At 69.9% G+C, this 56830-nt stretch carries 50 protein-coding genes and 4 tRNA genes (1 of these 54 cut by a window edge); 24 read left to right on the plus strand and 30 right to left on the minus strand.

Annotated elements, in window-relative coordinates; translation table 11 throughout:
* The 3 genes from ABD481_RS12375 to ABD481_RS12385 form a co-directional block, all read left to right on the plus strand.
* A partial coding sequence (locus tag ABD481_RS12375) for an LLM class F420-dependent oxidoreductase (protein ID WP_344665748.1) occupies positions 1–777 on the plus strand: 777 nt, incomplete at its 5' end.
* A 131-nt stretch (positions 778–908) separates the two neighbouring features.
* Positions 909–2465 (plus strand): acyl-CoA carboxylase subunit beta, encoded by a 1557-nt coding sequence (locus tag ABD481_RS12380; protein ID WP_344665749.1) that lies wholly within the window; start codon positions 909–911, stop codon positions 2463–2465.
* 14 nt (positions 2466–2479) lie between these two features.
* On the plus strand, positions 2480–3655 hold the full coding sequence (locus ABD481_RS12385) for an acyl-CoA dehydrogenase family protein (RefSeq protein WP_344665750.1): 1176 nt from the start codon (positions 2480–2482) through the stop codon (positions 3653–3655).
* A gap of 214 nt (positions 3656–3869) precedes the next feature.
* Here ABD481_RS12385 and ABD481_RS12390 read toward each other — a convergent pair whose 3' ends face one another.
* Positions 3870–4772, minus strand: coding sequence for a phosphorothioated DNA-binding restriction endonuclease (locus tag ABD481_RS12390; RefSeq protein WP_344665751.1), 903 nt, complete (start codon positions 4770–4772; stop codon positions 3870–3872).
* A 103-nt stretch (positions 4773–4875) separates the two neighbouring features.
* Here ABD481_RS12390 and ABD481_RS12395 point away from each other — a divergent pair, with 103 nt between their 5' ends.
* Positions 4876–5943, plus strand: coding sequence for a patatin-like phospholipase family protein (locus tag ABD481_RS12395; RefSeq protein WP_344665752.1), 1068 nt, complete (start codon positions 4876–4878; stop codon positions 5941–5943).
* Between the two features lie 4 nt (positions 5944–5947).
* On the opposite strand, the gene ABD481_RS12400 is transcribed toward ABD481_RS12395, so the two are convergent.
* The 8 genes from ABD481_RS12400 to ABD481_RS12435 all read right to left on the minus strand — a co-directional run bounded on the left by ABD481_RS12400 (position 5948) and on the right by ABD481_RS12435 (position 12575).
* Positions 5948–6421 carry a S26 family signal peptidase gene (locus tag ABD481_RS12400; protein WP_344665753.1) on the minus strand — a complete coding sequence of 158 codons (474 nt, stop codon included), beginning with the start codon at positions 6419–6421 and terminating at the stop codon, positions 5948–5950.
* A gap of 2 nt (positions 6422–6423) precedes the next feature.
* Positions 6424–8319, minus strand: a complete 1896-nt coding sequence (locus ABD481_RS12405) for an ABC transporter ATP-binding protein (protein ID WP_425559159.1) — start codon at positions 8317–8319, stop codon at positions 6424–6426.
* 2 nt (positions 8320–8321) lie between these two features.
* Positions 8322–8861, minus strand: coding sequence for a hypothetical protein (locus ABD481_RS12410; protein WP_344665755.1), 540 nt, complete (start codon positions 8859–8861; stop codon positions 8322–8324).
* A 16-nt stretch (positions 8862–8877) separates the two neighbouring features.
* The gene (locus ABD481_RS12415) at positions 8878–9399 is read right to left on the minus strand and encodes a MauE/DoxX family redox-associated membrane protein (protein ID WP_344665756.1); all 522 of its coding nucleotides are present in this window, start codon (positions 9397–9399) and stop codon (positions 8878–8880) included.
* A gap of 86 nt (positions 9400–9485) precedes the next feature.
* Positions 9486–9725, minus strand: coding sequence for a hypothetical protein (locus ABD481_RS12420; RefSeq protein ID WP_344665757.1), 240 nt, complete (start codon positions 9723–9725; stop codon positions 9486–9488).
* A 215-nt stretch (positions 9726–9940) separates the two neighbouring features.
* A complete protein-coding gene (locus ABD481_RS12425; protein WP_344665758.1) occupies positions 9941–10723 on the minus strand; it encodes an AfsR/SARP family transcriptional regulator in 783 nt (260 codons plus the stop codon).
* 195 nt (positions 10724–10918) lie between these two features.
* The gene (locus ABD481_RS12430; protein ID WP_344665759.1) at positions 10919–11881 is read right to left on the minus strand and encodes a hypothetical protein; all 963 of its coding nucleotides are present in this window, start codon (positions 11879–11881) and stop codon (positions 10919–10921) included.
* A gap of 124 nt (positions 11882–12005) precedes the next feature.
* Positions 12006–12575: an NADPH-dependent FMN reductase gene (locus ABD481_RS12435; protein ID WP_344665760.1), complete on the minus strand. Its 570-nt coding sequence runs from the start codon at positions 12573–12575 to the stop codon at positions 12006–12008.
* A 161-nt stretch (positions 12576–12736) separates the two neighbouring features.
* On the opposite strand from ABD481_RS12435, the gene ABD481_RS12440 reads away from it, so the two are divergent.
* Together ABD481_RS12440 and ABD481_RS12445 are read left to right on the plus strand one after the other, a co-directional pair.
* Complete coding sequence (locus ABD481_RS12440) at positions 12737–13156, plus strand: winged helix-turn-helix transcriptional regulator (protein ID WP_344665761.1); 420 nt, start codon at positions 12737–12739, stop codon at positions 13154–13156.
* An 80-nt stretch (positions 13157–13236) separates the two neighbouring features.
* Positions 13237–15261: an acetoacetate--CoA ligase gene (locus ABD481_RS12445; protein ID WP_344665762.1), complete on the plus strand. Its 2025-nt coding sequence runs from the start codon at positions 13237–13239 to the stop codon at positions 15259–15261.
* 115 nt (positions 15262–15376) lie between these two features.
* On the opposite strand, the gene ABD481_RS12450 is transcribed toward ABD481_RS12445, so the two are convergent.
* On the minus strand, positions 15377–15586 hold the full coding sequence (locus ABD481_RS12450; RefSeq protein ID WP_344665763.1) for a hypothetical protein: 210 nt from the start codon (positions 15584–15586) through the stop codon (positions 15377–15379).
* Positions 15587–15654: 68 nt separating this feature from the next.
* Positions 15655–16434 carry an HAD-IIA family hydrolase gene (locus ABD481_RS12455; RefSeq protein WP_344665764.1) on the minus strand — a complete coding sequence of 260 codons (780 nt, stop codon included), beginning with the start codon at positions 16432–16434 and terminating at the stop codon, positions 15655–15657.
* Positions 16435–16781: 347 nt separating this feature from the next.
* On the opposite strand from ABD481_RS12455, the gene ABD481_RS12460 reads away from it, so the two are divergent.
* Positions 16782–17066, plus strand: a complete 285-nt coding sequence (locus tag ABD481_RS12460; RefSeq protein ID WP_344665765.1) for a hypothetical protein — start codon at positions 16782–16784, stop codon at positions 17064–17066.
* Between the two features lie 153 nt (positions 17067–17219).
* On the opposite strand, the gene ABD481_RS12465 is transcribed toward ABD481_RS12460, so the two are convergent.
* Positions 17220–17981, minus strand: coding sequence for an MgtC/SapB family protein (locus ABD481_RS12465; protein WP_344665766.1), 762 nt, complete (start codon positions 17979–17981; stop codon positions 17220–17222).
* A gap of 184 nt (positions 17982–18165) precedes the next feature.
* Here ABD481_RS12465 and ABD481_RS12470 point away from each other — a divergent pair, with 184 nt between their 5' ends.
* Positions 18166–18828, plus strand: a complete 663-nt coding sequence (locus tag ABD481_RS12470; protein ID WP_344665767.1) for an acyltransferase — start codon at positions 18166–18168, stop codon at positions 18826–18828.
* On the opposite strand, the gene ABD481_RS12475 is transcribed toward ABD481_RS12470, so the two are convergent.
* Positions 18750–19952, minus strand: coding sequence for a glycosyltransferase 87 family protein (locus ABD481_RS12475; RefSeq protein WP_344665768.1), 1203 nt, complete (start codon positions 19950–19952; stop codon positions 18750–18752). The two genes, ABD481_RS12470 and ABD481_RS12475, sit on opposite strands and share 79 nt — an antisense overlap.
* A gap of 78 nt (positions 19953–20030) precedes the next feature.
* Positions 20031–21743 (minus strand): GMC oxidoreductase, encoded by a 1713-nt coding sequence (locus tag ABD481_RS12480; RefSeq protein ID WP_344665769.1) that lies wholly within the window; start codon positions 21741–21743, stop codon positions 20031–20033.
* 243 nt (positions 21744–21986) lie between these two features.
* Here ABD481_RS12480 and ABD481_RS12485 point away from each other — a divergent pair, with 243 nt between their 5' ends.
* Complete coding sequence (locus tag ABD481_RS12485; RefSeq protein ID WP_344665770.1) at positions 21987–22838, plus strand: L,D-transpeptidase; 852 nt, start codon at positions 21987–21989, stop codon at positions 22836–22838.
* A gap of 212 nt (positions 22839–23050) precedes the next feature.
* Positions 23051–24487, plus strand: a complete 1437-nt coding sequence (locus tag ABD481_RS12490) for a GuaB1 family IMP dehydrogenase-related protein (RefSeq protein WP_344665771.1) — start codon at positions 23051–23053, stop codon at positions 24485–24487.
* Between the two features lie 87 nt (positions 24488–24574).
* Here the strand turns inward: ABD481_RS12490 and ABD481_RS12495 are convergent, their stop codons facing one another.
* The gene (locus ABD481_RS12495) at positions 24575–26494 is read right to left on the minus strand and encodes a YibE/F family protein (RefSeq protein ID WP_344665772.1); all 1920 of its coding nucleotides are present in this window, start codon (positions 26492–26494) and stop codon (positions 24575–24577) included.
* A 550-nt stretch (positions 26495–27044) separates the two neighbouring features.
* Here ABD481_RS12495 and ABD481_RS12500 point away from each other — a divergent pair.
* Together ABD481_RS12500 and ABD481_RS12505 are read left to right on the plus strand one after the other, a co-directional pair.
* Complete coding sequence (locus ABD481_RS12500) at positions 27045–27377, plus strand: YnfA family protein (protein ID WP_344665773.1); 333 nt, start codon at positions 27045–27047, stop codon at positions 27375–27377.
* A gap of 76 nt (positions 27378–27453) precedes the next feature.
* Positions 27454–28194, plus strand: a complete 741-nt coding sequence (locus ABD481_RS12505) for an MBL fold metallo-hydrolase (protein WP_344665774.1) — start codon at positions 27454–27456, stop codon at positions 28192–28194.
* Between the two features lie 348 nt (positions 28195–28542).
* Here the strand turns inward: ABD481_RS12505 and ABD481_RS12510 are convergent, their stop codons facing one another.
* The 5 genes from ABD481_RS12510 to ABD481_RS12530 all read right to left on the minus strand — a co-directional run bounded on the left by ABD481_RS12510 (position 28543) and on the right by ABD481_RS12530 (position 33958).
* Positions 28543–29358, minus strand: coding sequence for an Ig-like domain-containing protein (locus ABD481_RS12510; protein ID WP_344665775.1), 816 nt, complete (start codon positions 29356–29358; stop codon positions 28543–28545).
* A 173-nt stretch (positions 29359–29531) separates the two neighbouring features.
* The gene (locus ABD481_RS12515; protein WP_344665776.1) at positions 29532–30746 is read right to left on the minus strand and encodes a cytochrome c oxidase assembly protein; all 1215 of its coding nucleotides are present in this window, start codon (positions 30744–30746) and stop codon (positions 29532–29534) included.
* A 126-nt stretch (positions 30747–30872) separates the two neighbouring features.
* Positions 30873–32321, minus strand: coding sequence for an ABC transporter substrate-binding protein (locus tag ABD481_RS12520; protein WP_344665777.1), 1449 nt, complete (start codon positions 32319–32321; stop codon positions 30873–30875).
* A gap of 96 nt (positions 32322–32417) precedes the next feature.
* The gene (locus ABD481_RS12525) at positions 32418–33248 is read right to left on the minus strand and encodes a carbohydrate ABC transporter permease (RefSeq protein ID WP_344665778.1); all 831 of its coding nucleotides are present in this window, start codon (positions 33246–33248) and stop codon (positions 32418–32420) included.
* Entirely contained in the window at positions 33245–33958 is a 714-nt protein-coding gene (locus tag ABD481_RS12530; RefSeq protein WP_344665779.1) for a carbohydrate ABC transporter permease, read from the minus strand. Before ABD481_RS12530 ends, ABD481_RS12525 begins: the two co-directional genes overlap by 4 nt.
* Before the next feature lie 563 nt (positions 33959–34521).
* On the opposite strand from ABD481_RS12530, the gene ABD481_RS12535 reads away from it, so the two are divergent.
* Positions 34522–35592, plus strand: coding sequence for a DUF475 domain-containing protein (locus tag ABD481_RS12535; protein WP_344665780.1), 1071 nt, complete (start codon positions 34522–34524; stop codon positions 35590–35592).
* Positions 35593–35710: 118 nt separating this feature from the next.
* Here the strand turns inward: ABD481_RS12535 and ABD481_RS12540 are convergent, their stop codons facing one another.
* A complete protein-coding gene (locus ABD481_RS12540; protein WP_344665781.1) occupies positions 35711–36205 on the minus strand; it encodes a nuclear transport factor 2 family protein in 495 nt (164 codons plus the stop codon).
* 123 nt (positions 36206–36328) lie between these two features.
* Here ABD481_RS12540 and ABD481_RS12545 point away from each other — a divergent pair, with 123 nt between their 5' ends.
* On the plus strand, positions 36329–36811 hold the full coding sequence (locus ABD481_RS12545) for an ATP-binding protein (RefSeq protein WP_344665782.1): 483 nt from the start codon (positions 36329–36331) through the stop codon (positions 36809–36811).
* A 190-nt stretch (positions 36812–37001) separates the two neighbouring features.
* Here ABD481_RS12545 and ABD481_RS12550 read toward each other — a convergent pair whose 3' ends face one another.
* The 4 genes from ABD481_RS12550 to hrpA form a co-directional block, all read right to left on the minus strand.
* Positions 37002–37136 (minus strand): hypothetical protein, encoded by a 135-nt coding sequence (locus ABD481_RS12550; protein ID WP_344665783.1) that lies wholly within the window; start codon positions 37134–37136, stop codon positions 37002–37004.
* A gap of 78 nt (positions 37137–37214) precedes the next feature.
* The gene (locus ABD481_RS12555) at positions 37215–39968 is read right to left on the minus strand and encodes an ATP-binding cassette domain-containing protein (protein WP_344665784.1); all 2754 of its coding nucleotides are present in this window, start codon (positions 39966–39968) and stop codon (positions 37215–37217) included.
* An 83-nt stretch (positions 39969–40051) separates the two neighbouring features.
* On the minus strand, positions 40052–40918 hold the full coding sequence (locus ABD481_RS12560; protein ID WP_344665785.1) for an SAM-dependent methyltransferase: 867 nt from the start codon (positions 40916–40918) through the stop codon (positions 40052–40054).
* Positions 40919–41016: 98 nt separating this feature from the next.
* Entirely contained in the window at positions 41017–44949 is a 3933-nt protein-coding gene (gene hrpA / locus ABD481_RS12565; protein ID WP_344665786.1) for an ATP-dependent RNA helicase HrpA, read from the minus strand.
* A gap of 65 nt (positions 44950–45014) precedes the next feature.
* On the opposite strand from hrpA, the gene ABD481_RS12570 reads away from it, so the two are divergent.
* Positions 45015–45626: a hypothetical protein gene (locus ABD481_RS12570; RefSeq protein ID WP_344665787.1), complete on the plus strand. Its 612-nt coding sequence runs from the start codon at positions 45015–45017 to the stop codon at positions 45624–45626.
* Positions 45627–45649: 23 nt separating this feature from the next.
* Here the strand turns inward: ABD481_RS12570 and ABD481_RS12575 are convergent, their stop codons facing one another.
* Positions 45650–47287 (minus strand): ABC-F family ATP-binding cassette domain-containing protein, encoded by a 1638-nt coding sequence (locus tag ABD481_RS12575; protein ID WP_344665788.1) that lies wholly within the window; start codon positions 47285–47287, stop codon positions 45650–45652.
* Between the two features lie 93 nt (positions 47288–47380).
* On the opposite strand from ABD481_RS12575, the gene ABD481_RS12580 reads away from it, so the two are divergent.
* Positions 47381–48019 carry an alpha-ketoglutarate-dependent dioxygenase AlkB gene (locus ABD481_RS12580; protein WP_344665789.1) on the plus strand — a complete coding sequence of 213 codons (639 nt, stop codon included), beginning with the start codon at positions 47381–47383 and terminating at the stop codon, positions 48017–48019.
* A gap of 89 nt (positions 48020–48108) precedes the next feature.
* On the opposite strand, the gene ABD481_RS12585 is transcribed toward ABD481_RS12580, so the two are convergent.
* Positions 48109–48180 (minus strand) — tRNA-Val (locus tag ABD481_RS12585).
* A 429-nt stretch (positions 48181–48609) separates the two neighbouring features.
* Between ABD481_RS12585 and ABD481_RS12590 the strand changes: the two genes are divergently transcribed.
* Positions 48610–49023 (plus strand): SsgA family sporulation/cell division regulator, encoded by a 414-nt coding sequence (locus ABD481_RS12590; protein WP_344665790.1) that lies wholly within the window; start codon positions 48610–48612, stop codon positions 49021–49023.
* Between the two features lie 116 nt (positions 49024–49139).
* On the opposite strand, the gene ABD481_RS12595 is transcribed toward ABD481_RS12590, so the two are convergent.
* The 3 genes from ABD481_RS12595 to ABD481_RS12605 all read right to left on the minus strand — a co-directional run bounded on the left by ABD481_RS12595 (position 49140) and on the right by ABD481_RS12605 (position 52142).
* Complete coding sequence (locus ABD481_RS12595) at positions 49140–49976, minus strand: aminotransferase class IV (protein ID WP_344665791.1); 837 nt, start codon at positions 49974–49976, stop codon at positions 49140–49142.
* 15 nt (positions 49977–49991) lie between these two features.
* Complete coding sequence (locus ABD481_RS12600) at positions 49992–51053, minus strand: chorismate-binding protein (RefSeq protein WP_425559151.1); 1062 nt, start codon at positions 51051–51053, stop codon at positions 49992–49994.
* A gap of 201 nt (positions 51054–51254) precedes the next feature.
* Positions 51255–52142, minus strand: a complete 888-nt coding sequence (locus ABD481_RS12605; protein WP_344665792.1) for a S1 family peptidase — start codon at positions 52140–52142, stop codon at positions 51255–51257.
* 325 nt (positions 52143–52467) lie between these two features.
* Between ABD481_RS12605 and ABD481_RS12610 the strand changes: the two genes are divergently transcribed.
* The 7 genes from ABD481_RS12610 to ABD481_RS12640 all read left to right on the plus strand — a co-directional run.
* A tRNA-Gly gene (locus ABD481_RS12610) sits at positions 52468–52540 on the plus strand.
* 52 nt (positions 52541–52592) lie between these two features.
* A tRNA-Cys gene (locus tag ABD481_RS12615) sits at positions 52593–52663 on the plus strand.
* A gap of 40 nt (positions 52664–52703) precedes the next feature.
* Positions 52704–52775, plus strand: a tRNA-Val gene (locus tag ABD481_RS12620).
* 1067 nt (positions 52776–53842) lie between these two features.
* Positions 53843–54079, plus strand: coding sequence for a hypothetical protein (locus ABD481_RS12625; RefSeq protein WP_344665793.1), 237 nt, complete (start codon positions 53843–53845; stop codon positions 54077–54079).
* Positions 54076–54591 carry a hypothetical protein gene (locus ABD481_RS12630; RefSeq protein ID WP_344665794.1) on the plus strand — a complete coding sequence of 172 codons (516 nt, stop codon included), beginning with the start codon at positions 54076–54078 and terminating at the stop codon, positions 54589–54591. Before ABD481_RS12625 ends, ABD481_RS12630 begins: the two co-directional genes overlap by 4 nt.
* Before the next feature lie 322 nt (positions 54592–54913).
* Complete coding sequence (locus ABD481_RS12635) at positions 54914–55426, plus strand: RICIN domain-containing protein (RefSeq protein ID WP_344665795.1); 513 nt, start codon at positions 54914–54916, stop codon at positions 55424–55426.
* Positions 55427–55672: 246 nt separating this feature from the next.
* Positions 55673–56830, plus strand: partial view of an MDR family MFS transporter gene (locus ABD481_RS12640; protein ID WP_344665796.1) — the 5' portion only. Its footprint extends 207 nt past the window's final position; 1158 of the gene's 1365 nt are visible here — the first part of the coding sequence; its start codon is at positions 55673–55675; its stop codon lies off the right edge, out of view.

The following is a 56830-nucleotide window of genomic DNA, read 5'->3' on the forward strand; positions in this document are numbered from 1 at the left end:
GGCCCGCTGCCGGCCGGCGTGCGCGACCCGGTCACCGCCGCCCGCGGCGCGGCCAGCGTGGCCACGCTCACCGGCCGTCCGATCGGCCTGGCGCTGACCGCCTCCACCGGCCTGGTGGTCGTCGACTGGCACGGCCGCCCGCGCACCGACCCGGCCACCGTGCTGGCCGAGTCGCTGACCATCCTCGGCCCGCTGACCCGCGGCGAGAAGGTCAGCTTCCAGGGCGTCTCGGTCCGCTCTCGCGGCTTCAGCTCCCGCCTGGACGCCTCCCGCGCCTCCCTGACCGTCCTCGCCTTCGGGATCGAGGCCAGCGAGGTGGCCGTGGGCCGCGCCGACCGGGTGGCGGTGCCGCTGGCCACCGTCGAGCACGCGGCCCGGATCAAGGCCCGGCTGGCGCTGACCGCCGACCGGCTGAACCGCGCGGTGCCGCGGCTGGCCGTGTTCCTGCCGACCGTCGTGGACCCCGACGCGGGCTCCCTGGACTGGATACGGCGCTCGCTGCTGCCCTATCTGGACGCCGACGGCTTCGGCCGGATGTTCGCCGAGGCCGGGCACGGCGAGCTGGTGGACCTGGCTCGCAGCGGGGCCCACGAGCGCTCGCTGATGGCCGCGATGCCGGAGGACGTCCTACGGTCCATAGCCGCGATAGGCGACCTCAACCAGGTGTGCACTGCCTTCGACGACTACCGCCACGCGGGTGTCGACGAGATCGTGATGCTGCCGGAGTCTTATGACCCAGGTGTGATCGAGCACACGATCCGGGCACTAGCAAAGTAGGGCCCGCCCGTCGCCCCCCACCGCCCCTAAAGCGGAGGCGCGTTGCGCCACTGTCTTTTTTGGCAGACTCTTCTGTTGCAGCGTGTCCCACAGCACACGCTTAAAAATCAGCAACAAGGGAGTTGCCACATATGACGGAATCAGGCGTGCCACCGCACACCCTTCCGCACCACGACCTGCCCGAGCTGACCGCGGAGATCCTGCGCGGCGGGGCGGAGAAGTACCACGCGGCCAACGAGAAGCGCGGCAAGCTGTTCGCCCGCGAGCGGGTCGCACTGCTGGTCGACGAGGGCTCGTTCGTCGAGGACGGCCGCTTCGCCAACGTCATGGCCGGCGACCTGCCCGCCGACGGCGTCGTCACCGGCACCGCTCGGATCGACGGCCGCCCGGTGTGCCTGATGGCCAACGACTCCACGGTCAAGGCCGGCAGCTGGGGCGCCCGCACCGTCGAGAAGATCATCCGGATTATCGAGACCGCCTACCGCACCGGCGTGCCCATGGTCTACCTGGTGGACTCCGCCGGCGCCCGGATCACCGACCAGGTGGACCTGTTCCCGGGCCGGCGCGGCGCCGGCAAGATCTTCCACACCCAGGTCCGGGCCTCCGGCTCGATCCCGCAGGTGTGCGCGCTGTTCGGGCCGAGCGCGGCCGGCGGGGCGTACATCCCGGCGTTCTGCGACGTCGTGGTGATGGTCGAGGGCAACGCCTCGATGTACCTGGGCAGCGACCGCATGGTCGAGATGGTCACCGGCGAGAAGACCACCCTGGAGGCGATGGGCGGCGCGCGGGTGCACTGCGCCGAGTCCGGCGTCGGGCACTTCCTGGTCAAGACCGAGCCCGAGGCGCTGGAGACCGTCAAGCGCTACCTGTCCTACCTGCCCTCGAACTGGCAGCAGGACGCCCCGGCCGCCGACGCGGCGGACTCCCCGGCGAACATCGACCTGGCGAGCCTGGTCCCGGCCAGCGAGCGCCAGGCCTTCGACATGCGCCGCTTCGTCAAGGGCCTGGTCGACGCCGACTCCTTCTTCGAGATCCACGCGCTGTGGGCCAAGGAGCTCACCGTCGGCTTCGCCCGTCTGGACGGCAAGCCGGTCGGGATCGTGGCCAACAACCCGATGTTCAAGGGCGGCGTCCTGTTCGTCGACTCCGCCGACAAGGCCACCCGGTTCATCCAGCTGTGCGACGCCTTCAACGTGCCGCTGCTGTTCCTGTCCGACGTGCCCGGCTTCATGGTCGGCACCGCCGTGGAGAAGCAGGGCATCATCCGCCACGGCGCCAAGATGATCACCGCGGTCTCCGAGGCCACCGTGCCGAAGATCTGCGTGGTGGTCCGCAAGGCCTACGGCGCGGGCCTGTACGCCATGGCCGGCCCCGGCTTCGAGCCGGACGCCACGATCGCCCTGCCCACCGCCAAGATCGCCGTGATGGGCGCCGAGGCGGCGGTCAACGCCGTCTACGCCAACAAGATCGCCGCCATCGAGGACGAGGCCGAGCGGGCCGCGTTCGTCGCCGACAAGCGGGCCGAGTACGAGACCGACATCGACTTCGTACGCCTGGCCTCCGAGCTGGTGATCGACGACATCGTCGAGCCGGCCGACCTGCGCTCCAGCCTGATCGCCCGCTACCGCGCGGCCGAGGGCAAGGACCGCTTCTTCTCCCGCCGCCGCCACGGCGTCACCCCGGTCTGAGCGGAGGAACTCCCATGGATCACCGTCTGAGCGAAGAATACGAAGCCCTGCGCACCACCGTCGAGGAGTTCGCCCACGACGTCGTCGCCCCCAAGATCGGCGACTTCTACGAACGGGAAGAGTTCCCCTACGAGATCGTGGCCCAGATGGGCCGCATGGGCCTGTTCGGCCTGCCCTTCCCCGAGGAGTACGGCGGCATGGGCGGCGACTACTTCGCCCTCTGCCTGGCCCTGGAGGAACTGGCCCGCGTCGACTCCTCCGTGGCCATCACCCTCGAAGCCGGCGTCTCCCTCGGCGCGATGCCCGTCCACCGCTTCGGCACCGAGGAGCAGAAGCGGCAGTGGCTGCCCAAGCTCTGCACCGGCGAGATGCTGGGAGCCTTCGGCCTGACCGAACCCGGCGGCGGCAGCGACGCCGGCGCCACCCGCACCACAGCCGTCCTCGACGGCGACGAGTGGGTGATCAACGGCAGCAAGGCCTTCATCACCAACTCCGGCACCGCCATCACCGGCCTGATCACCGTCACCGCCGTGACCGGCACCCAGAGCCCGACCGAGAGCCACCCCGAAGGCCGCAAGGAGATCAGCACCATCATGATCCCCGCCGGCACCCCCGGCCTGACCGTGGCCCCGAAGTACAGCAAAGTCGGCTGGAACGCCTCCGACACCCGCGAACTCTCCTTCACCGACGTCCGCGTCCCAGCCGCCAACCTCCTCGGCCAACGCGGCCGCGGCTACGCGAACTTCCTCCGCACCCTCGACGAAGGCCGCATCGCCATCGCCGCCCTGTCCACCGGCCTGGCCCAAGGCTGCGTCGACGAATCAGTGAAATACGCCCACGAACGCCAAGCCTTCGGCCACCCCATCGGCACCAACCAAGCAATCCAATTCAAACTCGCCGACATGCGCCTCCGCGCCCACACCTCCCGCCTGGCCTACTACGACGCAGCCAGCCGCATGCTCCAGGGCGAACCCTTCAAAGCCGAGGCCGCGATGGCAAAGCTGTACAGCTCGGAGTCCGCAGTGACCAACGCCCGCGAGGCAACGCAGATCCACGGCGGGTACGGGTTCATGAACGAGTTCCCGGTCGCGCGGATGTGGCGGGATTCGAAGATCCTGGAGATCGGGGAGGGGACGAGTGAGGTGCAGCGGATGCTGATTGCTCGGGATATGGGGCTGCCGGACGCCTGACGTTGGCGGACCGACTCAGGGGCGGTCTCTGAAGCTACGTTCGTCGAAGCGATAGCTGCTGGAGACTGCCCCTGCCGTTTGTTCAAGGGCCTCACACGCTCTCGTCGTAGACCCTGCCCTCGTCCCAAACACGAGACAGAATCTCGTCGACGGTCTCGTCTGCGGACTGGTTGGGGTCCGGTGTCATGTCGGCGCGGCCGTTGACGATCCGGCGTCATGCGCCTGCCTCCTGCCTGGCCGGCAGTTGGAAGACCTGCTGGCGGTGCCAGGTGACGTGGGTCGGGTCGAGGGGGTCGAAGCCTGGCTGCGGGCCGAGCATGGGGTGGCCGAGGAGGTCGAGGACGATGGTCCGCGCTGAGGGCGACCGTCCTATGAAGTGTGCGGATACGGTCACGCGGTGCTGCTCGTCCAGGCCGAGGACGCCCTTGTCGAAGAGTTTGTGGTGCAGCGAGCACAGTGCGAGGCCGTTGGCGACGGTGTCCGGTCCGTCGAAGGCCCACCAGCGGACGTGGGCTGCGTCGATGCCGACCGCGGTGTTGCGGAGGAGGCCGTCGTAGCCGCAGAACGAGCACCGGTATTCGTAGGCCAGCAGGACGTCGCGGCGGAACTCTGCTGATCGCGCTCGGCGCGCCGGCAGTGGAGCGGTCGTGGAAGCCAGTTCCGCGGCTTCGAGATCGAGGCCGGCGGCCGCGCATATCTCGGCGTGCAGCGACGGCGGGAAGTTCGCGTCCAGGAGCACGCGCACCACTTGGGCGAGCAGGTGCGGATCGGTGGCCAGCGAACGAGCGAACTCCGGATCCAGGCGACCCGCGGCGCCGCTCCGGCGTAGATCGGTCAGCCCTGGGCCGGGGCTGCCTTCGCCGTTCTCGGTCGTGACGACCCACAAGCCGTCGTTGGTCAGGTGATGGAACGGGTAGCCGGGACTCGTCGCGCGCGGCGGCCCGAACTCGCGCAGCAAGTGGCCGAGGTCGGCCTCGATGTCGGTGAACCGGAGCGGGCCGTCACCGTCGTGCTGGAGCCGGCCGAGCGCCAGCAGGAGCAGCAGCGGCTTGTGCGGGGCCCGTTCGCCGCCCCGGCTCCATCGTCGTATGCCTTCGACCCGCCCCAGCCAGTCCACGGCATAACCGTAGCCTGAGCGCCTCCCCGCCGATCATGCTGGCTAGGATGCCGCCGACGGGCCCCGTCCGGACCGCCCGCGCCCGCAGCGTGAGGGAGGGGCCGTGAGCGGCACCGAAGCGGATCCGACCGTGCGGCATCGGCTCTACACAGTCCTCGCCGAGCGGACGGCTTCCGGCAGCCTCCCGGGGGCGCGCGCCGACGGCCACCGCGTCGCGCTCGCGATCGAGGGCGGCGGGATGCGCGGAACGGTCTCGGCGGGGATGGCGCTCGCGGTGCACGAACTGGGCCTGCTGCCCGCCTTCGACGCCGTGTACGGGGCCTCGGCCGGAGCCATCTCGTCGACATGGCTGCTCAGCTCACGCCCGGAGGGTCTGCGGGGATGGACCGACCCGGCGTTCGCCAAGGCCCTGATCCGACGGCGCAACGTCCTGCGCGGGCGCCCGCTGGTGGATGTCCGGCAGCTGGTGGAGGTGGTCTACCGCCAGGTGTTCCCGCTGGACTTCGCCTCGGTCCTGGCCAACCCGATCGAGCTGCACCCGCTGGCTACTGACGTTCTCACCGGCGAGGCGACCGACCTGCACGCCGAACTCGTCGACGAGGCGACGCTCCGCCTCGCGATGCGCGCCAGCGCCGCACTGCCGCTTTTGGCCGGCGGCCCGGTCACCGTCGGCGGCCGACGGTACTTCGACGCCGGCGTCGCCGAGTCGATCCCGTTCCGCCAGGCGCTGCGGGACGGAGCCACCCACGTCCTGGTCCTGCGCTCCCGCCGCCGCAGCGACAGCGACAGCAACCGCGACAACAACAACAGCAACAACAGCAACAGCAGCAACGACAACCGCGACAGCGACGGCGCCACCAACCACCACGTCCCCTCACGCGGCACTCGCCTGGTCGCGAACCTGGGCCTGCGCCCCCACACCCCCCAGCTGCGCGCCGCCTTCCTGGCCCGAGACACCCGCCTCGCCGAGGACGACCGCCTCCTGACCCACCACGACCGCGACGCCGACCCCACCGCTCCCGCGATCCTGTCGATCCGCCCACCCGACGACTCGCCCTACGTGAGCCGCCTGGAATCCGGCGGCGACCTGCTGCACACCGCGTTCGAAACAGGCCGCGAGACAGCCAGGGCGCTGATGTCGGGGGCGCTGAAGCAGCAGTCAGAGGGCTGACACCTCACCCCCGCCGCGAACCACCCGTCAACGGCCGCACCGCCAACGGCCGCACCGCCACCCCCAACACATCCCCGGCCGGCACATACCCGAAGTGTCGCGAATCCAGGCTCCGCGGATTGTCCCCCCGCACCAGCAACCGCCCGGGCGGCACCAACGCCCCCAGCCCCTCCACCGCGTGCATATCCGCCGGCACCGGATCCCCGGGCACCGCCGCAGCGCGCTTCACCAGCCAGCGCAGTCCTTCCTGGCGGTGTCCCGGCGGCATCCGAAAAACAACAACCTGCTCGCGCGAGATTCGCCGGGCACTCGCGCGCCGCACCAGCAGCCGATCTCCATCGGCATACGTGGGGTTCATACTGCTGCCCGAAACGGTGATCACCGTGTACCGCCGCCGCATCACCACCAGCCCGAACGCCGCGGCGGCGGCCAGCCCAGCGGCAACCCACCCACCACCGCCCACAGCCTCAGCGATCATGACTACCTCGCGCTCCCCACTGGTGTCACCGGCATAGCTGGCGCTACCGAGGTACCCGCCATTGTCGGCGTATCCCGATAGCCCGCCGCCTGAATCGCGAACAGGCGCGCGTACTGCGAATCAGTACCCAGCAATTCCTCATGCGTACCCTGCTCAGCCACGCGCCCCTGCTCCAGCACCACGATCACATCGGCATCGCGCAGCGCGCTGAGCCGATGCGAAATCAGCAGACTGGTACGTCCCCGCCGATGCTCCGCCAACGCCCGATGAATCTCGTGCTCGGCCTCGGCGTCCAACCCGGAGCTCGGCTCGTCCAGAATCAGTAGATCGGCATCGCGCCGCACCAGCGACCGCGCCACAGCCACTCGCTGCCACTGCCCACCGGACAACGCCAGCCCGCGTTCCCGATCAGCGTCGAAGAAGATCCGGCTGAGCAGCGTGTCGTATCCGTCCCGCAGCCCGGCCAGCGTCGCGTCGATCCCGGCCGCCGCGGCAGCCTGCCGGATCGCCGCACGGTCGTCCAGCCGGGTCACGTCGCCGACTCCGATGTTCTCCGCGGCGGTGACGTCATAGCGGCAGAAGTCCTGGAACGTCGCGCCGATCCGACGGCGCAGGTCGACGATCGACAGCTCCCTGACATCGATCCCGTCCCACAGAATGCGCCCGCGCTCCGGCTCGTAGAACCGGCACAGCAGCTTCACCAGCGTGCTCTTGCCGGCGCCGTTGAGCCCCACCAGCCCGACGCTGCGCCCCGCCGGGATCGTCACCGACACGCCGCGCAGCGCCCACGGCGCCCCGGCGTGGTAGCGGAACCAGACGTCCTCGAAGACGATCCCCTCCCGCAGCGGCCCCACCGGCGCGCTCCCGCCGACCAGGTCCGGCCCGGCGTGCACGACCTCCAGGAAGCTCCGGAACAGCCGCAGCGTCTTCCCGGCCTGCGCCGCCTGCCCGATGATCGTCGCCAGCGCGCCCTGCACACCCAGCACCGCGGAGGTGAACAGCGTCAGATCGCCGAGCGAGACGTGGCCCGCCGCCACCCCGCGCACCACGACGACCGTCCCGCCCGCCGCGACTGTCGCGCTCAGCAGCGACAACGCAGTCTGCACGCGCGAGCCGTGCCCCTCGACCGCGAGGTCGGCATCGGCACTCTGCCGGGCCGCGGCGAGCAGCCGGCCGTGGAACAGGTCGCCGAGACCGAACAGCCGCACCTCCTTGGCCATGGTGGCGTCGGTGAGCAGCTGCTGGAAGAAGAACCGGCGCCGCTGGGACTCCATCGTCTCCTCGGTCGTGCGTGCCCGCCGCGCGGCCAGCGCCCGCTGCGCCACCGCCGCCGGGACGGCCGTCACCAGCAGGACCAGCGCCATCGGCGGCCACACCGCCAGCAGGGTGCCGAGGAAGCCGGTGATGATGACGCCGTTGCGCGCCGTCTCGGTCAGCAGGATGTTGATATCGTGCGGCGCGGTCTGCGCCCCTTGTTCGGCCAGCCGTAGCCGGTCCTGGAACGCTGGATCCTCGAAGTACCCGATACCGGGGAAAGCGTTTACGCTGCGATAGAGCAGGTCCTGCGCCCGCAGCGCCACGGCCCGCTGCACCCGGCGCGCCAGCTGGCCGTTCAGCTGTGTCAGCGCCACCTGGGAGCAGGTCAGCAGCGCGCCGATCACCACCAGCCAGCTCGCGCGGCCCGGATCCATGGCGCGTCCGCGCGCCAGCTCGTCGAACAGCAGCTTGCCGGTCCAGGCGCCGGCCGCCGGGATGAGGCCCATCGCGACGGTGGTCGCCAGTTCGAGCGTGGTGTCCAGCGGCGCGGCGCGCCAGCTCAGCGCCAGCGCCCGTGAACCCGCGCCGGAACCGAACCCGGGGCCGGTCCCGACCCCGGAACCAGCCCCGGACCTCTTCAGCCTCACCGGACCGTCGCCACCGCGACCGCGCCGATGTCCTCCCACGTCCGCCCGACGGCGGCGATCCGCCCGCCCTCGGTCCGCAGCAGCGTCGGGAAGCTGGTGACGTCGTCCAGCGCGACGCCGACCGCCCCGGCGGTCTGGGTCACCGCCACCTGCCCGAGCCCGGCGAGCGACGTCACCAGCTCCTCGGTCTCCGGCTCGCCCTGCCCGCCGAACACGAAGAACACCGTCTTCTCCGGCGCCGACCGCGGGCGCTCCCGGAACGCCGCGATCTGCGTCTTGCACGGCGCGCAGCCCGGCATCACGCAGGCCACCGTCATCCCGTCGCCGATCGAGGCGTCGGAGATCATCGAGTCGTCCTCGGCGGCGATCAGGAACGAGCCGATCTCCGAGCCCTGCTTCGGCAGCGTGGCCACCGGAGCCGTGCCCAGCCGCGCCTCGGTCGTGCGCAGCTTCCGGATCACCGCGAACAGCAGGACCAGGTTCAGCCCGGTCACCACAGCCAACACCGCGACCGCCGCGGCGAGCACACCAACCATCGAGAAACCCCTTACCTCACGCGGAGAACAGCAAATAGTGGAGGTCATCCCAGCGGGTGACCAGGGCGCCGAGGGCCGCGCCGCCGACCAGGGCCACGACGGTGCCCGCGCCGGAGGCCGGGCCCGAGGCCAGCGCGGTGCCGGCGAATCCGGCGGCGGCGCACGCGGCCAGCGCGGTGTTGCGCACGACCGTGGAGGAGTCCATCGGGCCGTTGTCGACGCCGAAACACAGACATCTGACATCCTCGCCGCGCCGCAGCGATCGGCCGACGCCGAGAGCGAAGGCGGCGAGCAGGACGAACGCGCAGGCGCAGCCCGGCGCGGCGGCGGCCGGGACCAGGAGCAGCACGAGCGTCACGGCCTCGGCGCCGACCAGGGCCGGCGGTGCGGCCCGGCGCAGCCGCGGGGGCAGCCAGCGGACGTCGTCCAGCGAAGCGGCGAACGCCCGGTACGCGGCGCGGGAGCGCGCCTTGCCCGCCACCGCGAGCAGGAACACCGCGGCGAGCAGGCCGCGGCAGCACAGACTCAGGTAGACCATCGAACCCGTCCCGGGGGAGCGGCGGCGGGAACGTGGGAGGGGTACCCGCCGCCGGGTGGATCACATTCGGGTCAAGCCGCTCAGTCCTAGCAGAGCGAGCCGGTGTGCTGGTCGTAGCAGTTCTGCCCGTTGGACACGCACGAGCCGGTGCAGCTGAGCACCGCGTTGCAGTACCGCTGGTACCAGTGGCCGTCGCCGCCGCAGTGGCCGCCGCTGACCGGGACCCGGCCGCAGGACTCGCCGTGCTCCGGGATGCACGCGCCCGCGGTGTCCTGCTTCAGCACGCGCGACAGCATCTTGTCGCCGAGAGAGCCGATGAACTTCATCGTCCGTCCTTCCGTCGGTGGTCGAGCTCTGTGTTCGAGCTCTGACGGTCAAGTCTTCTCGGCGGTCCTGCGAAACCGCTGCGTTGCCGCTGCGACGCCGCTGCGTTGCCGCTACTCTGCCGCTGCGTTGCCGCTACGAAATGACAGACGGCCTCCGTTTCAGAGTCCTGCGAAAATTGCAGGGTCCTGCGAAGATTGCAGAGCACTGCGACGCGTCACTGCGCCCGCAGCAGCGAGGCGTGGATCTGCTGGATCCGCAGCCCCGGATTCGTGCCGTACTCCTCCCGCAGATGCCGTTGCAGCGCGCGGTACACGGCCAGCGCCTCGGCGTGCCGGTCGACCGCGTCCAGCGCCACCATCAGCTGTCCGGCCAGCCGCTCCCGCCCGGGGTGCCGCACCCGGAAGCTGGCCAGCTCCGGCACCAGCTGCGCGTGCCGCCCGGCGTGCAGGTCGGCGTCGATGCGGTCTTCGAGCACCGCCAGCCGTAGCTCCTCCAGATACACGGCCTCGGCCTCCAACGCCGTGCAGCGCAACCCGTCGAAGGCCGGCCCCCGCCACAGCGCCAGCGCCTCCCGGGCCAGCTCCGCCGCCGTCGTCGGATCCCCGGCGTCGGCGGTCGCCCGACTGCGCAGGCTCAGTTCTCGGAAGCGCTCCGCGTCGACGTGCCCGGCGTCGACGCACAGCGCGTACCCCCCGTCCTCGGTGGTGATCGCGGCGGGATCGCCGCCGGCCACGGCCAGCCGCTTGCGCAGCGAGCTGACGATCGCCTGCACCCGGGTCCGCGCCCAGGACGGCGGCCGATGCGGCCACAGCATGTCGACCAGCCGCTCGGTCGACACCATCCGCCCCGGCGCACAGGCCAGGGCGGCGACCAGCGTCCGCTCCAGACGCGACACGGGTACCGGCACCGCGTCGACCATCACCGCGACCGTGCCCAGGACCAGTACCTGGACCGCGGGGTTGCACATGTACTCGTTGGATATCTGTGGGATCACCACGGAAGGCTCCTTGAGGGCGAAAAGGCAGGAAACGGCTTGTGACAGTGCCTTGACTTATTCCTCGATCTGCCCGCGCGCCCGAGCCTGACACCTGAATTTAGGAACGTCCGCTATAGGACCCCGGTGTCTTTCCCGGCGCCGTGTGAGAACGCTGAGATGATCAGCCTGGTTGCCACGAACGGTGGCGGGAATCCGTCACTTGCTCTGCGCCGGGCGATCCGCGCGCCGTAGCCGCCGCCGCATCACGAAAGCCCCGATCCCGGCACCCGCCAGCGACCCGATCGCCATCGCCACCACCACGGCCACCCACGTGCGGTCGAAGACCCGGATCCCGGCGAGCAGCGTCACCAGCACCAGGCCGGCCGTGAACATCACCGAGGCCAGGGCCAGGCCGCGCGACGCGTGGTCGGGGGAGTGCCGGACGGCGGTCGTCCCGCCGAAGTAGAAGCGCTCGGCCCGCTGCGTGATGCGTGCCGTCGACTGGCGGTAGGAGTCCGCCATGTACGGCATCCACACCATCGGGGCCACCAGGCCGATCACGAACGTGATGCCCATCAGGAGGTAGCGGAGCAGGCGCAGCCACAACGGGACCTTGCGTTCGCCCTCCTGGCGGCGGCTGGTGAAGCCCAGCAGGTAGGCCAGCCGCCACGTCACCCGCCACAGCGCCCGGATCCGGCCCACCGGCTGCGCGGGCGGCCCCGCCGAGCGGGCCTCGGCCAGGCCGGCGCGCGCCGCGTCCAGGTCCGGGTACGCGTCCTGGAACACCAGCAGCTCCGCGGCCCGGTCCGGCGCGTTCGGGTCCCGGCCGGCCAGCGTCGCCAGCTCCAGCACGATCCGGTTCTGGGCCAGCAGCGCCGCGCAGAATCCGTACGGCGCCAGCGCCAGCAGCGGTCCGCCGATCAGCGCGCCGCGCGAGACCGCGGTCCGGGTCCCGCGCCGCAGGACCTCGGTCCGGGCCTGCGGGAGGTCCCAGTCCGGGTGGGCGGTCCGCAGCTCTTGCATCTGCCGCGCGGCCTCGTGCCCCAGGCGTCCGACACCGAAGGTGGCGAGGGTCTCGGGCGCGTGCCGGGGATCGTGCATGACGCGCCCGAACGCCGCGCGCACCGAGGCCTCGCCGATGTCCTCGGCCGTGCTGGGGCCGACGCCCGGGTGCGCCACGCGTCCACTGTCCGGCACCCGGCGACCGGCCGCATGCCGGACTGCTCCGGCGAGGCACAACAAAGCGGGCCCCGCCGCGATCCGCGACGGGGCCCAACCTCAAAACCTCAGAACATCCGGAGCCTCAGGCGGCGACCTTGGCCTTCTGGACGTCGTCGATCACCACGACCAGCGCCGCGACCAGGCCGGCGACCAGGTTGCGGGCGGTCTCGTCGACCAGGTTGCCGTCGTTGTCGAAGCGCTCCCAGTTGTTGCCGACCTGCACCTCGGGCTTGCCCACGAGCTTGGAGTCCAGGAAGTGGAAGACGGCGCGCAGGTGGTTCTGGGCCCGGACGGTGCCGAAGGCGCTGCCGGACGCGCCCATGATCGCCACCGGCTTGCCGGTCAGGACCGACTCGCCGTAGGGGCGGGAGGCCCAGTCCAGGGCGTTCTTGAGCACGCCGGGGACCGAGTAGTTGTACTCCGGCGTGGCGATCAGCACGCCGTCGGCCTCCGCGATCCGCTGCCGCAGCTCGACCACGTTCGCCGGGACGTCGCCCTCGAGGTCCTGGTCGTAGTGCGGCAGCTGCCCGAGGGCCTCGTAGATCTCGATCTCGACGCCCTCCGGCGCCAGCTGCTTGGCGGCCCGGAGCAGCGCGGTGTTCGAGGACGCCTTACGCAGCGAACCGGAGATGGCGAGAATCTTGATGGTCACTTCTGACACTCCCGAAGTCTGGGTTTCCGAGGCGAGGAGCGGGACGACTCCCCACCGAGGCCTACTCGGTAACCCTCTGTGAGTCGGTTACCTTTCGTAAGGTTGAAGGTAGGCGTCGCGCTTACGGTTGTCAAGTTGCCTACGAAAGGTAAGCTGGGGGTATGGCAGAGAACCTGAGCGCGGAGCGCACCACCGCGGGGCACGAGGACTGCCTGAGCTCCTTCTGCCCCCGCTTCCACACCGCCGTCGAGATCATCGGCCGCCGGTGGTCCGGGGCCATCCTGCGCGCGATGCTGGCCGGGGCCACCCGCTACACCGACATCGTCGCCGCCGTCCCCAAGCTGTCCGACCGCCTGCTGTCCGAGCGGCTCAAGGAGTTCGAGGCGGTCGGACTCGTCGACCGCGTCGTGATCCCCGAGACCCCGGTCCGCGTCGAGTACCGGCTCACCCAGAAGGGTGCCGAACTCGCCCCGGCCTTCCGCGAGCTCGCGGAGTGGGCCGAGAAGTGGATCGAGCTGCCGCCGCTGCCCGAGGGCGTGGGCTGCCAGGAGTCGTTCCTCGAACCCGGCGAGGGACGCTGACCTGCGCCTCTGACACCCGCTTCCGGTGCCGCTAATCTGACGCTTGTCAGGCGTGATCACCGCGAAGTTGGGGGACGACGATGTCCGCAGCCGACCAGCCAGCCGCGTTCGGGGAACTCCTCTGGACGCCCAGCGAGGCCGCGCGCCTGCAATCTCCGTTGCAGCGCTACCTGGACTGGCTGCCGGCCGAGGGCGTCGGCCCCTTCCCCTCCTACGCCGAGGCCTGGCAGTGGTCCGTCGACCACCCGGCCGAGTTCTGGGAGACGGTCTGGCGCTACTTCGACGTACAGGCCCGCACCCCCTACACCGCCGTCCTCCCGGACGCCGCGATGCCCGGCGCCCACTGGTTCCCCGGCGCCACGCTGAACCTCGCCGAGCACGTCTTCCGGGCCGCGAGCGACGACCGCCCGGCCCTGGTCTTCGTCGAGGAGGGCGCCGAGCCCGTCGCGACCTCCTGGGCGACGCTGCGCCACCAGGTCGCCGGCCTGGCCGCCACCCTGCGGGCCTGGGGCGTCGGCCCCGGCGACACCGTCGCGGCCTTCCTGCCCAACACCCCGCACGCGATCGTCGCCGTGCTCGCCGTCGCCTCGGTCGGCGCGACCTGGTCCTCCTGCGGCCCGGACTTCGGCACCCAGGGCGTCCTGGACCGCTTCGCCCAGATCGAGCCCAAGGTGTTCATCGGCGTCGACGGCTACCGCTACGGCGGCAAGCGCATCGACCGCCGCGCCGAGTGCATGGAGGCGCGCGACGCGCTGCCCACGGTCGAGCACACCATCTGGGTCGACTACCAGTTCCCCGAAGGCCCGGCCTGCGCGGAGAGCATCCGCTGGGCCGAAGCGATCGCCGGTCCCGAAGGCGCGGGCGCGAACGCAACCCTGGAGTTCGAGGCCGTCGCCTTCGAACACCCGCTGTGGATCCTCTACTCCTCCGGCACCACCGGTCTGCCGAAGGGCATTGTCCACGGCCACGGCGGCATCCTGCTGGAGCACTACAAGGCCATCGCGTTCCACATGGGCGTGGAGGAGGGCGACCGCTTCTTCTGGTACTCCTCCACGAGCTGGATGATGTGGAACGTCGTCCTGGGCTCGCTGCTGCTCGGCGCCACGGCCGTGCTCTACGACGGCAGCCCGGCCTACCCCGACGTCAGCGGCCTGTGGCGGCTGGCCGAGAAGACCCGGGCCACCCTGCTCGGCACCAGCGCCGGCTACCTGATGGCCTCGCAGAAGGCGGAACTGCACCCCGGCCGCGACTTCGACCTCTCGGCGCTGCGGGCCATCGGCTCCACCGGCTCCCCGCTGCCGCCGACCGGCTTCCGCTGGGTCTACGAGGCCGTCGGCGAGGACATCTGGCTGAACTCGCTGTCCGGCGGCACCGACGTCTGCACCGCCTTCGTCGCCGGCAACCCGCTGCTGCCGGTCTACTCCGGCGAGATCCAGTGCCGCGCGCTGGGCTGCCGGGTGGAGTCCTGGGATCCCGAGGGCAAGCCGCATGTGGACGAGGTCGGCGAACTGGTCCTGACCGCCCCGACGCCGTCGATGCCGGTGTTCTTCTGGAACGACGCGGACGGCCACAAGTACCACGACGCCTACTTCGACGTGTTCCCCGGCGTCTGGCGGCACGGCGACTGGTGCACCATCACCGAACGCGGCGGCGTGGTCATCCACGGCCGCTCCGACTCCACGCTGAACAAGCAGGGCGTGCGGATGGGCTCGGCGGACATTTACGAGGTCGTCGAGAAGCTGCCGGAGATCCGCGAGTCGCTGGTGATCGGAGTGGAGCTGCCCGATGGCGGCTACTGGATGCCGCTGTTCGTGCACCTGGCCCCGGAAGCGGCGCTGGACGACGCGCTGCGCGCCAAGGTGGCCGCCGCGATCCGCGCCGAGCTCACGCCCCGGCACGTGCCCGACGAGCTGATCGCCGTGCCCGGCGTCCCGCACACCCGCACCGGCAAGCGGCTGGAGATCCCGGTGAAGCGGCTGCTCACCGGCGCCGACCCGGCCAAGGCCGTGAACCTGGGCACCGTCGACGACCCGGCGCTGATCCAGTGGTTCATCGACTACGCCGGCACCCGGGACTCGGCGGGCACCCGGGACGCAGGGGACTGACGAGCGCGGCGGGCGCCGGGGACGCAGGGGGCTGACGAGCCCGGCGCGCACGCACCCCCGGGTTGGCGAGCGCGCCGACGGGCCCGGCGTCGCCGCCGGGCCGACCGCGCACCGCTCAGAGCCCGCCGTGGCCCGGCGGCAGCCCGAACTGGCTGGTGGACACGGACATCCCGGCGAACCGCGGCACCGGGGACGGTGACCACGGCTCGCCCGGAACCGTCCGGAAGTTGGCCCGGAACTCGCTCATCAGCGCGTCGAAGACCGGAGTGCTGCTGGGACCGAGGGCGCCCGCTCGCGCGGCGCCGCTCCTGCTGTTCTCGTACATTGTCAAACCACTGTCTTCCGGCCGACGGGCGGCGGGGACGAAGCTGCTCACTGCTGGGACCGGCCGACTCAGACCTCGTCGACCAGGTCCGCGATCGACTTCACGATCCGCGAGGGGCGGAACGGGAACCGGTCGATCTCGCTGGCCTGGGTCACACCGGACAGCACCAGGAAGGTCTCCAGACCCGCCTCGATGCCGCACAGCACGTCGGTGTCCATCCGGTCGCCGATCATCGCCGTCACCTCCGAGTGCGCCTGGATCTTGTTCAGACCCTCGCGCATCATCAGCGGATTCGGCTTGCCGACGAAGTACGGCTCGACCCCGGTCGCCTTGGTGATCAGCGAGGCGACCGCGCCGCAGGCCGGCTGCGGGCCGTCCGGCGTCGGGCCGGTGGCGTCCGGGTTGGTGGCGATGAACCGGGCGCCGTTGGTGACCAGGCGGATGGCCCGGGTGATGGCGTCGATGCTGTAGGCGCGGGTCTCCCCGAGCACGACGTAGTCCGGATCGGCCTCGGACAAGGTGTATCCGACGTCGTACAGCGCGGTGGTCAGTCCGGCCTCCCCGATGACATAGGCGGTGCCGTTCGGCCGCTGGTTGTCGAGGAACTGCGCGGTGGCCAGCGCCGACGTCCAGATGTGCTCCTGCGGCAGCGGGATCCCGATACCGGTCAAGCGGGCCGACAGATCGTGCGGGGTGTAGATCGAGTTGTTGGTGAGGACCAGGAAGGGACGGTCCTTGGCCCGCAGCCGGCGGATGAACTCGTCCGCGCCCGGGATCATGTGCCCCTCGCGGATCAGGACGCCGTCCATATCGGTCATCCAGCTCTCGACGGGCTTGCGGTCATGCACTCTGATCTGCTCCTGGAATGGAAGGGGACATTGCGGTGGCGGTGACCATCATTCCAGAAGTGAAAAGGTTTAGCGCCGGTGCGCGTGTCGCCTCGCGGCGGAAAGCTCGCCGCGGCTCCAGCCGAACGGTATTCCGCGACGGCGTTAGTTGAGGCCCGGGGACATCTTCTACGCACCGGCGACCACGAGGGTAGCACGCGTGATCGGGAGGGTGCCTAAAGTCACAGGTCAGCCGGCTACCGCTCGACCGAACAGCGCAGCAGACGTGCGCGTGCACCGGGCTCGTTGCCCAGACTTCTTGAGGGCCCGCCTGCTGCGGGCCGGTTTGTGAAGGAGGAGTTTTCATCATGAGTACTCGCTTCATGAAACTCACCGCGACCGCGGGCGCGACCGTTATGCTCGCGAGCTTCGGCGCCGTCGCGGCCTCGTCGGCCTCGGCCACCACGGCTCCGGCCGCCACCACGATCGCCACGCGCACGGTTCCCGCGCACGCGATTCCGATGAACGCGCCGGTCTCCGCGACCGCCATGCCCGCCTCGTGGGGCTGGGGCTGGGGTTGGTGGTGGTGGTGCGAGGGTTGGCCGTATCCGATCTCCATCTCGATCCCCGGCCTGCTCTGCATCCAGCTCTGATTCACCCCGGCTGGTCGCAGTACCGATAACGGAATAACGGTATGAAGCGGGAGGGACGGCGCATAGGCCGTCCCTCCCGTTGTTCTTGTCCTGGGCGTGACTGTTCCTGTCCGTGGCGTGTCCCGGGCGAGGGTTGAAGGCACTCTCAGCACCTCACTGCTTTGCCGGCGCCGCATCCAGTCCCGCGGCGTCGTCCGGAACCGCGTCGACAGTCACCGGCTCGACCGTCGCGGCGCTCGCCGCGGCCGCCTGCTGCGCCGCGATCACCGGGTTGATCAGCACCACCGCGTCGGTGTCCGCGGTCGCCGCGGTCGCCACGCGGGCCTCGGCGGCTTCGCGCCCGGCGACCCGCTCGGCGTCGTAGGCGGCGACCTCGGCCTCGGTGTGGGTCTTGCGGAAGAAGTGCTCGTGGATGTGGTCGTCCAGCAGCAGCAGACCGGTCCAGCGCCGGGCGTCCAGGATGCGCAGCACCGGGATGTGGCGCAGCTCCAGGGTCAGCAGCGTCGCCACGGTCGCGGCGATGGACTCCTTGATCAGCCCCAGCCCGCAGGCCGCGCCGATCGCGGCGCAGGCGAAGATGCTGGCCGCGGTGGTGATGCCGTGCAGCACCTCGTGGTCCTCGACGGTCTGCCGGAAGCACAGGCCGCCGCCGATGAAGCCGATGCCGGTGACCGCGCCGGCCAGGATGGTGCTGGCGCCGTTGCCCGCCAGCACGCCGATCAGCGCGGTGGCCGCGCCCAGCAGGGAGAACGTCCGGTCGCCGGCCATCGCGCCGCGCAGCTGCCGCTCGAAGCCCAGCGCGAAGGTCAGCACCCAGGCCAGCGCGATCCGGCCGACGGCATCCCAGTGCGTCGGGATCTTGATGTTCTCGGACTGCTGTGCGGCAGCCAGCAGCACCGCCCCCACTGCGTGCATCTTGTAGCCCTCCCCGGCTGTGTCGGCGTGTCCTGATGCCGATCCAACGGAACCTTAGAGGCATTGCGCGGTGGCTCGGTAGCAGAGTGTTCACCGTGTCGTGCTTGTGACGGAACGGTTACGCACGCGCCGCTCCGGAAGGGCCTCCTCGGGACGGATCGGCCGAGGCGGTACCGTATCGGCCATGGTGACAGCTCTGGGCAACCGGCTCGCCGCCGGCTTGTGGGGCTGGCTGAGCAAGGCCGGGAAGATGCACGCCGGCTCGGCGGCCGCGCGCCGGTTCGCGGCGTTCGGCGAGGGGTCGACGATGGCCTTCCCGCCGGGCACCGTCTTCGGCGAGCGCTACATCGCGGTCGGGGCGCACGTGCTCATCGGCGCCAACGTCACCATCTCCGCCGGCTTCGTCCCGGGCCTGGACCTGGGGCCCTCGCCGCTGGTCCGGATCGGCGACGGCGTGGTGCTGGGCCGCGGCAGCCACGTGGTAGGCCACCGCTCCATCGACATCGGCGACGACGTCTACACCGGGCCCAACGTCTACATCACCGACCAGAACCACGGCTACGACGACCCCGACGTCCCGATCGGCAAGCAGTGGCCGAGCGAGGCCCCGGTCCGCATCGGCCCCGGCTGCTGGATCGGCGCCAACGCGGTGGTCCTGCCCGGCACGGTCCTGGGCCGCAACGTGGTGGTGGCGGCCGGCTCGGTAGTCCGCGGCGAGTTCCCGGACCACTGCGTCGTCGGCGGCGTCCCGGCCCGGATGCTGCGCCGCTACGCCGCCGAGACCGGCTGGGCCCGCGTCGACTCCCTCCAGGCCCAGGCCACGAACGCCAGCCCGGCCAACGGATAGAGCGAGCTCAGCGCCATCTGCACCGGGTTCAGCGCCGGGGAGGGCCCGACGACCTTGTGCGGCACGGCCCAGATCAGGAACGACAGGAAGACCGCGCACCACGCAGCGCACCACGCCACAGCGGCCCTCGGCACCCGCACGGCCAGCAGCATCGCCACCGGCACCGCCCACACCCAGTGATGGGACCAGCTGATCGGCGAGACCAGCAGCCCGGTGACGGCGCAGGTGAGGGCGCCGAGCGCGTCGTCCCCGCGCCGGGCGTTGCGCGCCGCGACCCACAACCCGGCCGCGGCCACGACCAGCGCGGCGACGGCCCACAGCGCCTTGGGGTCGTCGATGTGCGCGATCCGCGCGATCATCCCGGACAGCGATTGGTTGTCGGTGATGTAGGTCTTGCCGACGGCGTCGGTCTCGAAGACCTTGTGCAGCCAGAACTTCACCGAGGCGTGGGGGAGCAGCACGAAGCCGAGGATCATGGTGCCGATCGCGCCGAGAGCGGCGGTCGCCGCCTCCCGCCGCTTGCCGGACAGCAGGAACCACACGATGAAGACGCCGGGCGTCAGCTTGATGCCGGTCGCCAGGCCGATGCCGAGACCCCGAGGCCACCGACTGCCCGCCGGCCTGGTGAGGTCGAACAGGATCAACGCGCACAGCGCGAGGTTGATCTGGCCGTAGCGCAGCGTCGTCCACACCGGCTCGAACCAGAGCCCGGCAGCCGCGATCGCCGCCACCAGCGCCCACCGCTCGGCGAACGCGGGCCGGTCGATCCACCCGCCGACGAGCCGCGCCGCCAGGTGCACCACCACCCCGAGCAACACGATGTTAGCGGCGGTGACGAGGACCTTCAGCAGCCCGACAGGGACCCAGCTGATCGCAGCGAACAGCAGCGCGGCGAACGGCGGATAGGTCGCGGGCAGAACATTGCCGCCGGCAGTGGGGATGTGGACGCCGTCGCCGTAGAGATCGCGGCCGTGCAGCACGGCCTGGCCCTCGGCGCGGTAGACGACCATGTCGATCATCGTCGGATGCGCCAGCGCGCGCACCGCGAGATAGCCGGCCAGGCTCAGCGCGGCGAAGACGGCGAGCAGGACGGTGAGTCGTCGTCGGTCGGGGAGGGCGGCCACGGGGAGACCTTACGGGATCGACTGCGGCTGCTCTGCGCCCGGCGCTGCTGGAACGCTGCTGGCCGCCATCCGTGCCCCCTACCGGATCTCCACGATCGGCAGCCGCAGCGCGCCGGGAGCCGCCTCCGGCACCGCCGGACTCTGCGGCCGCACATACGCGATCTTCTTGTACGGCTCCCCGAGCGCCGGCCGCGTGTCGGCCTCGCCCTTGTTCGGCCAGAACGCCGCTGCCCGCTCGGCCATCGCCGTGATGGTCAGCGACGGGTTCACGCCGAGGTTGGCCGAGACCGTCGAGCCGTCCGCCACGTGCAGGCCGGGGTGCCCGAACACCCGGTGGTACGGGTCCACCACGCCGTGGTCGCGATCCCGGCCGATGACGCAGCCGCCGATGATGTGCGCGGTCATCGGGATGTTGAACAGGTCGCCGACCGTGCCGCCGGGAATGCCGTTGATCCGGGCCGCGGTGCGTTCCACCGCCTCGTTGCCGGCCGGGATCCAGGTCGGGTTGGGCAGACCGTGGCCTTGGCGGGTGGTGAGCTTGCCCTTCCGGAACAGGCCGCGCTTGCGGTACACGGTCAGCGAATTGTCCAGCGCCTGCATCACCAGCAGGATGATCGACCGCTCGGCGAAGCGGCGGCTGGGCAGCATGCGCGGGACCCAGGTCGGGTGCTTCACGCCGATGCCGAGCAGTTTGATCCAGCGCGGCACGCGGCCCTCGCCGTCGGTCAGCCCGGTCTTCAGCAGGCCCATGGCGCCGCTGCCTCGGCCGTAGCGGACGGGCTCGATGTGGGTGTGCTCGTCCGGGTGGAACGAGGAGGTGATGGCGACGCCCTCGGTGAAGTCGTACTGCCGCGGCTTCTTGGCCATGGCGCCGAGCAGCGACTCGGAATTGGTCCGGGTCAGCTCGCCCAGGCGCGGCGAGAGGCCGGGCAGCGAGCCGTCGGCGGCGAGCTTGTGCAGCAGCCGTTGCGTGCCGAGCGCGCCGGCGCTGAAGACCACGTGCTCGGCGGTGACCGTGCGACGGCCCTTGGCGAACCACTTGCCGGTGCGCGCCACCGTGACTTGATAGCCGCCGTCCGGCCGCGGGCGCACGTTCTCGACGGTGGTCAGCGGCTGCACCTCGGCGCCGAGCTTCTCGGCCAGGTAGAGGTAGTTCTTCACCAGCGTGTTCTTGGCGTTGTGGCGGCAGCCGGTCATGCAGGCTCCGCATTGCAGGCAGGGGTTCCGCAGCGGCCCGGCGCCGCCGAAGAACGGGTCCGCCACCGGTGTGCCGGGCTGGTCGCCGTCGCCGCCGAAGAAGACCCCGACCGGCGTCAGGTGGAAGGTGTCCCCGACGCCCATCTCCTCGGCGACCGCCTTCATCTGGACGTCGGCCGGCGTCATCGTGGGGTTCTGCACCACGCCGAGCATCCGCTTGGCCTGGTCGTAGAACGGAGCGAGTTCGCCGCGCCAGTCGGCCACGTCCCGCCAGTGCGGGTCGTCGTAGAACGGGTCCAGCGGCTCGTAGAGGGTGTTCGCGTACACCAGCGACCCGCCGCCGACCCCGGCGCCGGCCAGCACCACGACGTCCTTGAGCCGGTGGATGCGCTGGATGCCCTTGCAACCCAGCCTCGGCGCCCACAGGAACGAGCGCAGCCGCCAGGAGGTCTTCGGGAAGTCGCCGTCGGCGAATCGCCGCCCGGCCTCCAGCACCCCGACCCGGTAGCCCTTCTCGGTGAGCCGCAGCGCGGTCACCGAACCGCCGAAGCCCGAGCCGATGACCAGCACGTCGTAGTCCAGCGCAGCGCTCATGGCGCGTAGAGTAGCCGTTATTTTACAGTGATTCCAGTAGTTGGCGGCCAGTTGTTACCGACTGGTAAGCCGGTCCTGATCGGCGGGCCGCACGGGTCCCCCGGCGGTAAAGTTGATGGTGACGGGGTCGGCGACCTAGCCGGATCCCGGTCCGTGGGGTGCCGGACGATGTCTTCTGTAACGAGTCGGTTTTCGTGGCCGTTCCGACGCAACGCACTTACGGGTTCGGGCGTCGTTAGGGGCATGAGGACTTCAGGGGCGGGCAAGGGCGGTGTGCTGGCCGCGGTGGCCGGTGTGGTGGCGATCGGCCTGGCCGGTTGCGGGGCGAGTTCGGGTTCGGACTCCGCCAAGAAGACGGACTCGGTCGAGCAGGCCGCCGCCGGGGTCGGGACCGCGACCTCCACGGCGTCGTCGTCCTCGTCCTCGCCGGACGCGTCTACGAGCTCGGCGACGTCGAGCTCCTCGTCGAGCGCGCCGAGCACGCCGACTCCGACTCCGACGCCGACGTCAGCGGTGACCAGCAAGACGCCGGCGAGCCCGAGCAGCAGTGCTCGGTCGTCGACCTCGTCGGCGCCCTCGACACCGTCGACGTCAAAGAGCACTACTCCCAAGCCGAAGCCGTCCACCTCGGCGCCGACCTCGAAGCCGAGCGCGCCGAGTTCGCCCAAGCCGAGCGGCGGGACCGGCTGGCTGGCCGGCGTGCCCCTCGGCCACAACACGCCGGGCGCGCTGGACTCGCGCTGCATGACCGGCCGCGTGGTGTGCATCGACATGAGCACCCGCACCCTGCTGTGGGTGGTCGACGGCAAGCCGCAGTACGGCATGGACGTGCGCTTCGGCGACGAGAACAACCCGACCCGCAAGGGCAAGTTCGACATCTACATGAAGATGAAGGACTGCGTCTCGACGATCTACCACACGCCGATGCCCGACGCGATGTTCTTCAGCGGCGGCGAGGCTGTGCACTTCTCCATCGACTTCGCGACCTACGGCTACGCGCACCACTCGCACGGCTGCGTCAACGTCCGCGACCGGGCCGCCGTCGAGCGGCTGTTCGCGGACACCCGGGTCGGGGACACCGTGGTGGTCTACTGACCGGTGAGTTGGTCGGTGTGCGCCGATCTGCCCGCCGGTGTGCTGACCGGTGCGTTCGATCGGTGCGCCGACCGGCGCACTGCCCGGTGTCACGAGCGCGGAGTGCACCGGGCGCCCACGGATCGCCCTCGCCGAGCGCCTCCCGTCGGCCGGAGACCCCCCTCTCCTCGGCCGGGGAGGCGCTCGTGCCCGTTTTGATACAATCTTGCTACGTGCGCTTTCTGAATGAGTACTCCCCGCCGTACGACTTGACGTACGACGACGTCTTCATGGTCCCTTCCCGCTCCCAGGTGGGCTCCCGCCTCGCGGTGGACCTCAGCACGGCCGACGGGACCGGAACCACGATCCCGCTGGTCGTCGCCAACATGACCGCCGTCGCCGGCCGCCGCATGGCCGAGACCGTGGCCCGCCGCGGCGGCATCGCCGTGATCCCCCAGGACATCCCCCTCGACGTGGTCGCCGGCGTGATCGGCTGGGTCAAGGGCCGCAGCCCGGTCCACGACACCGCGATCAAGCTCGGCCCGCACAGCACCGTCGGCGAGGCGCTGGCGCTGCTGCCCAAGCGCGCGCACGGCGCCCTGGTCGTGGTGGACGGCGACGACCAGCCGGTCGGCATCGTCACCGAGGCCGACTGCGCCGGCGTCGACCGCTTCACCAGCCTGGCCGACGTGATGTCCCGGGACCTGCTGACCATCCCCGACGGCACCGGCGCCAAGGAGGCTTTCGACGCCCTCGACGGCCGCCACCGCCTGGCCCCCGTGGTCGACACCGCGGGCAAGCTCACCGGCCTGTGGACCCGCAAGGGCGCGCTGCGCTCCGCGCTCTACAAGCCGGCCCTCGACACCGACGGCCGCCTCCGCGTCGGCGCCGCCATCGGCATCAACGGCGACGTCGCCGCCCGCGCCAAGGAACTCCTCGCCGCCGGCGCCGACGTCCTGGTCATCGACACCGCCCACGGCCACCAGGACAAGATGTTCGAGGCCCTGGCCGCCGTCCGCGCCCTCAGCCCCACCGTGCCCCTGGTGGCGGGCAACGTGGTCTCCCCCGAGGGCACCCGCGACCTGATCGAGGCCGGCGCGGACATCGTGAAGGTCGGCGTCGGCCCCGGCGCCATGTGCACCACCCGCATGATGACCGGCGTAGGCCGCCCCCAATTCTCCGCCGTCCACGAATGCGCCGCCGAAGCCCGCCGCCACGGCAAGCACATCTGGGCCGACGGCGGCGTCCGCCACCCCCGCGACGTAGCCCTCGCCCTCGCCGCCGGCGCCTCGAACGTAATGATCGGCTCCTGGTTCGCCGGCACCTACGAATCCCCCGGCGACGCAGTCCGCGACGGCGACGGCCGACTGTACAAAGAGAACTTCGGCATGGCCTCGGCCCGCGCCGTGAAGCTCCGCACCGCCGAGGACTCCGCCTTCGACCGAGCCCGCAAGGCCCTCTTCGAGGAAGGAATCTCCAGCTCCCGGATGTACCTGGACCGCGAACGCCCCGGCGTCGAAGACCTGATAGACGCCATCACCGCGGGCGTCCGCAGCTCATGCACCTACGCAGGAGCGAACACCCTGGAGCAGTTCCACGAGCGGGCCGTGGTCGGCGTGCAGAGCGCCGCCGGTTACGCGGAGGGCAAGCCGCTGCACAGCAGCTGGTAAGCCAGCAAGTGATACGCCGAAGGCGCGGGAGATGCTCCCGCGCCTTCGCCCACTGAGCTCGCTATTGGTAGCTGCTATCGGTAGTCGCTATTGGTAGTACTGCGGGTTCTCGAACGGGTCGGAGGAACCGTAAGGGTCCTGGCTGTATGGATCCTGCCCATAGGGATCCGCCGACGGCCGCGCATGGCGCTGTGGCGGGGGAGCGGGATAAGGCATCGGACGCGGCGCCGCGCGGCGCAGGTCACGGTAGTCGCCAGTGTCGGAACCGACTCCACTGCCCCGATCAACTCCGCTGCCATAACCGGCTTCGGTGCCGTAGCCGACTCCGTTGCCATAACCAGCGCCGCCGTCATGACCAACGCCGTTCCCATAACCAGCGCCGCTGCCCTGACCGACTCCGCTGCCGTAAGCAACGCCGCCGCCCTGACCAGCTCCGCCGTCATGGCCACCTCCGCTGCCATAACCAACGCCACCGTCATGGCTAACGCCGCTGCCGTGACCTACTACCCCGCTGGCCTGACCGACTCCGCTGGCCTGACCGACTCCGCTACCGTACCCGCCTCCGGTGCCCAATCCGCCTCCGGCACCGGTACCGGCTCCGGTACTTGGACCGGCCGCAGTGCCGGCCCCGGCGCTGGCCCCTATGCGGCCGGCGCGCGTGCCATCCAGGTTCCATTCGCCACTGCGCCGACTCTCCGGCATCCGCGGCACTGCTCCGTTGCGCCCGGCGGACCTGCCGGCACCGGCACCGCTGCTCCGGCCCAGGCGCGCGCCGGCGAGCGTGTCGTCGGTGACAGGAGCGTCATCGCTGATGTCGTCGCTCACGCTGCGCCGACCGCGACGCTCCCGCAGATCGGAGTACGACAGCTGCGAGCCCCGGCCATTCCCGTCGCCCTCACCCGCCGCGAAGAAGGCGGCGAGCGCCGTGGTGATCGGCACCGCGGCGGCCAGCCCGATCGAGCCGACGAGGGTGCGCACGATCTCCTCAGCCACCACTTCGGCGCCCGCCGCGCTCGACCATCCCTGGCCGGAGGTGGTCATCAGCACGAACAGCGGCAGACTGCCGCCCGCATAGGCCAGCACGAGGGTGTTGACCGTCGAGCCGATGTGGTCACGCCCGATGCGCATCCCGGCCCGGAACAGCTCGGTGGCCCCCAGCGACGGGTCGGCGGCCTTCAGCTCCCACACCGATGACACCTGCGTGGCCGTGACGTCGTTGAGGACCCCCAGCGCGCCGATGATGATGCCCGCCAGCAGCAGGCCCTGGACATCGACGTTGTGGAAGTAGCCGGCAACGGTCGCCGCGTTGTCGTCCCCGAGCCCTGACAGGTGCGAGAGCTTGGTGCCGACCTGTCCCAACGCTCCGATCAGCACCAGGCTGATCGCGGTGCCGAGTACGGCCACCGAGGTCCGGACCGAGATGCCGTGCGTCGCGTACAGGGCCGCGAACAGGATGATCCCGGCGGTCACCGCCGCGACCTCGATCGAGTTCTCCCCGGCCACGATGGCGGGCAGCGTGAACTTCACCAGCACGGCGAACGACACCGCCAACGCCGCGATGGCCCCGGCCCCGCGCCACCGCCCGACGACCAGGACGAACAACGCGAACGCGATCGCCAGGCTCATCAACGGCGGTCCGCGCTGGAAATCCTTGAGGGCGTACTGCGACTCGGCCGGCGCGGTCTTGCTATAGGTCAGCACCACATCGTCGCCGACGGAGTACTTGGGAACCGTGGGATCCACCCCGACCGTCAGCACGACCGATGCGCCCTTGGTCGGACCGTTGGTGATCGCGATGGTCAGCTGGTTGTCGGCGCCGCCCTGACCGCCGGGCGTGGTCACGCCACCGGCCTGCCCGGTGGTCTGGTCGCCCGGGGCCCCGGCCGCTCCCGAGACCAGCTTCGAGGCGGTGACCGTGCCCTGCACCCATGTCTGCTGCGGCAGCAGATCGGACTTCGCGCTCGGCGGCCACAGCAGCGCCAACCCGGCCACCGCGGCTGCCGCCACCGGCAACAACAATGCGGTGATCAGGGTGCGCAGCCGAGGCGAGGCGGGAGTGGCCGGCCCGTGCCCGTGGCTGTGTCCATGGCTGTGCCCGTGGTCGCGTCCCTGGCCGGACCCGCGCCCCGACCCGCGCCCGCCGGCGCTGCTCGCTCGCCCAGACCTCGATCGTCGGCTGCTTGCGGCCATCGGCACTCCGTGGGTCGGTGTTGCTGGGGCGCGTGCGGTCCGCGCTGACGTGCGTGGGCCCGGACTGCGGCCACACGATAGCGGCTGAACTTCAGAACGGCGCCGTGCGGAGTGAACATCTTTGCGGATTCTTGACTGGTGTAGGTGGTGGATCCCGTCGTGATGCCTCCCGTGGATGATTTGAGTGCTTTGTCATTGTTCATTGCCTTGGTGTCCGACTTCGCGGGACGCGACGATCTATGCTTGCCGCGCAGTCGTGCCGACACCCGCAGCTCCAGCCGCCCTCCTGCCTCTGCGGAAGCGCCGGGCCAGCTCGGGCAACGGACAACAGGACAACTGACAGCGGACAGCCAGGAGGTCGACGTCGGTGGTGGTCGCACGATCCGTGGCCCTGTTCCTCCTCGCGGCCGTCCTGGAGATCGGCGGAGCCTGGCTGATCTGGCAGGGCGTACGCGAGCATCGGGGCTGGTCCTGGACGGCGTGCGGGGCGCTGAGCCTGGCCCTGTACGGGTTCGTCGCCACGCTCCAGCCGTCTGGCGACTTCGGCCGTGTCCTGGCGGCCTACGGCGGGGTCTTCGTCGCCGGGTCGCTGGTGTGGGCGTTCCTTGCCGACGGGTACCGCCCGGACCGGTTCGACATCATCGGTGCCGCCGTGTGCCTGGTCGGCATGGCGGTGATCATGTACGCACCGCGCCGGTGAGACTTCGGCCGCTGTATCCAAATCCATCGTGAACGGGGCGTCGCGCGAGGAGGCGCCGCCGGGGCATGATCGACCCATGCGCGTTACGGTGTTGGGCGGCAGCGGGGCGTTTCCCACTGCTGCGGAACCCTGCAGCGGGTTCCTGGTGGAGCACGACGGCTTCTCCCTTCTCGTCGACGCCGGTTATGCGGTGCTCCCGCAGTTGATGGCGCTGATGGCGGTCGAGGACCTGGACGCGGTGTACATCAGCCACGGTCACGCCGACCACTGTTCGGATCTCAATCCCCTGCTCCGGGCCCGGGCCCTGGGCGGCGCGGACCCGGCGCCGCTGCCGGTCTACGCTCCTCACCGCGCCTTGGACGCGGTCCTGGCCCTGGACCGGCCCGGCATGCTCGACGCGGCGCTCGTCTCCCATCACTTCGACCCCGGCGACGCGTTCGCCATCGGTCCCTTCGACGTGCGTACCACTCTCCTTCCGCATTGGCTTCCCAACGCTGCCCTGCGCCTGGACACCGGCACCGCCTCCCTCGTCTACACCGGTGACGGCGGCCCGACCCCGGACCTGGTGGCACTGGCTCAGGGCACGGACATCCTCATCGCCGAGGCCAGCTACGCCACCGAGACACCCGCCGACTCCACCGGGCAGCTCTGCACCGCCCGGGACGCCGCCCGCCAAGCGGCGAAGGCCGCCGTCGGCCGCCTCGTACTCACCCACCTCCATCCCGGCACTGATCCTGATGAGCATGTCGACGCCGCGAGTGACGCGTACGACGGCCGTACGTACGTCGCCACCAGTGGCCTGACCCTTGAGGCGTAGGCCGCGGTGTAGGCCAACGCGCAGTACGAGGAACGGTTCCAGCGGTGCGGGCAGTCGGCTGACCGGTGTGACCGGCCGCCCGCGACGCGGGACCGTAGGGGAGCGGGGGCTGGGACACTCGCCGGTATGCGGAGCATCGCAAGTCGTGGCCGGCACTGCGGTCCGGGTGATCTGACAGGCGGTTCAGTCGACGAGGTCTTCGCTCTCGTGCGGGCAGCGGTGCCGGGTTTGGTTGTCGAGCGGTGGCAGTGAAGGGCGAGCCGAACAGTCTGGCCCGAGCACGCCGGCCAAGAACACATCTCGACCGGCGCCTCGCGAACCACACGGCGATCGTTGCCTACTACGGCCCTAGTCCACGGTGAAGCTCATCGGGCCGGAGTCGCTGGGGGAGTGGGCCGAGTCGCCGGAGTACTTGGCGACCGCCGTGTGCCTCCCGGGCGACAGCTTGACCTTGGCCGAGGCGCGGTTGTTGGTCACGGCGACGGGGCCGGACGAGGAGCCGTCGACGCTGAAGACCACCGTCCCGGTCTCGCGCGGGGCGCCCACGGTCCGGTGGGCGAGAGAGACCCGGGCCGACATCGTCAGGGGCCGGGTGGAAAGCAGCTTCTTCGACAGCGACAGCTTGATCACCGTCGCCATGGGGCCGGATTCCGGGGCCTTCTTCGAGCCGGACTTGGGCGCCGTGGAGGTGGTCGAGCTTCCCGACTTGGGGCTCTTGGCGCCGCCGTCAGCGCTGCTCGCGGAGGTACTGGCGGAGCCGGACATGGAGCCCGGGTCGGCGGCCGCGTGGTGCACGCCGCCCGGCGTCCGGTGGCTCCCGGCGGCGCTGTTCGAACCGGTCGGATGCCCGGTCGTGTGTCCGGTGGCGTGGCCCTTCTTGTGGCCGTTGTGGCCGGTGCTCTTGCCCGTCTTCTTGTCGTGCTTGTGACCGCCGCCGTGGCTTCCGGTGCCGTGACCAGTGCCGACGTGCCCGGTCCCGGCGTGCCCGGTCCCGGCGTGGCCGGTGCCGACGTGCCCGGTGCTCGCCGGGCGTCCCGGACCGGCCGGGTGGCCGCTCGCGAACGCCGTCGCCGGGGTCAGCAGCAGGGCGGCCGTCGTCGTCGCGACCGCCGCCGCCGAGCACCGGCGGGCCGGTGGGGTCATCAGGATGCTGCGAACGTTCATGGTGGCTGTCCTCCAGTGGTGCTTGACCGTCCGGGCCGGCGACTGGCTGTCGCTACGGTCCCGGCGATAGGCACAACTTTCCCGGATCGCACCAAAGCGGACATCCCCCATCATGCGTAGATCAACATCGTCTAAACGGACGGGTCCGAATGGGTGAGTGTAGGCGCGACTTGTCAGTCGTCTTCCTGGAATCCGTAGCGGCGGCCGAGCACCGGATCGGTCTCCCACCAGGGACGGGAGCGCTTTGCCTCCTCGTCGGGGGATGATGCGGAAGCACCGGATGAAGAAGTATGAGAAATAGACACCCGGTCCTGCGCGTCCAGAACCACCGAGCTGGAGCCGGCGTTCGAGCCGGAGTCAGCGTCCGAGCCCAGGCCAGAGGCGAAGCCAGAGCCGAGGTCCGAGCCGAAGTCGGAATCGGAGCCGGAGCCGGAGCCGGAGCGAGAACCCGAACCCGAGCCCGAGCCCGATGCCACCCCGGATCCCGCACCCGAACTCCCGCCCGCCGCCTCCAAAGCGTCCAGTTCCGCGTCCACCTCGGTCGCCCGCACCCGGTCCTCGTTGAACATCCGCCGCCACAGCGCCCCGATGAACGGCACCCCGGCCAAGTCCCCGAGCAGCCACAGCGCCCCGCCGCCCCACACCTGGTCCTGCTTCGGTGTCGGCCCCCAACTCCGGTCCAGCGCCGTGTACCAGTCCCCGGCGACCAGGTGGTGCCCCATCATCAGCGTCAGCCCCAGCGCCCCGTCGGCGATCGCCTCCGCGAACGTGATCCACACCGAGACCAGATGCGGATACTCCTTCGGCACCGGATCCAGCCGCAGCCGCGTCCAGTAGTAGAAGAACCCCAGACCCGTCAGCGCGAAGCTCAGCACCCACCCCGCCCCGCGCGAGCGCAACGTGTCTTCGTACACCGGGGTGAAGTACACCGTGAACGGCGTCATCAGGAACACCAGCGACACCACAGCCGGGAAGGTCACCAGCACCGCGACCCGGGTCGCGAGCACCCGCCGGATCGCCACCGCCAGCCACCGCGGCCCGCCCTCGACCGCCAGCAGCACTGGCGCTCCGAGCGCCAGGAACAACGGCACCACCATGAGCAGCGTGATGATCTGCACCGCGCGCGGCCAGAACAGAACCTGCTGGTACACCCCGAGGAACGACATGGTCGTCCACCCGAACAGCGCCAGCCCCAGCCCGAACACCACGGTCCGGTGCACCGGCCAGGACTCCCCGCGCCGCCGCACCCGCATCGTCCCGGCCACGTACAGACCGGCGATCAGCACCAGCGCCGCGAGCACATACGGGTTCCACCGCCACTCCGTGGCCACGGCCGAACCGGTGAGCGGAGCGGGCATCGGCACCGTGGTCAAGGCTGGCGTCACCATGGGTCCTGGCCCCTGCTCATGTCGTCGTGCGTGGCGGTTCCGCCCGAAATGGAAGAAAGCGCAGCCATCTTATGACTGCGCTTCCCCCGATCAGCGGGCAGGTGCCCGCCGGTCACTCCCGAGTCGTCACCCGACGGCCGAGTTGTAGTCGCTGATCAGCTTCGCGATCTTCGTCGACGCGTCCGCCAGCGCCGCCTCCGCCGTCGTCCCCGTGGTCGCCACGTTCAGCATCGCCTGCTCCAGGTCGGCGCGCGCCTGCGGCATCACGCCCAGCAGGCAGCCCGCGGTCGCGGTGCTCGGCTTGGTGGCGGTCAGCTCGTCGATCGCGGTCTGGAACTGCGGGTGCTTTTGCCGGTAGGCGACGTCGGTCGGGTCCTGGAGCGCGGCCACGCTCACCGGGAAGTACCCGGTCGCCTGGTGCCAGGCGGCCTGCTGCGGCGCCGACGCGGCGAACTTCGCGAACTCCCAGGCCGCGCGGACCTCGGCGTCGGAGTGCCCGGCCCGGTCGATCCACAGCGAGGCGCCGCCGATCACCGGGCCGCCGCTGTCGGCGGCCGTGACCTTCGGGAACGCCGCGGTCGCCACCGTGAACGGCGCGGCGGCCTTGGTGCCGGCGTCCACATACCCGCCGAGCACGCCGGTGGACTCCAGGTTCATCGCCACCTTGCCGGCCTTGAACGCCGCCTGGGCGTCGGCGGTCGGGCGTCCGGTGTTCGAGGCGTAGCCGCCCTTGACCAGGTCGGACCACCACTTGGTGTAGGTCAGCGGCGCCCCGGAGTCCAGGTTCAGCTTGGTCGCGCGCGCGGTCCGGCCGTTGTCGTTGTCGCAGTAGAGCGCGCCGGACTCGGCAGTGAGCTGCTCCACGAACCAGCCGTAGTCGGCCGCGCCGAAGCCGTACTGCGTGGTGGTGCCGTTGGCGTCCTTGACCGTCAGCTTCTTCGCGGCGTCGGCCAGCTCGTCCAGGGTCTTCGGCGGATTCGCCGGGTCCAGCCCGGCCTTCTTGAACGCCTCGACGTTGATGTACAGCAGCGGCATCGAGGAGTTGAACGGCATCGACTGCAGCTTGCCGCCCACCGAGTAGTAGTTCACGATGTTCGGCTGCAGGTCGCCGAGCGCGTAGCCGTCCTTGGACGCCAGGTCGGCGACCGGGATGGTCTGTTTGGAGTCCACCATGAACCGGGTGCCGACGTCGTAGACCTGCATCAGCGACGGCGTGGTGTGGGAGCTCACCGCGGTCTTGTACTTGGCGATCGCGTCGTCGTAGCTGCCCTGGTAGGTGTCCGTGACGTGGATCTTGCCCTGGTACTTGGTGTTGAAGGCGTCGACGATCGCGGTGACCGCCTTCTGGTTGGTGTCCTTCATGCTGTGCCAGAAGGTCAGGTTCACCACCCCGGAGGCTTTGTCCAGCGCATCGGCGCCCGGCACCGAGCCGGACGAGCCGCCCGACGAGCCGCCGGACGAGCCGCCCGAGGACCCGCCCTTCGACGACGAGCCGCACGCGCTCAGCGCGAGGCCGGCGGCCAGCAGCCCGGCGGCTATCCGTACCGAGCGTCGGCCGTGGAGCGTTCTCCTCATTGAGTTTCCTCCCGTGGGAATTGCGGTGGGTGGTGCGAGGGTGTGAAGGCACGAAGGGACGAGGGTGCGGTGGGATGAGGATGCGAAGGGACGGCCCTACTTGACCGCCCCACTGGTCAGGCCCTTGACGATGAACTTCTGCCCGAAGACCACCAGCAGCAGCGTCGGCAGCACGGACAGCGCCACGCCGGCCAGGATCAGCCGGGGGTCTGCGGACTCGGAGTTGTTCAGCTGCGACATCCCGAGTTGCAGCGTCTGCATCTTCGGCTTGTCGGTGACCAGCAGCGGCCAGAAGTACTGGTTCCACGCGGACAGGAACGAGTACACAGCGATCGCCGCGATCGTCGGCCGCGAGACCGGCACCACGATCCGCCACAGGAACCGCAGATGTCCCGATCCGTCGATACGCGCGGCGTCCCGCAGCTCCATCGGGAACTGTAAGAAGGACTGGCGCAGCATGAACGTCCCGAACGCCGAGGCCAGGAACGGCAGCACCAGCGCGAAGTAGGTGTTCGCCAGGTGCGCGTTCGCGATGGTCTTGTAGTTCGGGATGATGATGGCTTCCCACGGAATCATCAGCGTGGCCAGGAACAGCCCGAACACCGCGCCGCGCCACTTCATCGGCAGGAAGACGAACGCATACGCGGCCAGCAGCGAGGTGACCACCTGCGCCACCGTGATGACCCCGGAGACGATCACGCTGTTTAGGTACTGGTGGCCCAGCGGCACGGCGCGGAAGACATCTGCGAAGTTGCCCGGATGCAGGCCGGAAGGCACCAGAGCCGGCGGCGCCTTCGTCAGGTCACGCGTGGGCATGACGCTACCTGCCAGCGCGTAATACACAGGGAACACCACTGCCAGCGCGGCGGCGATCAGCACCAGGTAGACCAGAGCCTTCGCGACCCTGTCCCGGACGGTCGCGCTCATCGGTAGAACACCTTCCGCTCCAGGACCCCGAACTGGATCGCGGTGAGTATCAGCACGATGAACAAGAGCACGATCGCATAAGCGCTTGCCGCGCCCAGATCGCTGTTCCCGTTCTCAAAGCCCTTGTTGTAGATCGCGTAGACCAGCGTCATCGCCTTGCCCCCGGGCCCGCCCTCCGGGGCCAGGACCCGGATGGCGGTGAACGCCTGGAGCGAGTTGATGGTGGAGACCACTGTGAGGAAGAACAGTTGCGGCGACAGCAGCGGCACCATGATCGACCGGTGCAGCCGCCAACCGGTCGCTCCGTCCAACCGCGCGGCCTCTACGATGTCGGCCGGGATCGCGGCCACACCGGCCGACAGCACCAGCACGTTGTAGCCCAGGGTGAGCCAGATCTGTACCGCCGCCACCGACAGCAGCACCCACTTGGGATCCGTCAGCCATCCCACCGGCTGCGCGCCGAAATGGCCCAGCATCCCGTTGGCGATACCGACGACCGGGTTGTAGATCACCGCGAAGATGACCGACGCGCTCGCGGCGGAGAAGGCGAACGGCAGGGCGAACGCGCTGCGGAAGATCCGGATGCCTCGGATGCGCGACTCCATCAGCAGCACCAGCGCCAGCGCTCCCAGTACCCCCGGGATGACAGTGAGCAAGGTGAACAGCGCGGTGGTGCTCAGGATCGTGTAGAAGTCCGGGTCGTCGAACATCTCACTGAAGTGTTTGAACCCTACATAGCGCGACGAGTTCCCGAAAATATCCGACCCGTGCGTGCTGAGCACGAACGATTCGATCAGCGGATACAGGATGAACATCGCGAAGACGACCAGTGACGGCAGCAGGAACAGCCAGGCCAGGCCGTGATCTCGGGATAGCAGTGGCGAGCGCCGCCTCCGCGCTCCCCTTGACGTGGTATCAGCAACAGCGTCGGTACTTTCCAACGCCCCGTCTAGCGCAGCCAATCCCAAACCCCTTAGACACCATGCCCAGATGCGGGAACTGTCGACAGCCCGCAACGCCCCGCGACACCGATCAGCTTGGCGGCGGACCCGAAACGAACGGTAACGCGCGGACGTACCCCAGTCGACAAGTTACGGGGGGCGAGACAGAGTGCGAAGGTTCCTTCGCTACAACCCGGCCGTGTATTCGAAGTCTGAATAGGGCATCCTAAGAAACAGAGACGGTGGGTGCGCGTCAGGCGGCCCGATCACTACGGCGCGGTCGGCTTCCGGCGTCCCGGACTGGCTGCGTGCTTGGCAGAAAGGGCCGTGACATGCGCGGACGGGACTTCGGGCTGGCCTACGGCGCCACCCTGTTGGGTTTAGCGCTCGCTCTGTGGCTCGGCGGCGTGCGCTCGGCGACCGTGGTGGCCATGCTGGCGGTGCTGGAAGTGGCCTTGTCCTTCGACAACGCGGTGGTGAACGCGACCGTGCTGCGGCGCTTCGACGAGCGCTGGCAGCGGTTGTTCCTGACCGTGGGCATCCTGATCGCGGTGTTCGGGATGCGCTTGCTGATCCCGCTCGTGGTCCTGGTCGCCGCCACCAGACAGAATCCGTTCCACGTGGTGAGCTCCTCGATCAACGATCCCAACGGCTACTCCCACGAGATCCTCAACGTGCAGCCGCTGATCGCCGCGTTCGGCGGGGTCTTCCTGCTGATGATCTTCATGGACTTCTTCCTCAGCGACCATGACCAGATCTGGCTGCCGTTCTTCGAACGCCGCCTGGCCGCGCTCGGCGAGCGGTTCAAGCCGCTGGCGCTGGAGGCCTTCCAGGTGGTCGGAGTGATCCTGTTCCTGGTGGTCGCGGCGCTCACGTTCGGGCACGACCACCAGCTCGGCGTCCCGGTCGCCGGCCTGATCGGCCTGATCACCTACTTCACGATCAAGCGGCTGTCGGACAGCGCGGCTGACAAGAGCGAGATGCTCGCCGACGTCGGCAGCGACCAGCCGCCGCAGGGCCGCCAGGCGCTGATGCTGTTCCTGTACCTGGAAGTGCTGGACGCCTCGTTCTCCTTCGACAGCGTCATGGGCGGCTTCTCGGTCACTGTCGACATCGCGCTGTTCACCATCGGCCTGGGCATCGGCGCCGCCTACGTTCGGAGCCTGACGGTGTTCCTGGTCCGCAAGAAGGCGTTGGACAAGTACGTCTACCTTGAGCACGGCGCGTACTACTCCATCGGCATCCTCGCGGTGCTGCTGCTGGTGGAGATCGGCAAGGACGTCCCGGACTGGGTCGCCTCGATCGCCGGCACGTCGATGATCGTGGCGGCTTTCGTCCACTCGGTGGTGAAAGCACGGGGGGAAAGCAGCGCGGGCGCCGATTTCCCGGCCGCACGGACCTGACCGCCCGGACGCGTCGGGCTGACCCGCCGGCCGGACTCCCCGGCCCGGCTCCCCGCCCCGGCCAGGACCTGCGTCCCGGCGCGGCGGATCCGGTCAGCCCGCCGCCTCCGCAGCCCAGTCAGGCGCCGCGGTGCCCGCCCGAACCGTTGGTCGAGTGCACGCCGACGGCAACCCGCCACGTCTGAAGCATGACGAGCTCTGAGATCCGCCAGCCCTTCTCGGTGCGGCGGAAACCGACGAAGTAGTAGCCGCCGCCGGGGTTCCAGATCTCGTTCTTCTGCCCCGGCACGCGCAGCGACATAGGGTTGAAGAAGTGTGCCTCCACGCAGGCGGTGTCCTCGTGGATGTCGAACCGCCGGTTCACGATCAGGTGCGCCCGCACCGGAACCTGGCTCAACGCGCTCTCCAGCCACGCCTGGGCGTCCGCCACTGAACCCCGCGGACCCCCGCTGGATTGGTAGTCGAACACCGCGTCGTCGGTCGACAACCGTGTGAGTTCCGTCACCTGATCGGTGTCGATCGCGACCGCGTAGGCCGTGAGCAGGTCATCTAGTGCGAAGCGGTCGGTTATCGCCTGCTCGCTTCTCAAAGCAGCCTCCAAATGAACGTGCATTCGCAGGAGTGAATCTGCCGTGCAGGGGGCATGACTGCCAAGGCACGGACAGCAGGGCAACTGTACCGACGGCGGGGGAGCCGTTCCGAAACGGGACGTAGCGCGCCACGATCGTGTGAGGTGATGGAAGTGCTCGGGGTCGGGCGGGAGCCGCAGTGCGGTTACCGGATCACCTTCGCGGTGCCCACCAAGTCCGAGGGGGCCTCGGCCGCGCGCCGTGTCGCGCGCGAGATCCTGGTGGACTGGGGGCTGGACCTGGACGAGCCGGTGATCGATTCGGCGATCGTGATCATCAGTGAGCTGGTCACCAACACGGCCAAGCACGCGGCGCTGTTGTGCCGCCAGGCCGAGGTGACGCTGGCGCTGGAGTACGGCTGCCTGTCGGTGGCCGTGCACGACCGGCACCCGCACCGCCCGAAGGCGCTGCTCAGCCCGCATCCCGACGACAGCGGCGGCTGGGGCCTGCAACTGGTCCGGGACCTGACGGCCGAGGTGGGCGGCCGCACAGAAGTGCCGGCCGACGCCGACGGGGGCGGTAAGACAGTGCGGGTGGAGTTGCCGTTGCGGGCCGCCGGGTATTGGGCGGCCTCGGCAGGCGCGGCGTAGGCCGCGACCGTGGCTTCATAGACAGCGGCTTCATCGACAGCGGTGGATCACCAGCTCACGACAGCTCGCATCGCCTACGGCTCACAGGCCGGTGGATCGGATGGAGCGGGACCTACGGGCCCGCATCGCGAAGTGGACTAGAGAACCAAGCGCAATCTCAGCGAAACGCTTAAGGCGGAGCGCATCCCGATCACGGGATGCGCGCCGCCTTAGCGTTCGCCGCCTTAGCGTTCGCCGCCTTAGCGTTCGCCGCCTTAGCGTTCGCCGCCTTAGCGTTCGCCGCCTTAGCGTTCGCCGCCTTAGCGTTCGCCGCCTTAGCGTTCACTGCCTTAGCGTTCACTGCCTATGTGTTTGTTTGCCTGTCTGCCGCCGAGCGCTGGGCTCGGGCTCCCGGGCTCCCGGCCTATTTCCGCTTGGGCTGCCCTACCGGCCGGATCGCCAGCCACGCCCCGGCGATGAACACCACCGTCAGCCCGCTGAGCGCGGCCATGTCGCCGTACCAGGTTGCGGCGTCGTGTGCCTGGGTGGAGTCGCACTTCGCGGTCGGGAACGGCTCCGGCGCGGTGCCGTTGCACCCGCTGCCGGACAACACGTCGTTGTTCGCGGTGGACGCTGTGGCCGAGTAGCCCCACTTTGCCGTCGCCAGATAGGCGGCCTGCGCCAGACCCGGCGTCTTGTTGACCGGGAACGCTGAACCGGTGAACAGGAACTCGGCGAACAGCACCACCGGCAGGATGGTCAGCGCCTTGTCCGCGTTGGAGACGAAGGCCGAGATCAACAGACCGAAGGCCATGGCGGCCAAGCCGGACGACGCCACGCCGATGAAGACCTCGAACTGTCCTGAGGACATCACCGAGCCGTGCTCGGGCCCGCCCTGCCGCACGATGCCGAGGAACACCAGGACTGCGGACTGCGCGACGGTCAGGAGTCCGAGCAGGATCACTTTGGACAGCACATACGCGGATGGCGACAACCCGATCGCCCGTTCCCGCGTCAGGATCGGCCGTTCCTTCACGATCTCCCGGATCGAGTTGGACGCCCCGAGGTAGGTCGCGCCGAGGACCAGCGCCAGCAGCACCGACCCGGCCTTCTTCGACGCCACCGGGTCGCTGGCCGACAGGTCGTTGGAGCCGAGCACCGCCAGCATTAGCAGGCCCAGGATCGGCGCCTGCATGAACAGCATTAAAGTATTGCGCTTGTCGGCCCACACCACCGAGCTGAAGCGCCGGAACAACGTGGACAACTGGTGGCCCCAGTGCGGGTTTGCCGCCGGGGTCGCGGCCTGCTGCGCGGCGGCCGGGCCGCCGCCATTGGCCTTGTTCAGCTGGGCGCCGAGAGGGGCCTGCACATACTGGTGGTCGGCCGGCGAGCCGGCGAACGCCGACTTGGCGTATCCGGGCGTGGCGCGGTCCAGGTCCTGGAACACCTCGGCGTAGGTGCCGCGGCTGAAGAACTGCAGCGTCTCCGGCGGCGGGCCGAAGAACGCGGTCTGCCCACCTGGGGCCAGGAACAGGATGCGGTCGCAGCGGTCCAGGCTCTGGATGCTGTGCGTCACGGTGATGACGGTGCGGCCGCCGTCCGCGAGGCGGCGCAGCAGGTCCATCACCGACTTCTCATAGCCCGGGTCCAGGCCGGAGGTGGGCTCGTCGAGGATCAGGAGCGAGGGGCGGGTCAGCAGCTCGATCGCCACGGAGGTGCGCTTGCGCTGTCCGCCGGACAGCTTCTCCACGGCGAGGTCCGCGCGCTCGCTCAGTCCGAGCTCCGCCATGACCTCCTCGACGCGGTGATCGCGTTCAGCCGCCGCGGTGTCCGGGGGGAATCGCAGCTGGGCGGCGTAGCGCAGAGCATCGCGCACCTTCAGCTGCGGGTGGAGGATGTCGTCCTGTGGGACGTAGCCGACACGGTTACGAAGCTCCGCGTAGTTCGCATAGAGATCGCGACCGTTATAGAGAACAGCGCCGTGGTCTGCAGGGCGGTTGCCAGTAAGAGCCTTCATCAGCGTCGACTTACCGGCGCCGGTCGGCCCGAGCACCGCCAAGAAGTCGCCGCCCTCCAGCGCGAAGCTGACATCGTCCAGCAGCACCTTCGTACCGGCCAGCACTGAGAGGTTGGCCGCGGAGAACGTCACCGAACCGGTGTCGACGAACTCCTCAAGCTGGCCGTTGCGCAGCCGCAGCAGGTGGCGGCCGATCGAGATGACCGCACCTTCCTGCACGCCCGCGCGGCCGACCCGGTTGCCGTTGACGAAAGTGCCGTTGTGGCTGCGCAGGTCGACGATCTCGAAACCGCTGCCGTTGGGCTGAAGGCGCAGCTCGGCGTGGAAGCGCGACACCTGGAGGTCGTGCAGCACGATGTCGTTGCCGGCGTCGCGGCCTATTCGCAGCTTGGTCGAGGTGTGGGCGGCGGTCTGGTAGACGCCGGTGTACTCACCCAGGCGAGGCTGTTGCGGCTGCTGGGCCGGCAGGTGCTGCGGGACGTAAGGGTTCTGCTGCGGGATGGCGCCCGGCTGCTGGGCCCAGGAGTGCGCACCGGGCGGCTGCTGCGGGTAGCCGGGCTGGCCGGGCTGACCCGGCTGACCCGCCTGCCCGGGCTGCGCCACCGGGCGCGGCGGCGGGATCTGCTGGAACCCGGGCGGCGGCTGCTGCGGCCCGGCCTGCGGCGGTGCCGTGGGAGCCTGCGCGACGTGCTGCTGCTGGGGCGCCGCCGGCCCGGCCGGCCCGGCCGACCCGGCCTGGCCATGCTGCGCGCCCTGGTTGGCCTGGCCGGCTTGGCCTGCCTGCCCGACATGGCCCGGGTGTCCCGGCTGCCCCGGCGGCGGCAGGTTCGGCCGCCGCGCGCCCGGCACCAACCGCACCTCCTGCCCGTCCACCGGGTGTCCGAGCCGGACCACCACCGGTCCGGGCAGCGTCATCGGCTGGGTCAGTCGGGTGTTCTGCACGAACGTGCCCTGACTGCTGCTGTCCTCCAGGACCCACGCCCCGCCGCTCACGTAGAGCGTGGCGTGCACACGCGACGCCCTCGGCTCGGAGACGATGACGTCGACTTGATTGGAGTCGCGGCCAATGACGACCCGGCGCGATCCGTCGAAGACCCGTTCGCTTCCGTCGGGCAGGATCTGCAGTGTCAGAGGTGCGGTCTGTTCCGGTTGCTGGGACACGCGCCCATCCTTACGGCTGGGACCTGCGCTGGGCAACGCGGTTCACGATGTTGGGACCCTGCATACCGCCCGGACTAGGGTTTCTACCGCTTTCGACCCACGCCGCCGTACAGCCAGTACTGCGACAGGTCTTCCGGCGGTGCCTCGTCCGGGCGCCACAACGGTATCCGCACCAGTCCGGGCTCGACGAGGTCGAAACCCTCGAAGAAGGCGGACACCTCGGCGTGGTCGCGCACGGCGCCGGTGGAGGACGTCTGATAGATCGGCCGCAGCCGGGCCTCGTCCACCGGCAGCAGATCCGAGCCGGCGTGCGAGATCACCAGGTGGCTGCCCGGGGCCAGGCGTTTGGTGAACGCCGCCAGGATCCCGGCCGGGTCGGCGTCGTCGGCGACGAAGTGCAGCACCGCCGCCAGCAGCAGCCCGACCGGCCGCTCGAAGTCGATAAGGCCGGTGACGTGCGGATGGCCGAGCACTGACTCCGGGTCGCGCAGATCGGCCTCGAAGACCCGGGTGCGGGCCTCGTCCGCGAGCAGCGCGCGGCCGTGCACCGTGACCAGCGGATCGTTGTCGACATAGACCACGGCGGCGTCGGGATGCACCGACTGCGCGATCTCGTGGGTGTTCCCGGTGGCCGGGAGCCCCGCGCCGAGGTCCAGGAACTGGGTGACGCCCTGCCCGGCCACGTATCGGACCGCCCGCCCCAGGAACGCGCGGTTGGCGCGGGCCAGCAGCGGAACCCCCGGCATGGCCTCGGCCATGCGGTCGGCGACATCGCGGTCGGCGGCGAAGTTCTGCTTCCCGCCGATCCAGTAGTCGTAGACACGCGCCGGATGCGCCGTGGAAGTGTCCAGCCGGTAGGCCGCGTCCGCAGCGTCCGCCGAACGGTCGCCGGCGACGGGATCCGACCAGGGGGTCTTCGCGCTTCCCGGTTCTTCGGCGTCAGCGGTCATGGCGCCGGATCATACCCCGGACGGTCGAACCCTGATACTCCGATCGAGCTACCCTCTGCTCCCGGCAACGCCGCTGCTCCGGCGAGGCCGGGCCCAGGTCAACCGCTGATCGCGTCGATCGCCCGGTAGATCCGCTTCGCCGACACCGTCTCCGGCGTCCCCAGCTGCTGCGCGAACAGGCTGACCCGCAGCTCCTCCAGCATCCACCGGATCCGCCGCACGTCGGCGTCGCCCCGACGGCCCGGCGGCAGCCGGTCCAGCAGCAGCTGATACTCGTCCTGCACGTCGTGGACCTGGTACATCAGCAGCTGGTCCTGGTTCGGGTTGTCCGGCAGCTTGTCCAGCCGCCGCTCGACCGCGCGCAAATAGCGCACCAGCTGCGGCAGCTGATCGAAGCCGGTCGCCGAGACGAAGCCCTTGTGGACCAGCCCGGTCAGCTGGGCCCGGACGTCGGCCAGCGCGGCCAGCAGCGACCGGCTGGTCGTGGCCTTCATCCGGCGCTCCACCTCCTGCCAGACCGCCAGGATCCGCTCCACCTGCTGCACCACCTGCATCGAGGTGTCGGCCAGGTCCGCGCGCACCGCGTCGAACAGCTTCTGGTACGACGCCTCGTCCCAGGCCGGACCGCCGTTCTTCGCGATCAGGTGGTCCGCGGCGCAGGCCACGCAATCCTGCAACAGCGCCAGCGCGTTGCCGTAGGGATTGTGGCTCAGCGCCAGCTTCGCCGGATTGCTCAGCCGGCCGTTGATGTACTTGATCGGCGAGTTCACGTTCAGCAGCAGCATCCGCCGCGTGCCGGCGGCCATGGCGCGGCGCTGGTCCTCGGCGGTGTCGTAGAGCCGTACCGCGACGCTGTCGCCGGCGTCGGCGAGCGCCGGATAGGCCTTCATAGTCAGGCCGCTCCGCTTCTGCTCGAAGGTCTTCGCCAACGTGCCGACGGTCCAGGTCTTCAGCCCTTCCTGGGCCAGGCCGTCGGCGGCGTTGTTGATCACGTCGCGAGTCTTGACCTTGAGCTTGGTCTTCAGCGCCTCCAGGTCCTTGCCCTCGGCGAGCCGGTGACCCTTGTCGTCGATGATCCGGAACGTCATCTTCAGATGCTCCGGCACCCGCTCCAGGTCGAAGTCCGTCGGCTCCACCCGGTGCCCGGACACCGCGCGCAGCTCGCGCGCCATCGCCTCCAGCAGCGGACCGTCGTTCGGAACCAGGCTCCGGCGCAGCGCCTTGGCGAAGTTCGGCGCCGGGACGAAGTTGACCCGCAGCGTCTTGGGCATCGCCTTGATGAGCGCGGTCAGCAGGTCCTCGCGCAGGCCCGGGATCAGCCAGTCGAAGCCGTCGCCGGTGACCTGGTTCAGCACCGTCAGCGGGATGTGGACGGTGACGCCGTCGGCGTCCGCGCCCGGCTCGAACTGATAGGTCAGCTTGAACTTCATACGGCCCTGGCGCCAGGAGTCCGGATAGTCCTGCTCCACCACGGCGCCCGCGCCGTCGTTGATGAGCATCGACTTCTCGAAGCTCAGGAGATCCGGCTGATCCCGCTGGGTCTTCTTCCACCAGGAGTCGAAGTGGCGCGCGGAGACCACATCGGCAGGTACGCGGTCGTCGTAGAAGTCGAACAGCGTCTCGTCGTCGACAAGGATGTCGCGACGGCGCGCGCGGTTCTCCAACTCCTCTACTTCGGCGAGCAGCTTGCGGTTCTCCGAGAAGAACTTGTGGTGCGTCTGCCAGTCGCCTTCGACCAGAGCGTGCCGGATGAACAGCTCGCGGGACACCTCGGCGTCGATGCTGCCGTAGTTCACCTTGCGGGAGGCGACCAGAGGGATCCCGTAGAGAGTCACCTTCTCGAACGCCATAACGGCGCCCGCGGACTTCTCCCAGTGCGGTTCGCTATACGTTCGCTTCACTAGGTGCTGCGCGAGCGGCTCGGCCCACTCCGGCTTGATGATGGCTACGACGCGGCCCCAAAGGCGGGACGTCTCCACCAACTCGGCGGCCATCACCCACTGCGGCGACTTCTTAAAGAGAACCGAGCCGGGGGAGATGGCGAACTTCGCATTACGCGCGCCGATGTACTCGAAGGACTCTGTGTCCTTCAAACCGATATGCGACAGCAGCCCGCTCAGGAGGCTGATGTGAATCTGGTCGGGGCTCGCCTCGACGGTGTTCGGCGTCAGCTCCAGCTGCTTGGCGATCTGCTTGAGCTGGCTGTGCACGTCCTGCCACTCGCGGATACGGAGGTAGTGCAGGAACTCGGCTTTGCAGAGCTTGCGGAACTGGTTCGAGGAGAGCTCTTTCTGTTTCTCCTTGATGTAGTCCCACAGCTTCAACCACGCCAGGAAGTCCGAGCCCTGCTCCTTGAAGCGGGCATGCTTCTCCGCGGCGGCCTGCTGCTTGTCGGCGGGGCGCTCGCGCGGGTCCTGGATGGACAGCGCGGCGGCGATGATCATGATTTCCTTCAGCGCCCCGTTGCGGTCCGCCTCCAGCACCATGCGGCCGAGCTTCGGGTCCACGGGCAGCTGCGCGAGCTTGCGGCCGACCGGGGTCAGGCGCTTGCGGAGGTCCTGTTCCTCGGGGTCCAGCGCGCCGAGCTCATGGAGCAGGTTCACGCCGTCGCGGATGTTGCGCGCGTCCGGCGGGTCCAGGAACGGGAAGGCGGCGACGTCGCCCAGGCCCAGCGCGCTCATCTGGAGGATGACGGAGGCCAGGGAGGTGCGCAGGATCTCCGGCTCGGTGAACTCCGGACGGGAGAGGAAGTCGTCCTCGGAGTACAGGCGGATGCAGATGCCGTCGGACAGACGGCCGCAGCGGCCCTTGCGCTGGTTCGCCGAGGCCTGGGAGACCGGCTCGATCGGCAGGCGCTGCACCTTGGTGCGGTTGCTGTAGCGGGAGATGCGCGCCGAGCCGGGGTCGATGACGTAGCGGATGCCCGGGACGGTGAGGCTGGTCTCGGCGACGTTGGTGGCCAGCACGATGCGGCGGCCGGTGTGCGGCTCGAAGACCTTGTGCTGCTCGGCGGAGCTCAGGCGGGCGAACAGCGGGACGATCTCGGTGTGGCGGAGGTTGCGCTTCTTGAGCGCGTCCGCGGTGTCGCGGATCTCGCGCTCGCCGGAGAGGAAGACGAGTATGTCGCCCTGGCCCTCGCGGCCGAGCTCGTCCACGGCGTCGCTGATCGCCTGGACCTGGTCGCGGTCGGCGGCGTCGCCGTCGAGCTCCGGGTCGTCGAGCAGCAGCGGCCGGTACCGGACCTCCACCGGGTAGGTGCGGCCGGAGACCTCCACGATCGGGGCCGGCTCGCCGTCCCGGTCCGCGAAGTGCCGTGCGAACCGCTCCGGGTCGATCGTCGCCGAGGTGATGATCAGCTTCAGGTCCGGGCGGCGCGGCAGCAGGCTCTTGAGGTAGCCGAGCAGGAAGTCGATGTTCAGCGACCGCTCGTGCGCCTCGTCGATGATGATCGTGTCGTAGCGGCGCAGCATCCGGTCCTGCTGGATCTCGGCCAGCAGGATGCCGTCGGTCATCAGCTTCACGAGCGTGTCGTCGCTGGAGTGGTCGGTGAACCGGACCTTGTAGCCGACGGTCTCGCCCAGCGGCTGGCCCAGCTCCTCGGCGATCCGCTCGGCGACGGTGCGCGCCGCCAGCCGCCGCGGCTGGGTGTGGCCGATCAGCCCGGCGACGCCGCGCCCCAGCTCCAGGCAGATCTTCGGGATCTGCGTGGTCTTGCCGGAGCCGGTCTCACCGGCGATCACCACCACCTGGTGGTCCCGGATCGCCGCCGCGATGTCGTCCCGCCGCGCGCTGACCGGAAGGTTGTCCGGATAGGTGATCTTCGGGACGCTCGCCCGCCGCGCCGCCGCCCGCCCGGCCGCGACCAGGATCTCGGCCTCGATCTCAGCGGTCACCGCCTGGAGCGCCTGCGGATTGCGGATGCGTCGAGCGCCGTCGATGCGACGGGAGAGGCGATGCCGGTCATGCGGCGTCAGCTCCGCGAGGCGAGCGGTGAGCTCGGCGAGCGAAGCCGTCTTGAGCTGAGATTCCATGGCACGTCAAGGATAGGCTGACCCCGGGGATTCCTTCTTCTGGTTAATCGCACAGGAGGCAAACGGTGGGGCACAAGCAGACCAGGGACTCACTCCACGCGATTGCGGAACTGCTGCTCGCAGGCCCGCAGTACCGCCGCGACCGGACCATCCGCCTCACTGTCATCCCTGGAGCGATCAGCACCGTCACCACCCCGGAACTGCGCGCGGATCACCTGAACGTGTGGGCCGACGGCACTCCGGTCGCGATCGAGGGCGCCACCTACGCCGAACTCGCTGCGCGCCTGGGCGTGACCGCGGGCGCCCCCGAGGGTCTCTACCACGATGGCTCCGGCGCCCAGCCCGCGGACCGCCCGGAGCTGGACCCTGCCGCCGCGCAGGAGCTGCTGGCCGCGCTGTACAGGGGCGACCAGGCGCTGAGGATTTTCGCCCCGGACGCCACGCCGGTGCTGTGGCCCGAGCACTTCGACATCGGCGTGACGGCCGACGAGGTCAACTACGGCGTGTCGCTCGGTGACAGCTACCTCGACGAGCCGTACATGTACGTCGGACCGCACAAGCCGCGCGAGGGGGAGTTCTGGAACGCGCCGTTCGGCGCGGCGCTGCCGTTGGCGGCGACGGCGGAGGAGGTCGCGGAGTTTTTTGTGGAGGGGCGGCGGTTGGCGGCTGAGGGCTGAGGGCTGAGGGTGCCTTTCCGAGCTTAGAGCTCGCTGACCTTCCCGCCGTCCACCACCAACCGCCGCGTGGTCTGCACCGCCTCGAGCATCCGTCGGTCGTGCGTGACCAGCAGCAGGGTGCCCGGGTAGTTCGCCAGCGCCGACTCCAACTGCTCGATCGCGGCCAGGTCCAGGTGGTTGGTCGGCTCGTCCAGCACCAGCAGGTTCACCCCGCGCGCCTGGAGCAGGGCCAGCGCGGCGCGCGTGCGCTCGCCCGGGGACAACGTCACGGCCGAGCGCAGTACGTGCTCGGCCTTCAGGCCGAACTTGGCCAGCAGCGTGCGGACCTCCGCCGGCTCCATGTCCGGCACCTGCTCCTCGAACGCCCGCAGCAGGGGCTGCTCGCCCAGGAACAGCCCGCGTGCCTGATCGACCTCGCCGACCACCACACCGGAGCCCACCGAGCCCGAGCCCTCGTCGAGGGGGATGCGGCCCAGAAGCGCGGCCAGCAGGGTCGTCTTGCCCGAGCCGTTGGCGCCGGTGATGGCGACCTTCTCGGCCCAGTCGATCTGCAACGTGACCGGACCCAGCGTGAAGTCGCCCCGGCGGACCACCGCCTCGCGCAGCGTCGTCACCACCGAGCCGGAGCGCGGCGCGGCGGCGATCGTCATCCGCAGCTCCCACTCCTTGCGCGGCTCCTCCACGACCTCCAGCCGCTCGATCCGGCGCTCGGTCTGCCGCGCCTTCGCAGCCTGCTTCTCCGTGGACTCCGCCCGAGCCTTCGCCAGCGTCTTGTCGTTGTCCGGACGCTTCTTCAGCGCGTTCTTGACGCCCTTCTCCAGCCAGTTGCGCTGCATGTGGGCCCGCGCCTCCAAGCCGGCCTTGGTGTCGGCGTAGGCCTCGTACTCCTCGCGGGCGTGCTGCCGCTCGACCTCCCGCTCCCGCAGGTAGTCGTCGTAGCCGCCGCCGACCTGCCGGATCAGCTGCTGCACCAGGTCCAGCTCGACCACCCGGTTCACACTGCGGGCCAGGAACTCCCGGTCGTGACTGATCAGCACCACCGGCGCGCGCAGCTCGGTGACGAAGCGCTCCAGACGCTCCAGGCCGTCCAGATCCAAGTCGTTCGTCGGCTCGTCCAGAAGGAAGACGTCGTAGCGGCTCAGCAGCAGCGCGGCCAGGCCGGCGCGGGCGGCCTGGCCGCCGGACAGCGCCGTCATCTCCAGGTCCAGGTCGACCGCCAGGCCCAGGTCCGCGGCGACCGCGTCGGCGCGCTCCTCCAGGTCCGCGCCGCCGAGGCCGAGCCAGCGCTCCAGGCTTTCGGAGTAGGCGTCGTCCGCGCCCGGCGCGCCCTCCACCAAGCCCTCGGTGGCGGCGTCCAGTGCCTCCTGTGCCGCGGCCACGCCGGTGCGGCGGGCCAGGAACTGCCGCACGGTCTCGCCGGCCCGGCGTTCGGGCTCCTGGGGCAGATGGCCGACGGTGGCGCTCGGGGGACTGAGCTGCACGCTGCCGTGCTCCGGCGTCTCCAGGCCGGCCAGCAGGCGCAGCAGCGTGGACTTCCCGGCGCCGTTGACACCGACCAGACCGACCACGTCGCCGGGGGAGACCACGAGATCCAGGTCGGAGAACAGGACACGATCGCCGTGCCCGGCGGTGAGTTCCTTGGCGACGACCGTGGCGCTCATGGCGGCGTGACTCCTGTGCTGCTCGTGAAGTTGTTGTGGACGTGCGGCAAGACCCTAGCGCTCCGACCTCGACTCCCGCTTAGTATTGAACGTATGTTCGACAATGCCTGGTTCCAAGGATCCCTGCTCGACGCCGACACGCCCGAGGCGGTCGGCGCCCTCGGCGACGCCGTGGAGCGGGTCGCGCTGAGCCACGGCGCCTGGGTCGACCTCCGCCGCGGCTGGATCTCCGGCGCCGACGAACTGTTCGCCCGTCTGATGGAATCCGTTCCCTGGCGCGCCGAACGTCGCATGATGTACGAACGCGTGGTCGACGTCCCCCGCCTGCTGTGCTTCTACGGCGACGACGCAGCCCTGCCCGACCCGCTGCTGACCGAGGCTCGCACCGCGCTCGACCGCCACTACGGCCCCGAACTCGGCGAGCCCTTCACGACCGCCGGCCTGTGCCTTTACCGCGACGGCCGCGACAGCGTCGCCTGGCACGGCGACACCACCGGCCGTGGCTCCACCGACGACACGATGGTCGCGATCATCTCTTTGGGCACGCCCCGCGCCCTGACCCTGCGACCTCGCGACGGCGGCGGCTGCACCCTCCGCTACGAGGTCGGCCACGGCGACCTGCTGGTGATGGGCGGCAGCTGCCAGCGCACCTGGGAACATGCGATCCCGAAATCGGCACGGCCACTGGGGCCGCGGATCAGCGTCCAGTTCCGGCCACGGGGAGTGCGGTGAGCGTTGGGCCTGCTGCCCGGCGAGTTGGCGCATAAAGGCCGACAACGACAACAGCCGCATGTCTGAGGACATGCGGCTGTCTTGCGGTGTGGGCGATACTGGGATCGAACCAGTGACCCCTGCCGTGTGAAGGCAGTGCTCTCCCGCTGAGCTAATCGCCCTTGCTGTGTGTCTCCCCAGCCCCCTGGGCCGTTCCGACGTCCGTAACCTTACCGCATCCGGACGGTGCCGCGCGCACCCCTTTCCCGGTGGGGTGCGCCGCCGGTCGTCACTCGGCGTAAGGGGCGGCGACCCGCCGGGGACCCCGCAATTCGTCACCCTGTGTCACCGGTGCTATACGGTGGGTTCTGTCCCGATTCGGGGGATTGCGTCGCGCATGCGTCCGCCGTCCGCCCCGCACGTCAAGGTCTTGTCCTCGACCTGATGGCCTACGCACAACGCCGTATACCGGGCACACGGGTTTACCGACCACCGGACCGTGGCATTCCTCCTTCGCGCCCCTCGACGCGAACCACTAGGAACGCGGGGGTGTGAACCGCTGAGTTCGGGACCGCCCGCCTCGGCGCACTCCTAGCGAAAGGCCGACCGCCATGAGCTCATCGGTCACCTGTGAGCTGCAGCTGCGTCTCGTCATCTCCGGCGACTCCTCGCTGCCGGTCCCCGCGGGCCTGCGCTACGACACCGCCGACCCTTACGCCGTCCACGCCACCTTCCACACCGGCGGCCAGGACACCGTGGACTGGGTCTTCGCCCGCGAGCTGCTCGCCGAGGGGCTGCGTCGCCCCACCGGCACCGGCGACGTGCGGGTGTGGCCCTCGCGCAGCCGCGGCCAGGCGATCGTGTGTCTGGCGCTGAGCTCGCCCGAGGGCGAGGCACTCCTGGAGGCCCCGGCGCGTGCGCTGGAGTCCTTCCTCAAGCGCACCAACGCCGCCGTCCCGCCGGGTCTGGAGCATCGCTTCTACGATCTCGACGCCGAACTCATGCACCTGTTCGCCGACAACTGACCCCGATCCCGACCGGACTCAGGGGCGGCCCCGAACCAGCGAACCCCCGCCGATGCGATCACCATCGGCGGGGGCGCTGCTTTTCCGGTCACGGTGGGTGACGGAGCCGCCGTCGGTTACAGCGGGTCGTGCTCCTGCGCGGAGCGCTCGGCGAACACGGCCATGACGTCCTTGGTGACCGGGCCCGGCGCGGCCAGCTCGCGGTCGTCGGTCCGGCGGACGCCCTGGACGTCGCGCAGCGTCGAGGTCAGGAAGATCTCGTCGGAGTCCTGCAACGCGGAGAGCGGCAGATCGGTCTCCTCCGCCTCCGGCACCCAGGCCAGGACCAGGGCACGGGTCACGCCGGCCAGGCAGCCGGTGTCCAGGGTCGGGGTCAGGACGCGGCCGTCCCGGACCACGAAGATGTTGCTGCCGGTGCCTTCGCACAGCCGACCGGTGGTGTCGGCGAAGATCGCCTCGGTGGCGCCCACCCGCTGGGCCCGCGCCAACGCCTTGGCGTTCTCGGCGTAGGAGGTCGACTTGATGCCGGCCAGGGCGCCCCGCTCGTTCCGGGGCCACGGCACGGTCGCGATCGCGGTGGCGTCGGCGTGCGGCTTGGTCGGGCCCACCGCCACCACGAGCGTCGGGCCGTGGTCGCCCCGCTCGGACCCGAGCGGCGCCACGCCGGCGGTGTAGGTGACGCGGATGCGGGCCAGCGGCGGGACGTCGTTGGCGAGCAGCGTCTCGGTCACGGCGTGCCGCACCGCCTCGACGTCCACCACGGGCAGTCCCAGCCCGGCCGCCGAGCGGGCCAGCCGCTGCAAGTGCCGCGTCAGCGCGAACGGCCTCCCGCCGACTGCCTTCACCGCCTCGAACACGCCGTCGCCGACAGTGAAACCGTGGTCGAAGACCGAGATGTGCGGGTCCTCGGCATCGACCAAACCGGATCCGACCCAGACCTTGTCAGTGCTCATGGCACCCAGTCTCCTTCACTCGACGGACGACGACGGACCCGACGCGACAGCGAGTAGCCGCGCCGCCTTCAGCTCGGTCTCGGCCCACTCCCCGCGCGGATCCGATCCCCAGGTGATACCCGCGCCGGCCCCGAAGCACAGGTGCCCGGCGCGCCACCAGAACGTGCGAATACCCACCGCGAGCTCGCCGACGCCCCGGTCGGCGTCCACCCAGCCGATGGCCCCGCAGTAGGGCCCCCGCGGCACGGTCTCCAACTCGTCGATGATCCGCAACGCGCTGCTCTTGGGCGCCCCGGTGATGGACCCGGCCGGAAACGTCGCCGCGATCAACTCCGCCCACCCGGCCCCCGGCACCATCTCCGCGGTCACGGTCGACACCAGGTGCACCAACCCCGGATACGGCTCCACGCGCAACAACGAAGGAACTTCCACACTCCCCACCACCGCCACCCGCGCCAGATCGTTCCGCACCAGGTCGACGATCATGACGTTCTCCGCGGTGTCCTTCGGCAGGAACTCCTCAGCAGTGCGCGCGGTGCCCTTGATCGGCTCCGAGATGGCCGTCCGCCCGACCCGCCGCAGATACAGCTCGGGCGAGGCGGTCACGACCCGGGCCCCGGGCACGTCCACCACCCCGGCATAGATCCCCGGATTGCCCTCGGCCAGGCACGCGGCGAGGGCGAGCGGATCCGCCTCCGCCGCGATCGGCGCGGACAGCACCCGGCACAGGTTCACCTGGTAGACCTCGCCATGCGCGATCTCATCCCGGATCTTCTTGACCGCACCCTCGTACTCGGCCTGGTCCAGCGACGAGACCCACGCCGCCCGCTCCGGCCCCCGCCACGGAGCCGAGGCCACGGGCAACGGAGCCTCCCGCACCTCATCGAAGCGCGCCAGCGTCCACTCGCCCTCGTAGGTGCCGACAACGGCCCAGTACCCCGACGAGTCGAGCGCGCTCAGGTCCGAGGTGACATCCCGCAGCCCGGTCGCCAGCCGCCCGGCGAAGTAGGCCAGAGGCTCGGAGCCGGGTCCGGCTTCGCGGGATATGGCGCCGACGCGGCGGGCGGGGAAGGGCACAGCTCATTGTCTCGCGCTTTGTTACGGCTCTCGCTTCGGCCCCTGGGGGCGCACGCGGGAGACGCTGTCCGAAGGATGCTGCCCCGGGGCGCATCGCCCAGGGCCAGGAGCCCATCGCCCCGGCACGTGTAGCCCCGGCGTCAGCAGGTCCTCGACGCGCAGCGGAAGCGCTCCATCACCCCGGCGACGGAGCCTCGGCTGTCACGGCCCGAAGGCCACCTCGCCGCCCGCCATCGCGACGAAGTCGTGGATCTCCGGTGCCGACAGCCGGGTGAAGACACCTGGTGTGCCCGGGACGGCGCAGCCGTTGCCCCAGCTGGTGATCCCGACCAGTTCCCAATCGCCGGAGGTCAGCGGGGTCAGCAGCGGGCCGCCGCTGTCGCCGGTGCAGGCGTCGTGCCGGCCGTCGCCACCGGCGCAGAGCATCACCTTCGGGTAGAGCGTGGGGTTGTGGACCCCGTCGAACACGCTCTGGCACGGGCCATCGTCGACCAGCGGCAGGCTGACCTGCCGCAGATCGTTCGGATAGACACCGCCCCCGACGTCGGTGGGCCCCTGCGGCTGGACGCTGCCCCAGCCGACGGTGAGTGCCGCCACGCCGGGCTGCTCGTAGCCGCGATTGCCGGCCGCGGGCAGCGTGGGCATGGGAACCCCGCCGATGGGAGCGTCGAGTTGCAGCACGGCGGCGTCGTCCACCTCGGTGGAGGAGTCCCAGGTCGGGTCGACCCGGATCGCCGCCGGCAGCCGCACCGCACCATCGTTCGACGACAGGTCGGTCCGCCCCACGACGACGCGCTCCTTGGGCTGCCCGCCGGCCGCCTCCTGCCCGACCGCCCACTGCTCGACGCAGTGCGCGGCGGTGAGCACCTCATCCGGCGCGATCAGCGTGCCGCCGCAGATGGTCAGATAGCCGCTGCCCTCCCACTGCTGCAACGCGGCCATGAACGGGAACGCCCCGGCCGGCGCCGCCGCACCACCGACGATGCGCGGGATCGGCCGCAGCGCCTTGGGCGCTGAGGGCGCCCCCATCGCGGTGGCCGCCGCCACCCCGGCGACCGTCAGCAGACCGGCCACACTCCAAGCCGCCATCCGAGCGACCCGCCGTCTCATCCGAGCCATCGCAGGGCCCCTTCCCGTCCACGCCCGCCGCCGGATCCGCCGCCGGACCCGGACCATCGTGGCCGCGCCCGACCGCACACCGGACCGCCGCCACCGCCGAACCACTCGAATGAATGGCGTCCCACGGTGACCACCCGGCAGCCGAGCGCAATCATGACCACCGTTCTGCCCCCATTCAACCCGTTTTCAACCCCACCCTGTGACCCCTGAGGGCAATGGTTTTTGGATCCCCGCCCGGATCCGCTACAGTTCATGGTGTCGCCAGGGGGCGCCGCAAGAAGCCCCGGAAGCACACGCGGATGTGGCTCAGTTGGTAGAGCATCACCTTGCCAAGGTGAGGGTCGCGAGTTCGAGTCTCGTCATCCGCTCGGACGGTAGGGCTGGTCGGGTAAGTTGCACGGCGCCTGATCGGGCTCCCACGGTGGTGTGGCCGAGAGGCGAGGCAACGGCCTGCAAAGCCGTCTACACGGGTTCAAATCCCGTCACCACCTCGCAGGACAGCTAGGCAGCAGGACAACGTAATAAAGGCACGGGCGATTAGCTCAGCGGGAGAGCGCTTCCCTGACACGGAAGAGGTCACTGGTTCAATCCCAGTATCGCCCACATAACGGAAGGGCCCGGACCGGGTATGGTTCGGGTCCTTTTTGCTGGTCGAAGCTTTGCGGCGGGAAGCCGGGGCGCAATCTGTGCAAGCAACTTTCCTGACTTTTCCGGCCTTGGACTGAGCGGCTTCTTGCGGCGACACGCGGAGAAAATCAAGGGGCGGGGCTGTCTTCCTCAAGCGCGAGCCCGCGGCTGTCAACTGCCCAGTTAGAACATATGTAGCGTCGATCAAGATCGCGCTGTTGCGCCGCCGCGCTGCTGCCTCCGCGTCACGCGTCTCAGCCAGCGCCAAACCCTAATGACAACGAGCGGGTGCCTGTTCAAGGCCGACAGCTTCTGATTGGGGTGCCATGGGCGGTGCCCTACATTGGGGCACTCGATCCGCCCTGAGCCTCCTGGCCTCGGCGGAGGCGAGGTCGATGCCGCGATGTTCTGGCCGCTGGCGGCGCATGCCAGGGGCGGGAGGCTATCGGCTGTGGGCTTCGTCAGAGGTCTGTGTCATGCTGCCTACACGGCGACTGCGCGCGATCACTCGGCGACTCAGAGTCTGGGGCGGATCGCAGGGAGAGGATCCTCTCCCGTCGGCGGAGAGGCGACGCCGGTTCGGCGTCGGCTCCCTTGCGGGTGCTTTACCGAACCGGCGCGAGGTTCCGGCGTCCCGCGGCAACGGGGCGATCGGGTTGTGGTGCTCTCCTAGACCAAGAGGCAAGCTCCGCAACGGACGAGCGCGACTGGGCGCGATATCCACGGATGAAGTTACCCGGTGGTCCGTACCGGCAAACCACCGGGTGCCGGATCGTTGAGATCGCATCTGCACGTGCATTGGGCGCGTTCCGCACAAAAGTGGGACAGGTTTTATTCGCGAATCAGTACGCGTTCACAGCATGTTGCCTCATCATGACTCTATGCGGGGGTGGCTGGACACTCTGGGCGGCAACTCGGAGATGTTTCACGCCACTTCACCCGTTAGGTGCGGCTCTAGACCACCGCGCCGACCGCAAGGGATGAGTAACCGGCCGGGAGGGCGAACCTGCCCTCCCTGCCCAGACCGAAGGAAGAACACAGCGATGTTCCCCATCAGCTCCGGCCAACAGGCCGGACCCCAGGCAGCGGCAGGGCCTGAGCCCGCCGACTCCCCGTCGGCCACGGTACGGATACCCGGTACGGCCGTGGCGCTCACCGGCGTCGTACTGACCGGTGTGGTCACCATGACCGTGGCCGGTGTCCCGACCGCGGGCGTCACCGCCGCGGCCGCCGTCACCGTCGAGGCCGTGCGTCGGCTGTACAAGGCGGTGAAGGCGTGACCGACAAGCTGGCATACCGACGTTCCACCGGCCGCGGCGAAGCGCTGCGCCAGGCGCTGCACGCTCCGGCCTCCGGCCGCATCTACGACTGCCAGGCGATCCCCGGCAGCGGCCCGGCCCGGTTCACCGCGGACCAGCCCGGTCCCAAGGTCGGCTGGGCTCGGGCCCAGTTCCCACCGTGCCCGCTGCTCGCCCGCAGCGTCCCAGAGCTTGTCGAGGCCATGTGGGCGCTGCGGAAGTGGGCCAGCAACCCCAGCTACCGCATGCTGGAGCGCCGCGCCGAGCACCTGGAACGCAAAGCCGGCACCGTCCGGGCCCTGCCCCACGCCACACTGCACCGGGTGATGACCCGCACCCGCATGCCCCGTTTGGAGCTGCTGGAGCTGTTCGTCAAGGCATGCGGCGCCGAGGCCCACTGGGACGAGTGGCACCGCGCCTGGTTCGCCATCAACGCTGACCTGCACCGCGCCTCCATGCTGCGCCGCGGACGCCGCAACCTGGCAGGAGGCTAGGAATCCACGTGCCGTTCCTCAGGGCTGTGCCGAGCCTGGGGAACGGCACCGTCGAGGAAGTCACGGCACCAGTTCAGGGCCGGTATCCGATTCATCGGGTACCGGCTTCGGCATTGTCGCGTGCTGCCGTGAGCCGGGTGACGCTGCCCGTGCTGTCGTTCTTCTTACTTGCTCCCTTCTCGTCGGCCTGGTGCCTTTCGCAGGTGGCGCGGGTGCTGTTCCGCTCAGCGGAACGTGGCGCGACATTCGGACCGTGGTCCCGCCAAGCTGAGCGTCGTCCGAGTAAGACTTTCGACGCCTTCAGTGCGATAAGGGTGAAATTATGAAGATTCGTAGCAGGTTCGCTGCTTTCGCTGCCGCGATTGCGGCTGTGGTGCCGGCGGCCGTGGTGACCGGTGCGCCGGCACAGGCCAGTACCGGCTTCGTGAAGATCGGTATCCATGGTTCGGGTCACTGCCTGGACAACGCGACCGAGAACAACTTCGTGCTCCAGATGTGGACGTGCGGAGGCGGGAGCGAGCAGCGGTGGCTTGAGGGGTTCAACAGCCAGACCGGTACCTACACCTTCACCGACCAGAACACCGGATGGTGCATCACCGAGCAGAGTGCGACGCTGACCCGGGTCGAGATGGAGCCCTGTCAGGCGCCGACGCCGCTCGCGCAACAGTGGCGCGTGTTCTGGTCGACGACCGACACGGACGGTCCCTACAAGATCTGGCAGAACGCCGCCAGCAACGAGTGCCTGAACACGTCCAGCGTGGGCAACGGCACTCTGCTGCGGGTCTTTCCCTGCGACCTGAACGACCACTACCAGAAGTGGGACGAGCGTTCCTGAGTCTCGCGGTGAAGCAGGACTCTGGTCCCCGATCCTGCGGGGACCGGAGTCCCGTTCGTGCGTGGTGGACGGGATTGGGTGTGGGCCGGTCACCTGGGGTAGCGGCCTGTGGGCTGAAAAGGTGGTGCGCTTGTCAGAGGTGATAGGTAATCTCTCACTCGGCGCTACGGTAGTTACCGCACGCCTTCGGCGACTGACGCGGCGGGCCGCGGACTGGGGTGGGAGTTGCGGGCGAGTGTGCTTCGCGTGCTGGACGTCGGCGGTTTGCCGCGCGTCTTCTGGTGGGTGTGGGTAAGCACCCTTGTAGTGCGGACAGGGGCCTTCGTCGCGCCGTTCCTGTCGTATTACCTGACTCGTTCATTAGGTTATTCGGCGGCTTTCGCCGGTTTCGTCGCCGCACTGAATGCGGTGGGGGCTGCCGTCTCGGCGGTGATCGGTGGTGTCCTGGCCGACCGGGTGGGCCGCCGGCCCACGTTGCTGGGCGCGTTGGTGGCCTCGGCCGCCACGCTGGTGGCGCTGGGAGTCGTCCACTCGGTGCCCCTGATCGCCATCCTGGCCTTCCTGGCCGGGCTGGCGAACAATGCGACCCGCCCGGCGACCGGCGCGATGATCGCCGACGTCGTCCCGGCCCACGACCGAGGGCGGGCCTACTCCCTCAACTACTGGGCCATCAACCTCGGATTCGCCATCGCCATGGTCGCGGCGGGCGCCGTCGCCGCGCACAGCTACACCTTGCTGTTCTTCGGCGACGCGGCGGCGAACCTGGCCTGTGTGGTCGTGGTCTATTTCAAGCTGCCCGAGACCCGCCCGGAGCCGGCCCCGGGCGGCGCCACCGCCGATCAAGCACCGGCGGCCGGCAGCCTGACCGACGTCCTGCACGATCGTGTCTTCCTCGGCTTCCTGGGCGCCGTGCTGGTCGGCGCGGTCATCTACTCCCAGTCGGCGACCGTCCAGCCCATCATGATGGGCGACGACGGGCTGAGCCCCGGTGCCTACGGCCTCGTGGCGGCGCTCAACGGCATCCTGATCGGCGTCCTCCAACTCCCGTTCACCACCTGGATGCGCCGCTTCTCCGACGGCTCGGTACTGGCGACTTCCTCCTTCCTCATGGGCATCGGCTTCGCGGTGCCGCTCCTGGTGTCCGTGATCGGCCACCCGATGGGTGTCTATGCCGCCTCCGTGGTGGTCTGGACGATGGCCGAGATCGGTACGACGCCTCCGCAGATGGCGCTGGGTGCCAACCTCGCACCGACCCACCTCCGCGGCCGATACCAGGGCATGAACACCCTGGTATGGAGCATCGCCGGCGTCGTCGGGCCGCTCGTCGGCGGCTGGGCCCTCAGCGATGTCGGCAACGCCGCCGTGCCGTGGGCCAGCTTGGTGCTCGGCATCGCGGGTGTCCCC

This window comes from Catenulispora yoronensis, from assembly GCF_039531695.1.
Lineage (GTDB): Bacteria > Actinomycetota > Actinomycetes > Streptomycetales > Catenulisporaceae > Catenulispora > Catenulispora yoronensis.

Bases quoted from the DNA above. Each gene is read 5' to 3' on its own strand.
- ABD481_RS12540 (WP_344665781.1), bottom strand. From the start codon at position 36,205: ATGCACGTTCATTTGGAGGCTGCTTTGAGAAGCGAGCAGGCGATAACC.
- ABD481_RS12505 (WP_344665774.1), top strand. From the start codon at position 27,454: ATGCGCGTTACGGTGTTGGGCGGCAGCGGGGCGTTTCCCACTGCTGCG.
- ABD481_RS12580 (WP_344665789.1), top strand. From the start codon at position 47,381: ATGTTCGACAATGCCTGGTTCCAAGGATCCCTGCTCGACGCCGACACG.
- ABD481_RS12515 (WP_344665776.1), bottom strand. From the start codon at position 30,746: ATGGTGACGCCAGCCTTGACCACGGTGCCGATGCCCGCTCCGCTCACC.
- ABD481_RS12625 (WP_344665793.1), top strand. From the start codon at position 53,843: ATGTTCCCCATCAGCTCCGGCCAACAGGCCGGACCCCAGGCAGCGGCA.
- ABD481_RS12575 (WP_344665788.1), bottom strand. From the start codon at position 47,287: ATGAGCGCCACGGTCGTCGCCAAGGAACTCACCGCCGGGCACGGCGAT.
- ABD481_RS12410 (WP_344665755.1), bottom strand. From the start codon at position 8,861: ATGGTTGGTGTGCTCGCCGCGGCGGTCGCGGTGTTGGCTGTGGTGACC.
- ABD481_RS12420 (WP_344665757.1), bottom strand. From the start codon at position 9,725: ATGAAGTTCATCGGCTCTCTCGGCGACAAGATGCTGTCGCGCGTGCTG.
- ABD481_RS12560 (WP_344665785.1), bottom strand. From the start codon at position 40,918: ATGACCGCTGACGCCGAAGAACCGGGAAGCGCGAAGACCCCCTGGTCG.
- ABD481_RS12465 (WP_344665766.1), bottom strand. From the start codon at position 17,981: ATGCACGCAGTGGGGGCGGTGCTGCTGGCTGCCGCACAGCAGTCCGAG.
- ABD481_RS12595 (WP_344665791.1), bottom strand. From the start codon at position 49,976: ATGAGCACTGACAAGGTCTGGGTCGGATCCGGTTTGGTCGATGCCGAG.
- ABD481_RS12530 (WP_344665779.1), bottom strand. From the start codon at position 33,958: ATGTTCGACGACCCGGACTTCTACACGATCCTGAGCACCACCGCGCTG.
- ABD481_RS12510 (WP_344665775.1), bottom strand. From the start codon at position 29,358: ATGAACGTTCGCAGCATCCTGATGACCCCACCGGCCCGCCGGTGCTCG.
- ABD481_RS12445 (WP_344665762.1), top strand. From the start codon at position 13,237: ATGTCCGCAGCCGACCAGCCAGCCGCGTTCGGGGAACTCCTCTGGACG.
- ABD481_RS12400 (WP_344665753.1), bottom strand. From the start codon at position 6,421: ATGATCGCTGAGGCTGTGGGCGGTGGTGGGTGGGTTGCCGCTGGGCTG.
- ABD481_RS12605 (WP_344665792.1), bottom strand. From the start codon at position 52,142: ATGGCGGCTTGGAGTGTGGCCGGTCTGCTGACGGTCGCCGGGGTGGCG.
- ABD481_RS12450 (WP_344665763.1), bottom strand. From the start codon at position 15,586: ATGTACGAGAACAGCAGGAGCGGCGCCGCGCGAGCGGGCGCCCTCGGT.
- ABD481_RS12470 (WP_344665767.1), top strand. From the start codon at position 18,166: ATGGTGACAGCTCTGGGCAACCGGCTCGCCGCCGGCTTGTGGGGCTGG.
- ABD481_RS12635 (WP_344665795.1), top strand. From the start codon at position 54,914: ATGAAGATTCGTAGCAGGTTCGCTGCTTTCGCTGCCGCGATTGCGGCT.
- ABD481_RS12480 (WP_344665769.1), bottom strand. From the start codon at position 21,743: ATGAGCGCTGCGCTGGACTACGACGTGCTGGTCATCGGCTCGGGCTTC.
- ABD481_RS12545 (WP_344665782.1), top strand. From the start codon at position 36,329: ATGGAAGTGCTCGGGGTCGGGCGGGAGCCGCAGTGCGGTTACCGGATC.
- ABD481_RS12525 (WP_344665778.1), bottom strand. From the start codon at position 33,248: ATGAGCGCGACCGTCCGGGACAGGGTCGCGAAGGCTCTGGTCTACCTG.
- ABD481_RS12440 (WP_344665761.1), top strand. From the start codon at position 12,737: ATGGCAGAGAACCTGAGCGCGGAGCGCACCACCGCGGGGCACGAGGAC.
- ABD481_RS12415 (WP_344665756.1), bottom strand. From the start codon at position 9,399: ATGGTCTACCTGAGTCTGTGCTGCCGCGGCCTGCTCGCCGCGGTGTTC.
- ABD481_RS12520 (WP_344665777.1), bottom strand. From the start codon at position 32,321: ATGAGGAGAACGCTCCACGGCCGACGCTCGGTACGGATAGCCGCCGGG.
- ABD481_RS12460 (WP_344665765.1), top strand. From the start codon at position 16,782: ATGAGTACTCGCTTCATGAAACTCACCGCGACCGCGGGCGCGACCGTT.
- hrpA (WP_344665786.1), bottom strand. From the start codon at position 44,949: ATGGAATCTCAGCTCAAGACGGCTTCGCTCGCCGAGCTCACCGCTCGC.
- ABD481_RS12385 (WP_344665750.1), top strand. From the start codon at position 2,480: ATGGATCACCGTCTGAGCGAAGAATACGAAGCCCTGCGCACCACCGTC.
- ABD481_RS12590 (WP_344665790.1), top strand. From the start codon at position 48,610: ATGAGCTCATCGGTCACCTGTGAGCTGCAGCTGCGTCTCGTCATCTCC.
- ABD481_RS12380 (WP_344665749.1), top strand. From the start codon at position 909: ATGACGGAATCAGGCGTGCCACCGCACACCCTTCCGCACCACGACCTG.
- ABD481_RS12535 (WP_344665780.1), top strand. From the start codon at position 34,522: ATGCGCGGACGGGACTTCGGGCTGGCCTACGGCGCCACCCTGTTGGGT.
- ABD481_RS12485 (WP_344665770.1), top strand. From the start codon at position 21,987: ATGAGGACTTCAGGGGCGGGCAAGGGCGGTGTGCTGGCCGCGGTGGCC.